This is a genomic window from Streptomyces sp. 4F14, from assembly GCF_048159485.1.
GTDB lineage: Bacteria > Actinomycetota > Actinomycetes > Streptomycetales > Streptomycetaceae > Streptomyces.
On record NZ_JBLRVY010000018.1, the window covers coordinates 113,155 to 169,508 of the forward strand.

A 56,354-nucleotide genomic window follows, 5' to 3' on the forward strand; every position below is an offset into this window, starting at 1 on the left:
CAGCACTCGAGGGCCCGCGCCACGGCCGAGATCGAGTCGCTGTGCACCTTCGACCCGCTTCCCAGTCCCACCCCCACCCCTACCCCCACACCCACGGGGGACGAGGGCGGCGAGGAGCCGGGGGACGGCGAGACACCTCCCGTCCAGCTTCCCGTCCTCGACTGCGACGGCGGCACGTGGACCCTGGACCCGCAGAACCTCCACCTGCCGGAACCGCAGGACCTCTTCGACGTCCACCTGGCCGCGTGAGAGACAACCACGAAGGAAGCAGAGGCATGAGCATGCGGTTCACGACGAAGGCCCGCAGGGGGATGGTCGCGCTGACCGTTGCGGCCGGTCTGGCCCTCGGCGTGGCCGGATGCGGCGGTGGCGGGGGAGACGACGGCGACAAGGCCGAGAGCAAGCCGTCCGCAGGGCGGTCGAGCGACGGGTCCCAGCCGAGCGCGCAGGAAGGGAAGTCGGAGCAGCCGTTGGCCGAACTCAAGGGCCCGGACGGCCTGTTGCTCCAGATCACCGGCGCCGTACGGGACTCCGGGGGCTTCGTCACGGTGAACGGGGCGATGAAGAACGAGGGCGGTGAGGCGGTGAACGTACCCGCCCAGGTCAGCGGGAACGAGACCGAGATCATCCGCAACGGCAGCTCGCTCGGCGGAGCCACCCTCGTCGACGCCAAGGGCAAGAAGCGCTACTACGTCCTGCGCGACACCGAGGGGCGCCCCCTGACCACCACCAACCTCCCCGCGCTGAAGTCCGGCGAGTCCTTCCCGGTCTTCATGCAGTTCCCCGCGCCCCCGGCCACCACCACCGAAGTCGCCTTCCAGCTCCCCATGTTCCCCACCGCCACGATCGGCATCTCCGGGTGAGGCCGCCGATGAAACACACGCTCACCCTCACCGCCACCCTCCTCCTCACCCTCACCACCCCCGCCCACGCGGACGACGCCCCCAGCGTCCCCCCGGGCACCGAACCCTCCGCCTCCGCCCCCGTCCAGGTCGACCCCAACGACCCCGACCTGAAGCTCCCGCAGGGCGGCACCCTCGCCACCCCCAAGGTCCTCGACATCAAGCAGGTCGTCGAGGACCAGACCGGCGACGAACGCAGGGAGGACACGAACGCGGACGTGAAGTTCGCCCTCCAGGCGGAGGTCCTCTTCGGCAAGGACAGCTCGAAGATCACCCCCACCTCCCGCTCCCGCATCGCGGCGATCGCGGCGGAGATCAAGAAACAGAACGCGACCCGCATCAGAGTCTTCGGCTTCACCGACGACCTGGGCTCCTCCGCCCACGGCGACGTCCTGTCCCGCCAGCGCGCGAACGCCGTACAGGCGGTCCTGGACGACGAGTTGAACGACCCGAACCTGACGTTCGACGTCCGCGGCTACGGCGAGCAGTACCCCATCGCGGACAACGCGTCGGAAGCGGGCCGCAAGAAGAACCGCCGCGTGGAGATCACGTTCCCGAGGGAGGGCTGACGGTCCCGCCTACTTGGAGTGGTCGATGACGTTCCCGTTGGAGCAGTTGTTGACATGGTCGCCGACCCAGTCCCCGACGACGGGCACGACGGCGACCTCCTGGAGACAGACGGCGCCGGCGCTGAAGTTCCAGTTGTCGGCGGCGTTCACACCCCCACCGAAATCGGAGTCGTTGTCGGCATGGGCCGGCACAGCGGTCAGGGCAAGGGCGGCGAGCGGCAGAACCGCGAGAACGATCTTCTTCATGCGCCGGACAACGAGCCGGAGCCCTTCAGGACACGCCCACCACCTCCACCCGCACCCCCGCCACGACCCCCCACCCCGCCATGGCCCCCGCCTCCGCCTCCAGCACATGCCGGGCCCGCACCCGGGGCAGCCCCAGCCGCCCCGGGACCATCGTCCGCACGGCCAGCACCTTCAAGTCCCGGGACAGATAGGCCACATCGATGGCCATTCGCATCCGGAACGTATGGATCCCGGAGGCCGGCGACAGCAGCAGGGCTCCTTCGACGGAGGATCGCCCCAACAGCCCTTTCGCGCGGGCCCGGTAGGAGGCGGCGATCTCCAACGGCACCTCCGTCGGAGACGGCCCGTGCACGACCAGCACCCCACGCCCGTCCCGCCACCGCCCCACAACGCACCTCCCGATCAGGATAAGGAGTTGTAGCCACCCGCCCCCGTGGATAGTAAGTCCCCATGACGATCAGCCTCGGTGCCATCCTCCGCCCTCAACTCCCGCCGGAAGCCCTGAAGTCGGCGGTGCGGGCAGCCGACGACGCGGGACTGGACGAACTCTGGCTGTGGGAGGACTGCTTCCTCCAGGGCGGCCTGACCGCCGCGTCGGCCGCGCTGGCCTGGACCGACCGCGTACGCATCGGCGTGGGCCTCCTCCCGGTCCCCCTCAGGAACGTCGCCCTGACGGCGATGGAGACGGCGGCCCTGCACCGCATGTTCCCGGGCCGCCTGTCGCTCGCGGTCGGCCACGGCGTCCAGGACTGGATGGCCCAGGTCGGCGCCCGCCCGGACTCCCCGCTGACGCTCCTGACGGAGTACACGAACGCCCTGCGCGCCCTCCTGGCCGGCGAACGCGTCACCACCAAGGGCGCGTACGTCTCCCTGGACGACGTCGCCCTCGACTGGCCCCCGCAGACCCCCGCCGAGGTCCTGGTGGGCGGCATCGGCCCCCGCACCCTGCGCCTCGCGGGCCGGATCGCGGACGGCACCGTCCTGAACGAGTCGGCGACTCCGGACCGCGTACGGGAGATCCGCGCCGCCGCGCAGACCCCGCACCGCGTCGTCGTGTACGTCTTCGCCGCGACCGGCGCGGACGCGGCCCCGCGCCTGGCCCGCGAGCTGGAGAAGCAGAACCTGTCGGGGGTCGGCGTCGCCGGGGACGCGGAGACGATCGCGGCGGAGGTCCGCCGGTACGCCGAGGCCGGCGCGGACAGCGTCGTCCTCCTCCCGACGCCCGACGAACCCGACCCGGAGGGGTTCCTGAGGTTCACGGCGCGGGAGGTCCGCCCGCTGCTCCCCTGAAAATGAGCGGCGCCCCCACCCGCCTCCTTGCCACCATCCCCGCATGACCGACGATCCCACCTACGAGTCCCTCGTGGCCGAAGCCGAGGCCGCCCCCACCGACGGCTGGGACTTCTCCTGGTTCGAGGGCCGTGCCACGGAAGCGCGGCCCTCCTGGGCCTACGCCGTCTCCCTCGCCGCCCGCCTGGACGGCGCGGACGCCGCCCTGGACGTGGACACCGGGGGAGGGGAGGTCCTGGAGTTCGCGCTGTCCCGTACGGCCACCCCGCCCCGCGTGCTGGCGGCGACGGAGGCGTGGCCCCCGAACGCGGCGCGGGCGGCCCAACTCCTGCGCCCCCGGGGCGTGGTGGTCGCGCGGCCTGGGGAGGACGGCGAACTTCCCTTCCCCGACGCCGTGTTCGACCTCGTCTCCAGTCGCCACCCGATCCGTCCGCCCTGGCCGGAGATCGCCCGCGTCCTCACCCCGGGCGGCACCTACTTCGCCCAACACGTGGGCCACCGCAGCGCGTTCGAGCTGGTGGAGGAGTTCCTCGGGCCGCTCCCGGAGGAGGTGAGCCGCGACCGGCACCCGGAGGCCGAGGCGGAGGCGGCGCGGAAGGCGGGCCTGGAGATCGTCGGCCTGAGGGTGGAACGCCCGCGCATGGAGTTCTACGACATCGGCGCGGTCGTCCATTTCCTGCGCAAGGTGGTGTGGATGGTCCCCGGCTTCACGGCGGCCCGGTACGAGACGGAACTGAGGGCGCTGCACCGCCGTATCACCGCCGGGGGACCCTTCGTGGCGTACAGCGCGCGGCACCTGATCGAGGCCCGGCGGCCGGTCGCCGGATAAATGGCCAAGAATCGTCGCCGATCCTCCCCGATCTCCACAGGGTTTCCACATCGTTATCGCGAACGAGTGCCCGGAGCCCCCGGCATCACGTAGATTCAGCGTCGGCAATTCGCGCAAGCAAAGCTGCGTGGGCGTTACCGCGCAGCGGAGGGGGCTGCGCGGTGACGCCTTCGTCAAGGAGACGCCGCGCGCCGCGTTCCCCCGTGCGAGGGACCCCCGTACGCCCGCGTTTTCTGGCCACGAAACCCCCACGAACAGGGCTTCCACCCCCGGATCGGCGTCGTCGCGCGACTCCGGAGAGTAATAATTCGGCGTCGATGTGCACGACATCCCTCACGAAGGGTTATGGTGGAAACCCCCCCTCGGGCCGGTCCGTATCCCCCCCACGGACCGGCCCGTTTTATTGCCCGCCGGACCCCCGCCCGAACCGGCCTCCGCACAAACAGAGATCCCTACCCCGGATTAGGCGCCCCAACTCCCCCTGGGGGTAAGCTCCCCGCCTGCGGGGACCGCCGTTTAGGAGGGGCTGAACATCACGTGATCCTGCGCGACAAACTGCGCGGCCTGCTGGTCAGGCTCTACGCACGCCGGGTGGAAGGCCATCTCGACCACACCCAGGTGCCCAAGCACATCGGCGTCATCATGGACGGCAACCGCCGCTGGGCGAAGGCGTCGGGCTCGACCACGGTCCACGGCCACCGCGCCGGCGCCGACAACATGTCCGAGTTCCTCGGCTGGTGCGCCGAGACGGATGTGAAGGTCGTCACGTTCTGGCTCCTGTCGACGGACAACTTCGACCGCCCGAAGGAGGAGCTGATCCCCCTCCTCGGCATCATCGAGGACGTCGTGCGCACGCTCGCCTCGGACGGCCGCTGGCGGGTCCACCACGTCGGCACGAAGGACCTCCTGCCGGACCAGATGCAGCTGACGCTGAAAGAGGCGGAGCAGGCGACCGAGGACGTCGACGGGATACTGGTGAACGTCGCGATCGGCTACGGCGGCCGCCAGGAGATCGCCGACGCCGTCCGCTCGATGCTCCAGGACGCGCAGGACAGGGGCGTGTCGATGGACGAACTCGCCGAGTCCGTGGACATCGACATGATCGGCCGCCACCTCTACACGAGCGACCAGCCCGACCCGGACCTCGTGATCCGCACCAGCGGGGAACAGCGGCTGTCCGGTTTCATGCTGTGGCAGACCGCGCACTCCGAGTACTACTTCTGCGACGTGTTCTGGCCCGCCTTCCGCAAGGTCGACTTCCTGCGCGCCCTGCGCGACTACGCGGCCCGCCACCGCCGCTTCGGGGGCTGAGGGCGAGCCCGTCACCTCGGCGGGGACCACACACGTAACAAGCTGTTCACCAGGACGCCGCGCTTTGCCGTGGCATGACGGCGCAAATTAGAGGGCATAAGCCAAGCAGGTCGACACCCGACCCACGGGTGTCGGATCTCAGCGGACGGCACGGGGCCGTCCGCCCGGGAGGCCCTTTGCACCAGCCCGACCGTGCGGTCACGGCACGGACGAAGCAGTGGAGGGCCGGTCCCCGGCCCGTGCAAACGGGTCTCGGACCGGTCCAGCTCCACTCCGTCGCTCCCCGACCTCATCCGAGGGGGTACGTCCTTCCGTGGTGACCAGCACAAAGCGCCACAAGTCCGACCGGCGCACCTATGTTCTCGACACCAGCGTCCTGCTGGCCGACCCGTCCGCGATGACCCGTTTCGAGGAGCACGAAGTCGTGCTCCCGATCGTCGTCGTCACCGAACTGGAGGCCAAGCGGCACCATCCCGAGCTCGGCTACTTCGCCCGGCAGGCCCTGCGCCAGCTGGACGACTACCGGGTGAAGTTCGGCCGCCTGGACGCGCCCATCCCGATCGGGGAACTGGGCGGCTCGATCCGTGTCGAGCTCAACCACTCGGACCCCAGCATCCTGCCGAGCGGCTACCGGCTGGGGGACAACGACACCCGCATCCTGGCGGTGGCACGCAACCTCCAGGCCGAGGGGTACGACGTCACCGTCGTCTCGAAGGATCTGCCTCTGCGCATCAAGGCGTCCTCGGTCGGCCTCCTCGCCGAGGAGTACCGCGCCGAGCTCGCCATCACGGACTCCTCCGGCTGGACCGGCATGTCCGAACTGACCCTGCCGGGCGACCAGGTGGACGTCCTCTTCGAGGAAGGACACGTGTACGTCCCGGAGGCCGCGAACCTCCCCGTGCACACCGGCCTCACGATCCAGTCCGAGCGCGGCAAGGCGCTGGGCCGGGTCACCCCCGAGGGCAACATCCGCCTCGTCCGCGGCGACCGCGAGGCGTTCGGCATCAAGGGCCGCAGCGCCGAGCAGCGCATCGCGCTCGACCTGCTCCTCGACCCGGACGTCGGGATCGTCTCGATGGGCGGCCGGGCCGGCACCGGCAAGTCCGCGCTCGCCCTGTGCGCGGGCCTGGAAGCGGTCCTGGAGCGCCGCCAGCACAAGAAGGTGATGGTCTTCCGCCCGCTGTACGCGGTCGGCGGCCAGGAACTCGGCTACCTGCCCGGCTCCGAGGCCGAGAAGATGAGCCCGTGGGCGCAGGCCGTCTTCGACACGCTGTCGGCCGTCACGAGCCGCGAGGTCATCGAGGAGGTGACCGCGCGCGGGATGCTCGAAGTGCTCCCCCTGACCCACATCCGGGGCCGCTCCCTGCACGACGCGTTCGTCATCGTCGACGAGGCCCAGTCCCTGGAGAGGAACGTCCTTCTGACGGTCCTGTCCCGGATCGGCGCCAACTCCCGGGTCGTCCTCACCCATGACGTCGCCCAGCGCGACAACCTGCGGGTGGGCCGGTACGACGGTGTCGTGGCCGTGGTGGAGAAGCTGAAGGGCCACCCGCTCTTCGCGCACGTCACCCTCACCCGCTCCGAGCGCTCCCAGATCGCCGCGCTCGTGACCGAAATGCTGGAGGACGGCAGCATCTGACCCGGATCAGGCGGCAGTTCGGCGCCGTCCCGCAAAGGCCGAGAGCCTAGCGGGACGGCGCCCCTGTGCGGGAGGGTTCGCCGAAATCCCTTGCCCCACAGGCGATGTGAGCTTTCACACCCACCCCGGAATTGTCATCGGCGGCTGGTTACGGCAGAGTCTCGGTTCTGTCAGGCCCCGCGTACGACACAGCTGTACCCCCAGCGGTACGGCGCCCCAAACTTCACATACGACGTCGTACGCCGCCCAAGTACCACAAGGCGGCCCCTGTTTGAGGTCGCCGGTGGGCCAGCGCTTCCCGTGACCCCGTAGTTGGAGGCCAGCGCCAGGGGCACGTCGCGTCCGCCAGGGTCACCGAAGCGGGCGATGCTGGAAGGAAACCGTGTGAGCCGGGTCTCGGTCCGGGGGTTCGCAGTGGCTTCGGCCACCGCGGTCACCGCCGTCGGAAGCGTCGTGGGCGTTGCCTCGGGCAGCGTCGCCGCGCAGCAGAACAACGACGCACAGACGACGTCGGACGACGCCCTGCTCCTCGCGGACATCCCCGTGGGCCAGCAGGCCGAGGTCCAGACCGCCTCCCTGACGCAGCAGGCCGCCTACCAGGCCATGGCCGCGGACGAGAGCGCGAAGAAGGGCGCCGAGGAGGCGGCCCGCAAGGCCGCCGCCGAGATCGCCATCGCCAAGAAGGAAGCCGCCGAGGAGGCGGCCAAGGCGAAGGCCGAAGCCGAGGCCAAGGCGAAGGCCGCCAAGGGCGACTTCCCGATCCAGAGCTCCTACTCGATCTCCGAGATCCAGTCGATGGCCCGGCAGATGGTCGCCGGCGGCCAGTGGCAGTGCTTCTCGAACATCGTCGACCACGAGTCGAGCTGGAACTACCGCGCCGTGAACGCCTCCTCCGGCGCCTACGGCCTCTTCCAGGCGCTCCCCGGCTCGAAGATGTCCTCGGTCGGCTCCGACTGGCAGACCAACCCCGCGACGCAGATCAAGTGGGGCCTGAACTACATGAACGAACGTTACGGCAGCCCCTGTGACGCGTGGTCGTTCTGGCAGGCGAACAACTGGTACTAGGCGTACCGATCTCTCAACCTTCTTCAGCCCCTCCCGGTCCTTAGGGAGGGGCTGTTGCCCTGTACGGTCGGGTGCGGACGACTCCCAAGGAGGGAGTGGTGCGAAGACACGGGGTAAGAGGTCGGATCATGTCGCGGGTACCAGGGTGGCTCGGCAGGCTCGGTGCGGGCCTGTCCGAGATGGGTGAGCGGCTCGACGAGCGGCGCGCGGAGGTCGAGCGGGACGGCGGGGTGCTGGACGAGCCGAAGCCGAAGCCGGACCCCTCGCCGCCGGAGCCGAAGGCCCCGCCCCAGCAGGCTCCTCGCCGGGCTCCCCGCCCGGCCGTCCCCCGTACCGACCCCGCGACCGCCGTCCCCTGGGGGGTGCGGGTCGCCGCCGAGGCCGGGTGGCGGCTGCTGGTGCTCGCCGGGACCGTGTGGATCCTCATGCGGGTCATCAGCGCGGTCCAGCTCGTCGTCTTCGCCTTCGTCATCGGGCTGCTGCTGACCGCCCTGCTGGAGCCCGCCGTCGCCGCGCTGAAGCGGCGGGGCGTGCCGCGCGGGCTCGCGACCGCCCTCACCGCCGTCCTCGGCTTCGTCGTCATCGGGCTGCTCGGGTGGTTCGTCACCTGGCAGGTCATGGAGAACATCGACGACCTCTCCAACCAGATCCAGTCCGGCATCGACGACCTGCGCCGCTGGCTCCTCGACAGCCCCTTCCACGTCACCGACAAACAGATCAACGCGATCGCCAAGAACCTCCGCGAGGCGGTCGGCGACAACGCCGACGAGATCACCTCCGCCGGCCTCGAAGGCGTGACGGTCATCGTCGAGCTGCTGACCGGCATCCTCCTAGCGGCCTTCTCCACGCTCTTCCTGCTCTACGACGGCCGCCGCATCTGGGAGTGGACCCTCAAGCTGGTCCCCGCCGCGGCCCGCGAGGGCGTCGCCGGCGCGGGCCCGCGCGCATGGGCGACCCTGACGGCATACGTCCGCGGCACGGTCGTCGTCGCGTTGATCGACGCCATCTTCATCGGCCTCGGCATCTACTTCCTCGACGTCCCGATGGCCGTCCCCCTCGCCGTCTTCATCTTCCTCTTCTCCTTCATCCCGTTGGTCGGCGCGGTGGCCTCCGGCGCTCTGGCGGTCCTCGTCGCGCTGGTGACCCAGGGCCCCTTCACGGCCGTCATGACCCTCGCCGTCGTCCTCGCCGTCCAGCAGATCGAGGGCCACATCCTCCAGCCCTTCATCCTCGGCCGCGCCGTCAGCGTCCACCCCCTCGCGGTCGTCCTCTCGGTCGCGGCGGGCGGAATGGTCGCGGGCATCGGCGGCGCGGTGGTCGCCGTACCGCTGGTGGCGGTGACGAACACGGTGGTGGGGTATCTACGGCGGTACGCGAGCGAACAGGCGGAGCTGGAGGCGGAGTTGGAGCCTGTGACGGATACGCCCCTCAGGCCCGACGAGGAGTGAGGCGCCGGCGGGAAGGCGCTCTACGGCTGCGGGACCGGCTCGGCGTTCGGGATCTCGGTGGCGGCAGGACGATGGATGCTGCCGTCTGTGGCGTCCACGACCGCGGAGAGCTGCGTGCTGCCGTCGCGGGCGGAGAGGCGCCAGTGGATGCGCCATCGACCATCCCGGCGCTCAGCCAGATGAACAGGTTCCGCGCGCTCACCTCGACCCGGTGTGAGCTTGTACTCGGCCTCGAATATCTCCCACGCCTTGCGTTCGTCGATCCGGGGTTCTGGAAGTTCCGGGTCTTCGATGTGGCGTGCCATCAAGTCGATCATGCGGCCGGACGGCTCGATGGCGATGTTCAGCCGCATGGGCATGAGTACGTCACCACGCCAGCGGCGCCACTCGACCATCCACCCGATGTCCGTGGTCTCGTCGATGGCACGGACGCTCACCTTTGATCCCGCGATGGCCCAAGGCGCATAACCGGCAGCGTATTCCTCGGCGATCTTCCTGGCGCCGTCCGCGGAGTTGACGCTGCGGCTGATCCCCGGAATCTCGTAGGCGTAGACACCCTCACCGAGGTAACTGGGAGTGAAGTGAGCCGTGAACTGTTCACGGTCGGGCCAGGTAATCTCGGCGTACCCTCCGCCCTTGAGTGGCATCGAGACGACCGCAGTCCCGTCGCCATTGTCGAAGGACAGGGCACCCTTCACCGCGGGAGCCGAAACGAAAGCCTTTCCCAGAGCGTCATCGAGTGCGCGGGCCTGGACGGAACTCGCGGTCGGCACATTCGAGGGCTGCATCACGTGCGTGGGATGGATGACCATCACCCACGCGGCACCGACAAGGGCGAGGACGGGGACACCGGCGAACGCGGCGCGTCGTACGTATGCTCCGGGAATCGGGCGACCGATGCGGATACGGCGGTTGATCAGCAGGCCGATGACTGCTCCCGCGAGAGCGCCGGCAGTGTTGGCGACCAAGTCGTCGCTGTCACAGAGGCGGCTGATGAAAGGAACCGTGGCCTGCGCGGTCTCGATGGTGACCGTGAAGAGAATCCCGGAAGCCACGGCGAAGAGGGAACGCCGGGTCGCGAGTGCGGCGAACAGCCCGAAGGGAGCGAACAGAAGGACGTTGAGCTGCCCCTGGGTGCTGGTGAACGCCACAAGAACGTCGGTGTTGACGGCACATTCGTACGTCATCACGCCGCTTCCCGACCACGAGGTGAGCATGACGGGTCCAGCTGTCGATGACCCCCACAGCGCATAGAAGACAGCTTGCGTCCGGCTCATTCTGCCGGCCACAAAGAAATAAGAACCGAGGCCCACCGCCACGGTTACCGATACAGCCAGGGCCAAGAACATGAAGTGGCCTTGGAAAACGGCGTCAATCAAGGTGTTTCCTCATTCTGAAGCGCGAGACACCCCACAAGGCGTCCCGCGCTACACAGCCAGAATACAAGCGGTCAGATCAGCACGGATCTGCCGGAGGTGTGATGTAAGTGGTGCCCCCACTGGTGACCAGCTTTCCATAAAAGGCCGAGCAGCTGGCGCTCACGTTCCAGCTCCGCTCGTAATGGAAAGGCGCGCTGGTCATATTGATGAATCCAGAGTAAACGCTGGAGCCGGAACGCTCATAACCGAGCCGAGCGGAGAGGCTACTGCCGCCGGTGCGGTAGTAGTTTACCGTCACATAGTTTCCGGAGGTCTGGGTTCTCACGCTCAGAACACCATTCGAAAGACTGGTGCAGCGGTCCCACTGAGTAATGCGACCATCGCTGGGGCAGGAAGTGGCGCCGGCTGCGGACGCGGGTACGGCATTAATGCCGAGTGCCGCTAACGCTGCTACTCCGACTATTGCCGCACGTGCACCTGATTGCATGGCTTGAACCTCGTTATCCGAAAGAATTGAAATGATCATGGATGCGTCGCAATTTATCACGGACCTCATGAGCGGTAGTCGTCGATTTCGGGCGTCGATCCAATGATGTCCAAATCTGATGGCCGCTGTCCGAAAGGATTCACCGCGCTGCATCGTGGGGCCTGGGGCGCTCCTGAGCCCGCCCCCTCTGCTGTGACCCTGTTTCGAAGCCGTGACAATCCTCCCTGACCTGCGGAAACAAAGCCCAGGTCAGGGGCTACACACCCCGCGTATACCTACCGCGTATACACCGCATGTACAGTCCTCCCCATGTCCATCGGTCACACCCTCCTGGGTCTCCTGGAGTCCGGGCCCCGTCACGGTTACGACCTGAAGCGGGCCTTCGACGAGAAGTTCGGTCATGATCGGCCGCTGCACTACGGCCAGGTCTATTCGACGATGTCGCGGCTGTTGAAGAACGGCCTTGTGGAGGTCGACGGTATTGAGGCCGGTGACGGCCCGGAGCGGAAGCGGTACGCGATCACCGGGGCCGGCATCACCGATGTCGAGCGGTGGCTCGCGACGCCGGAGAAGCCGGAGCCGTATCTCCAGTCGACGCTGTACACGAAGGTCGTGCTGGCGCTGCTGACGGGCCGCGCCGCGGGCGACATCCTCGACATGCAGCGCTCGGAGCACCTGCGCAGCATGCGCATCCTCACCGACCGCAAGCGCAAGGGCGACCTCGCGGACCAACTCATCTGCGACCACGCCCTGTTCCACCTGGAAGCGGACCTGCGCTGGCTGGAGCTCACCGCCGCGCGCCTGGAGAAGCTCCGCGAGGCGCTGACCCGATGACCACTCAACTGACCCTCTTCACAAGGACGGTGGCCCCGTGACCGCACCCGCCGGCTCCCTCCTCGCCGCGGAGGACCTCCGCAAGGCGTACGGCCCCACCATGGCGCTCGACGGCGCCGAGTTCTCCATCCACCCCGGCGAGGTCGTCGCCGTGATGGGGCCCTCGGGATCGGGGAAGTCCACGCTGCTGCACTGCCTCGCGGGGATCGTGACGCCCGACTCGGGCTCGATCCTGTACGACGGCCAGGAGATGGCGACGATGAACGACGCCCGCCGCAGCGCCCTGCGCCGCTCGGAGTTCGGGTTCGTGTTCCAGTTCGGCCAGCTGGTGCCGGAGCTGACCTGCGTCGAGAACGTCGCCCTGCCGCTCAGGCTGAACGGCACGCCCCGCAAGGCCGCCGAGAAGACGGCCCTGGGCTGGATGGAGCGCCTTGAGGTCGACGACCTGTCCCGCAAGCGCCCCGGCGAGATCTCCGGCGGCCAGGGCCAACGCGTCGCGGTGGCAAGGGCGTTGGTGACCAGCCCGCGCGTCCTGTTCGCCGACGAGCCGACCGGCGCGCTGGACTCCCTGAACGGCGAGCGCGTGATGGAGCTGCTGACGGAGGCGGCCCGCACGACGGGCGCGGCGGTCGTCCTGGTCACCCACGAGGCCCGCGTCGCCGCCTACTCGGACCGCGAGATCGTGGTCCGCGACGGCAAGTCCCGGGACATGGAGCGCGTCGTATGAGGAGCTGGACCCGGGACCTCGGCATGGGGATGCGGTTCGCGTTCGCCGGGGGCCGCGAGGGCTGGTCGAGGGCGCTGCTGACGGCCGTCGGCGTGGGCCTCGGAGTCGCGCTGCTGCTGCTCACGGCGGCCGTGCCGAGCGCGCTGAGCGCACGGGACGCGCGGGAGGACGCCCGCTCGGACTGGACGTACAACGCCGACACCGAGCCGAAGAAGTCGGACCGCACGGTCCTGGTCGCCCGCGCCGACTCGACGTTCCGCGAGGAGTCCGTACGCGGCCGGCTGGTCGAGCCGGAGGGACCGCACGCGGTGCTGGCGCCCGGCGTGAAGGAGTACGCGAAGGCGGGCGGCATGATCGTCTCGCCGAAGCTGAAGGAACTCCTCGCCTCCGACTCGGGGAAGCTGCTGAAGGAGCGGCTGCCGTACGAGGTCGTCGGGACGATCGGGAACCAAGGCATCGTCAACTCACAGGAGTTGTCGTACTACGCGACCGTCAAGGACCTGAAGGCGAAGACCAGCGAGGGCCGGGTGATGCGGCTGGACCACTTCGGGGACAACCGGACGAAGCAGTCCCAGGCGCCCGACCCGATCCTCGTGCTGCTCACCGTCATCGTGATCGTCGTACTGCTGATGCCGGTCGGCGTGTTCGTCTCGGCGGCCGTACGGATCGGCGGGGAGCGCCGGGACAAGCGGCTCGCGGCGCTGCGGCTGGTGGGGTCGGACGCGCTGATGACACGGCGGATCGCGGCCGGCGAGGCGCTCGCGGGGGCGCTCCTCGGGCTCGTGTTCGGCGCCGTGTTCTTCGTGACGGGCCGTCAACTCGCGGGCCAGGTCGAGCTGAGAGAGATCAGCGTGCAGTCCGGCGACCTCAACCCCTCGCCGCTCCTCGCGCTCCTGGTGATCGTCGCGGTACCGGCGGCGGCCGTCGGGGTCACCCTGCTCACGCTGCGCGGCGTCGTCATCGAACCGCTGGGCGTCGTCCGTACGGCCCGCCCCTCGCGGCGCCGGCTGTGGTGGCGGCTGCTGCTGCCGATCGCCGGGGCCGGGGCGCTGTACCCGATGATCGGGCAGGGCCGCGACCGGGGCACGTTCAACGAGTACCTCGTCGTCGCCGGTGTGATCCTGCTGCTCGTCGGCGTGACCGCGCTGCTGCCGTGGCTCGTGGAGATGACCGTCTCGCGGCTCGGCTCCGGCGGGGTCGCCTGGCAACTGGCCGTCCGACGGCTCCAGTTGAGCAGCGGTACGGCCGCCCGGATGGTGAACGGGGTCGCGGTCGCGGTGGCCGGGGCCATCGCGCTCCAGATGCTGTTCGCCGGAATCGGCGGGTACTACACCAAGGACACCGGGCAGGACACCACGCGCGCGGCCATGGAGGTGCAGGTCCCCTCCTACGACCGGCTCACCGCGTACAAGACCGCGCTCGACAAGACGCGGGGCGTGGAGAAGGCCGTCGGCCTCGCCTCGACCTACATGGGCGACCAGACGTACTTCAAGTCCGAGGACGGCAGCGGGCGTTACGTCCGGGTCACGCTCGGGGACTGCGCGAGCCTCCAGGAGGTCGCCAAGCTGCCCTCCTGCCAGGACGGTGACGTCTTCCGGATGCCCAGGGACACGGTGGTGGGCGAGGATTACAGCGACGGCCTGGACGTGGGCCTCCTCAAGCCCGGCTCCACCGTCTACTTCAGCAAGGACCAGGACCGCCCCGGCCTGGCGCCGTGGACCGTCCCGGCCGGCATCAAGTCCGCCCGCGCGGTCGACGACCCCACGGGAGACCGCCGTTTCGGCCTGCTGATGACGCCGAAGGCGATGCCCGAGAACATCGAGAAGACCGCGTACGGCAGCGTCTTCGTCACCCTCGACAAGTCCCTGCCCGACGCGGTCGAGTACGCCCGCAACACGGCGGCGGTGCTCAGCCCGACGTACGAGCCGATGATGTGGCACGAGACGCGGACCTCGGACGAGTACGCCAAGATCCGCACCGGGCTGCTGGTCGGCGCGACCTGTGTCCTCGGCCTGATCGGCGCGAGCCTCCTCGTCTCGCAGCTCGAACAGCTGCGGGAGCGGCGGAAGTTGCTCTCCTCGCTGGTCGCCTTCGGCACCCGGCGCCGGACGCTGTCCCTGTCCGTCCTGTGGCAGACGACGGTCCCGATCGCCCTCGGCCTGGTCCTCGCGACGGGCATCGGTATCGCCCTGGGCTCGATCCTGCTGGCCATGACCGGTACGCAGATCCGCATCGACTGGTCCGGCGTCCTGACGATGACCGGGATCGCGGCGGGGGTCGTCTTCGCGGTGACGCTGCTGAGCCTGCCGCCGCTGCTGAAGCTGCTGCGGCCGGACGGGCTGCGTACGGAGTGACTGAGTAGCAACTCCGGTTCCCCGTCGGCACCTTGGGCGGGACGAGGGGGAACCGGTACAGGGCGGCGTGGGGAATCAGGGCCGCCCTCGGGCGAGCGGGCCGTGGGGGCCTGCTCGCCCGATTCCCTTTTACGGACGCTCAGTTCACGGTTCGGACGGGCAGCGGCCGCAGCGACTCCCGCAGGGCCGCCGCCAGTTCGCGGTACTCGCCCGCCCGCGCCGCCCCGGTCCGCGTCACCAGGGCGATCCGGCGGGCGGGCGCGGGAGTTGAGAACGTCGAGACGCGCAGGTGCGGATTGCGCGCGGTCTCGACGGTGACGGCCGTACTCGGCAGCAGCGTGCAGCCGAGGCCGCCCGCGACGAGTTGGACGAGGGTGAAGAGGCCGGCGGCCGTCGTCGTGACCGGGGTGTCGCCCCGGCCGACCTCGCGGCAGATGTCGAGGGCCTGGTCCCGCAAGCAGTGGCCCTCGTCGAGGAGCAGGAGATTCACCTCCCGCAACTTCTCGCGGGGGACGTCCTGTTGGCCGCCGAGCGGGTGGCCCAGCGGGGTCACCAGGACGAAGTCCTCGTCGAACAGGGGGAGTTCGACGACGCCCGGGACGCCCAGGGGGACAGCGAGGAGCAGGAGGTCCAGGCGGCCCGTCGTGAGGCCGTCCAGGAGGCTCGTCGTCTGCTCCTCGTGGACCTGGAGGTCGAGCGCCGGGTAGCGGCCGTGCACCAGCTCGATGACCGTCGGCAGCAGGTACGGCGCGACCGTCGGGATGACCCCGAGGCGCAGCGCCCCCGTGAACGGAGCGCGGACCGCCTCCGCCTCCTCAAGCAGCGAGCCGACCTCCGCGAGCACCGACCGCGCGCGGACGGCGATGCGTTCCCCTGCCGGGGAGAGCAGCACCTTGCGCGTCGTCCGCTCCAGGAGCGTCACGTCGAGGGCCTCCTCCAGCGCGGCCACCGCCCCGGACAACGCGGGCTGGCTCATGCCGATCGCGGCGGCGGCGTCCCGGAAGTGCAGGTGTTCGGCGACTGCGGCGAACGCGCGCAACTGGGCCAGACTGGGCTGGCGCCTTCTGGCCCCGACGTTACCCACGGTCACTGATAACCACCTCCGATCAACACTCCCGAGTGTATCTATTTCCGTAATTAATGCACCTTGTGCAAGCATCTGCCTCGTCCGAACCCCTTGATTCAAGGAGCGCTCGTGCTCACTGTCGGTGACAAGTTCCCCGAGTTCGAACTGACCGCCTGTGTCTCGCTGGAGAAGGGGAGGGAGTTCGAGACGATCCACCACAAGTCGTACGAGGGAAAGTGGCTGGTCGTCTTCGCGTGGCCGAAGGACTTCACCTTCGTGTGCCCCACCGAGATCGCCGCGTTCGGCAGGCTGAACGACGAGTTCGCCGACCGTGACGCCCAAGTCCTGGGCTTCTCCGGGGACTCCGAGTTCGTCCACCACGCCTGGCGCAAGGACCACGACGACCTGCGCGACCTGCCGTTCCCGATGCTGGCGGACTCCAAGCACGAGTTGATGCGCGACCTCGGTATCGAGGGTGAGGACGGGTTCGCCCAGCGCGCGGTCTTCATCGTGGACCCCAACAAGGAGATCCAGTTCACGATGGTCACCGCCGGCTCCGTCGGCCGTAACCCCAAGGAGGTGCTCCGCGTGCTGGACGCCCTCCAGACCGACGAGCTGTGCCCCTGCAACTGGACCAAGGGCGAGGCGACCCTCGACCCGGCCAAGCTGCTGGCGGGTGAGTGAAGTTGAGCGTCGACGCGCTGAAGTCCCGCATACCCGACTACGCCAAGGACCTCCGCCTCAACCTGAGTTCGATCATCACCAACTCCGAACTCACGCCGCAGCAGTTGTGGGGCACGGTTCTGGCTACGGCCATCGCCTCCCGCTCACCGATCGTCCTGCGTGAACTCGCCCCGGACGCACGGGAGATGTTGTCGCCGGAGGCGTATCGCGCGGCCAAGTCAGCAGCTGCGGTCATGGCGATGAACAACGTCTTCTACCGCACGCGGCACCTGCTCTCCGACCACGAGTACGGCAACCTCCGTGCGGGCCTGCGGATGAACATCATCGGCAACCCCGGCGTCGAGAAGGTCGACTTCGAGCTGTGGTCGTTCGCGGTGTCGGCGATCAACGCGTGCGGGGCGTGTCTGGACTCGCACGAACAGGTGTTGCGGAAGGCGGGAGTTGGCCGCGAGGTGGTCCAGGAGGCGTTCAAGATCGCCTCGGTGATCCAGGCGGTCGGGGTGACGCTGGAGGCGGAGGAGATCCTCGGGGAGTGAATGCGCGTACGGCGGCCCTGCGGTGCGGGGCCGCCGTGGTGCGTTCGGGGTCAGGCGGTGAACTGACCGTCTTTCACGCCGGCGGTGAAGGATGCGAACGCGGGGGAGGAGAAGCCGAGTACGGGGCCCTCCGGGGCCTTGGAGTCGCGGACGGGCACGAGGCCGCGAGCGGCGACGCCGAGGGCGACCTCGACGCAGTCGCCGCCGTTGTCGCTGTACGAGGACTTGACCCAGAGCGCGACCTCGACGCAGTTGCCGCCGTTGTCGCTGTGCGAAGACTTGACCCAACGGAGGGAATGAACGGTAGTCACGGGGTGCCCTTTCGAACCTGTCTGATCATGGCCACGGACTCTGCCTGGGACAGCGCTTCAGCCTGTAGTTGATGGTAGGCCGTCAACGCGCCAGCCACAGCGGGGGTTTCGCGGGCAAAGTTCCCCTGAGCTTGGGACTCGGCGTAGTAGAGCATCGTCCGGTCCGCCATCGTGATCAGGTTCACCGGCAGATTCAACGAGCGGCGCTCCCCCATCGCGAACGGCGCGATCTGAAGCATCGTCCGGGGACTGGCCGCGAACTCGATCAGGCTGTCGAGCTGTGCACCCATGACCTCGGGGCCCCCGACGGGCCGAAGGATGCAACTCTCGTCCATCACCACGAACATCATCGGCGGACGGAGGCGCTGGAGCAGCTTCTGCTGGCGATCCAACAGGAACGAGACCCGGTCGTCGGCCTGTTGCTCGGTGATCTCTCCCCGCTCGAAGGCACTGTTCGCCAACACCCGCGCGTACTCAGGCGTCTGCAACAGTCCAGGAATGATCCCGATGTTGTAAAGCCGGACCTCCGTGGCCCGAGCCTCATTGCCGACGTACTCCGGGAACCCTTGCAGCAGCGACCCGTACGTGATCTTCCGCCACTCCTTCTCGAAGAAGTCCCCTGTGCGGAGCACCACATCCATACTCTGCGCGAACGGCAGAGTCGGCTTCTTACGGGCGGTCTCCACCGCCGAGATGTGCGACGCCGAGTACTTCGCTGCCTCGGCGATCTCCTCCTGTACCAGCCCCTGTTCCTCCCGCACCCGGCGCAACTCCGCACCGAACTTCGCTTGCGGCGAGGCTTCCGGGTTCAGCTCCTTACGGTTCACCAACTTGCGTGCCCCCTTTGGTCAGTTGCTCTGCGCCTGACTGTAGGACACGGCAAGTGCTCCCCGTAGCGAAACGGCTACAAAGAGGAACCGGAACCCCCCGGCGGTCTCCCCCTCCGCGGCAGCGGCCCCGTACCCCCCGGCAACCTCCCCGCCTCCTGCAACGCCTTCCTCAACAGGAACTCGATCTGCGCGTTCGCGGAGCGCAGCTCGTCGCCGGCCCACCGGGCCAGCGCGTCGTAGACGGCGGGGTCCAGCCGCAACAGCACCTGCTTGCGCTGCGGCCGGCGTTCGCCGGGGGAGGGGGTGGAGGTCACTGGTAAAGGGTCCCGGTGTTGAGGACGGGCTGAGGCGCGCGGTCCCCGCAGAGGACCACCATCAGGTTGGACACCATCGCCGCCTTGCGCTCGTTGTCGAGTTCCACGATGTCCTGCTCGGTGATGCGGGCGAGGGCCGCTTCGACCATGCCCACCGCGCCGTCCACGATCTGGCGACGCGCCGCGACGACCGCGCCCGCCTGCTGCCGCTGAAGCATCGCGGAGGCGATCTCAGGAGCGTACGCGAGATGCGTGAAGCGCGACTCGATGATCTGGACGCCGGCGGTGTCGACGCGCTCGCGCAGCTCCGCGGCGAGCTTCTCGGTGATCTCCTCGGCGTTGCCGCGCAGGGAGAGGCCGCCCTCGTCGTGGGCGTCGTAGGGGTACTCGATGGCGATGTGGCGGACCGCTGCCTCGGTCTGGGTGGAGACGAACTCCAGGTAGTTGTCGACCTCGAAGCTCGCCTGCGCGGTGTCCTCGACGCGCCACACGACGACGGCGGCCAGCTCGATGGGGTTGCCGTACGCGTCGTTGACCTTCAGGACGGGCGTCTCGTGGTTGCGGACGCGCGTCGAGATCTTCGCGCGGGAGGAGAAGGGGTTGACCCAGCGCAGCCCGTCGTCCCGCAGGGTCCCCCGGTAGCGGCCGAAGAGCTGGACGACCCGCGCCTCGCCCGGCGCGATCATGTTCAGCCCGCAGAGCGTGAAGAGCGCGGCCACGGCGACGAGGATGCCGCCCGTGATGAGGACGGCCTTGACGGCGACGGCCGTGACGGCCGCCGCCGAGATCGCCGTACCGATGCCGCCGAACATCCCGAGGAGTCCGAGCGACAGGGCGAGCCCGCCGCCGACGCTGTGCGCCGGGAATTCTCGTACCGGATTGTCCGTCATGGGCTGTTCGGTCATGGGTTGTCCCCCCGAAGTCACTAGCGTTGGTCTAGCTAAGTGATATCACTTTTTCGGCTCGCGGCAACCCTTGGGCGTTCGGAAGCGTCGAAAACGTTGGGGAGGAACGGGTGTGACCCCGGGGGCTGTTGTGCCCGGGTGGGCAGTATCACGCCCGTAAGAGTCCGCATCGGCGGACGTTTGTCATAGAGAGCGATGTTAGTTTTCTGAGCTGACCTGCCGAGACGGAAGCGGAGCGAGCGGACTCATGGGACGAGCGGACGACAGACGTGCGCGACAGCGCGGTGGCCGCCGCGCGGCGCCCAGGGAACGCTCGGAGCGGGAGCCGGTGTCCGTACCGGAGGAGGCGGGCCCTCCGCAGGCAGCGCCCAGCGCCTCGGAGCCGATACCCGGCGGCCGGGCGGCAGCGCGCCGCGCGGCACAAAAAAGCGGTAAGAAAAAGGGCAAGGCGGCGGGCGGCAAGGACGGCCGCAGCTTCCTGCGCAGGATGTTCACCTGGAAGAAGATCCTGGGGACGTTCCTCGGGGTGTGCCTCCTCGGCATCGGCGCCTTCATCGCCGCGTACATGATGATCGACATCCCGGTCGGGAACGCCGACGCGCTCAAGCAGAGCAACGTCATCCGCTACAGCGACGGCACGGTCCTCGCCCGCGACGGCGACCTCAACCGCGAGAACGTCTCCCTCGCCAAGATCCCCAAGGACGTCCAGCGCACCTTCGTCGCCGCCGAGAACAAGTCCTTCTACCAGGACTCCGGCATCGACCTGAAGGGCACCGCCCGAGGCATCCTCAACACCGTCGCCGGGCGCGGCGCGCAGGGTGGCTCGACCATCACCCAGCAGTACGTCAAGAACTACTACCTCACCCAGGAACAGACGGTCACCCGCAAGCTCCAGGAGATCGTCATCTCCCTGAAGCTCGACCGCCAGAAGTCCAAGGACTACATCCTGGCCGGGTACATCAACACCAGCTATTACGGCCGTGGCGCGTACGGCATCCAGGCCGCCGCCCAGGCGTACTACCGGGTCGACGCCGACCGCCTCACCGTCGAGCAGGGCGCCTACCTCGCCGCGCTCCTCCAGGCCCCCAGCCAGTACGACTGGGCCGTCGCCTCCGACACCGGCAAGAAGCTCGTCCAGGCCCGCTGGAACTACGTCCTCGACAACATGGTCGGCCAGAAGTGGCTGGACAAGGGCAAGCGCGAGGCCATGAAGTTCCCGGTCCCGCTGGAGCCCAAGCCGGCCGCCGGCAACAAGGGCCAGGTCGGCTACCTCGTCGACGCGGCGAAGAGGGAACTCTCCCGGCAGCTCGTCGCCACCGGCCGCGCCGCCACCAGGTCCGACGCCGACGCCCTCGTCGACCGGGGCGGCTGGACCATCACCCTCAACATCGACAAGAAGAAGCAGGCGGCCCTCGAAGCGTCCGTCAAGGAGCAGCTCACCAGCAAGCTCGACAAGAAGAAACGCTCCGTGGACGGCGACGTCCAGGCCGGCGCCGTATCCGTCGATCCGAAGACCGGCAAGGTCGTCGCGATGTACGGCGGCACGGACTACCTGGAGCACTACATCAACAACGCGACCCGCACCGACTACCAGCCGGCGTCCACCTTCAAGCCCGTCATCCTCGCCGCCGCCCTCGCGCACGACGCGAAGACCCAGGACGGCGACACGATCAACGTCAACTCGATGTACGACGGCACCAGCAAGCGCCCCGTCGTCGGCAGCGCGATCGGGTTCGCGCCGGAGAACGAGGACGACCAGGACTACGGCCAGGTCACCGTCCAGACGGCGATGAACAAGTCCATCAACTCGGTCTTCGCCCAGCTCGGCGTGGACGTCGGCATGGACAAGGTGATGGAGACCGCCAAGGCGCTCGGCATGGACACCACCGACCTCAAGGCCGTCCCTGCGCAGACCCTCGGCACGATGGGCGCGAGCCCGCTCCAGATGGCGGGCGTCTACGCCACCCTCGACAACCACGGCAAGAAGGTCACCCCGGCGATCATCGAGGAGGCCGAGTCCTCCACGATGACCATCAAGCCGGACCCGATCGGCGACCAGGTCATCACCCGCGAGGCCGCCGACACGGTCACGTCCGTCCTGACCGGTGTCGTCGACGACGGTACGGCGAAGACGTCCGTGCGCGACAACCCCAACCGCAACGGGCAGAAGGTCGCGGGCAAGACGGGTACGTCCGACGACAACAAGTCGGCCTGGTTCACGGCCTATACGCCGGACCTGGTGACGTCCGTCGGCCTCTTCGGCGAGTCCGCGAAGCCGCCGCACCCGCAGGTGACGCTGACCGGCGCGACCGGGCTGATCCCCGGCAAGGGCCGTATCAACGGTGGTGGTTACCCGGCGCAGATCTGGGCCGACTACACGTTCGGGGTCTCCTCGAAGGTCTCCAAGTTCGAGCTGGAGACGACGCAGGGCGCGGCGGTCCAGCCGACGATCACGGCCACTCCGTCGCCGAGCCCGTCGCCGTCGCCGTCGAAGTCCTCGTCGCCGTCCCCGTCCCCGAGCAACTCCCCGTCGCCGACCCCGACGCCGACGCCGACCCCGACACCGACCCCCACTCCGACGCCGACCCCGACGAGATCCCCGTCACCGACACCGACGGGTGGGGACACGCTGGGGACAGGCGGGGGGAACCCGTTCAATCCGGGCGGAGACCAATAGAAAAGGCGCCCGGTACTGGAAAGTACCGGGCGCCTTTCTGCCGCCAGGGGCGCGGGGCTGTGTCAATTTGCGGCTACCGCCGCGTGGGCGCGACCAGCCCCCACCAGGCGGAAAGCCGAAACTCAACTGCGATTCAGCTCGAACCAAACAACCTTGCCGGTGCTGAGCCTCGTCGCACCCCACCGCCGCGCCAGCTTGTTCACGAGGTACAACCCCCGCCCACCCTCATCGGTCGCCCGAGCCTGCCTGAGCCGAGGCAACTGCGGCACATCGTCCCCGACTTCACAGCGCAGGACGTCGGTCCGAAGCAACCGCAGCGTCACCGGCCGGGAGGCGTACCGCACCGCGTTGGTGACAACCTCACTCACCAACAGCTCGACGGAATCGCTGAGTTCCTCAAGTCCCCAGCGCGCCAAGGCCCTCCGAGCAAGCCGCCGCGCACGGCCCGGCGCCGCGTCCTCCGGCTCCAGGAACCAGTACGCGACATCACTGGGCGCGATCCCGTCGAACCGCGCGGCGAGCAGCGCGATGTCGTCGTCCCGGTCGCCGGGACCGAGCATGTCGAGCACCTCGTCGCACAGCGCTTCGAGCGGCGGCGGATGGTCAGGGCCGGTCAACTGCGCGGTGGCGGCGAGCTTCTCGCGCAGGGCTTCTATGCCGGTCCAGACATCACGGAGCCGGGACTCCACGAGCCCGTCGGTGTACAGGAGCAGCGTCCCGCCGGCCGGCGCGTCGAGTTCGACGGCCTCGAAGTCGACTCCCCCGACTCCGATGGGCGCGTTCGGCGGCACCTTGAGGACCTCGGCCCGCCCGCCGAGGTGCAGCAGCACCGGCGGGGGATGGCCGGCGTTGGCGACGGTGATGCGGTGCGAGACCGGGTCGTACACCGCGTACAGGCACGTCGCCATGCGGTCCTGGCCGAGCCGCTGGGCCTGCTCGTCGAGGTGGTGCAGGACCTCCTGGGGCGGCAGGTCGAGCCCGGCCAACGTCTGGGCCGTCGTACGGAGTTGGCCCATGATCGCGGCGGACGTCATCGAGTGGCCCATGACGTCGCCGACGACGAGGGCGACGCGGCTGCCGGGCAGCGGGATCGCGTCGTACCAGTCGCCGCCGACGCGGGCGGTCTCGGCGGCGGGGAGGTAGCGGGAGGCGAGGCGCACGCCGGTCGGGCGCGGGAGGTGCTCGGGGAGCATCGTGCGCTGCAACTCGTCGGCGATGTACGCCTCGCGGCCGTACAGGACCGCCTTGTCGATGCCGAGCGCGCTGTGCGTGGCGAGTTGGGCGGCCACCAGGAGGTCGTCCGACTCGAAGGGGAAGCGGTCGGCGCGGCGGATGAAGACGGCCGCGCCGATCACCCGGCGCCGGCCGCGCAGCGGGGCGAGGATCGCGCGCTGCCCGCCGGGGACGACCAACTGGCTGTCCTCGCCGAGCAGTTCCGGCAGCGCGGCGCGCGCGGCGGGCGCGTCCGCGAACACCGGCCTCACCCCGCGCAGCACCTCCGCGAGCGCCCCGCCCTGCCGTACCTCGCACAACTCGGCGATGGCGGACGACAGTTCGGAGATCTCCGGCGGTTCGGGCAGCGGCGCCGGGATGATGAACCCGGCCTCCGAGTCCCGCTCCTCGGGGATGCGGTCGGTGCGGCGCAGGCGCAGCACCAGGGGCCCGGTGGGGCGTTCGTCGCCGACCGGCAGCGGGTCGCGCAGGTAGACGAGGATCGCGTCGGAGAACGTCGGCACGGTCGCCCGGCACAGGCCCATCACGATCTCGTCGAGGTCGATGCCGCGCGCGATGCGCCGGGTGGCCGCTCCGACGAACCTGAGGCGGTCGCCGTCGCGCCGCATCGGCGTCGGCTGGCCCGGCGGCAGCGACGAGCCCTGGCGCCGCTCCTGCGGCACCTCGCCGCCCGGCTGCGCGGGGATCGACTCCGGCGCGGGGCGGGGGCGGTGCGCGTCGGGCTCGGCGGCCACCGGCTGCGAGTGCTCGGGCTCCTTGCCCGGATCGCTCTTGTCGTCACCGCCCGTGTCGTACGGCGGTGTCTCCAGTGCCGCGGTGCCCGGCGAGTGCACCGGGGAACGCAGGAGCGCCCCGCGGGGATCCGCGGGGTCGGCGCCCTGAGGGCGTTCGAAGGAGGTCGGGTGCTCCGTCACGCGTGTCGAATCCGTCCGTCCGGGGCTGCGCGCCGTACGCGCAGTCGGTCCCGCAGAAAATCCGATACCCGGAATACGTCTCCACGGAACGGGAAACCGGCGCGACCGGAGGCTGTTTCCGACTCCCCGGGGGACGACTGGCCGCCGCCCGTACCGGTGTTGCCCTCGTACCCCTCGCTCACGTCCTGCCGCCCCTCGGTGACGTTCGGTCAGACCTGGTGTCTGCTCCGGGAGTTACTGCCGCACTGCCCTTCCGGACGACGATCCTACGGTTGCCGTCCCGGGGCGCATCAAGGGTCTCATGGTGAAGCATGCACGGGGGTACGGTCCCAGTCCTGCGGAAGAACGGGAACGGTCCAGGTCGGATCCGGGCGCCAGTTCTCCCAGCCGTCCCGGTACGGCGCTCCCCAGGCGCGGATCACCTCCACCGCGGCCAGCCCCGCGGCGCGGGTGCGCGCCGCCGCCCCGGCGTCCATCAGGCCGACCCGCTGTGCCTGCGCGAACTCGTCCTCATCGAGCCAATCCCAACTCCGGTCCGGATGTACGCAGATGTCCAGGAAGTGATCCTCGGAGTCCACCCCGCCCGCCCAACGGGCCAGCGGCTCCTCCAGATTGACGTACCAGTTCTTGAACTGCCAACCCGGTTCCCAGAACAACCACACCGACCACGGGTCGCCGGGCCGCGCGAGCTTCAGCACCCCGGTCCCGAACCAGCGGCCCCGCTGGACGGTACGGGGCTTCGTGTACCGCGTCTCCAGCGGCTCCTGGTGCACCGGGGTGCCGTCCGCGAGGCCCGGCTTCACGCACTCCGTGCCGGGCGCGAGCCAGACGGCGAGGAGGTCGGCGTCGTCGCGGACGACGGTGACGGGGCGGGCGATGTGGAAACCCGGCCCGCCGTTCGCGCGGTAGCGCCACAGGACGGGGGTGCCCGGCGCCCAGCGGGCGGGCGCGTCGGTCGTGGGCGGGGAGCCGTCCGTCGCCGTACCGTTCACGCCGCTCACCGCTCCCTCGTCTGCCATGACCAGATATTAGGTGCCCTGGCCAATCAGCGCTGTGGCTTCCGTCATGGTTCTCGTGATCTTAAATCTGCGTCCCCGCTGGTTACGGGTGTGTCATCCGCAGGACATCCAGCGCCTCGTCGAGCTGCTCGACCGTCAGATCGCCCCGCTCGACGTACCCGCCCTCGACGACGACCTGCCGGATCGTCTTGCGGTCCGCGAGGGCCTTCTTGGCGACCTTCGCGGCCTCCTCGTACCCGATGTACTTGTTCAGCGGGGTCACCACCGACGGGGACGACTCGGCGTACTCGCGGGCGCGTTCGCGGTGCGCGACGACGCCGTCGACCGTGCGGTCCGCGAGCAGGCGCGAGACGTTCGCCAGCAGGCGGATCGACTCCAGGACGTTCTTCGCGATCACCGGGAGCATCACGTTCAGCTCGAAGTTGCCGGCCGCGCCCGCCGCCGCGACCGTCGCGTCGTTGCCCGTGACCTGCGCCGCGACCATCAACACCGCTTCCGGGATCACCGGGTTGACCTTGCCCGGCATGATCGACGAGCCGGGCTGGAGGTCCGGCAGCGAGATCTCCGCGAGGCCCGTGCGCGGGCCCGACGCCATCCAGCGCAGGTCGTTGGCGATCTTCGTGAGACCGACCGCGATCGTCCTGAGCTGACCGCTGGTCTCGACGATGCCGTCCCGCGCGCCCTGCGCCTCGAAGTGGTCGCGGGCCTCCGTGAGGGGCAGGCCCGTCGCACGGGCCACCTCCGCGATCACCGCCGCGGAGAAGCCGGGCGGGGTGTTGATGCCGGTGCCCACCGCCGTGCCGCCGAGGGGGAGTTCGGCGAGGCGGGGGAGCGAGGCGCGCAGCCGCTCGACGCCGTACGTCACCTGTGCGGCGTACCCCCCGAACTCCTGTCCCAGCGTGACGGGGGTCGCGTCCATCAGGTGCGTGCGCCCCGACTTGACGACGTCCGCGAACTCCTCGGACTTGCGCGTGAGGGACGCGGCGAGGTGCTCCAGAGCCGGGATCAGGTCGTGGGTGACCGCCGCCGTCGCCGCGATGTGGATCGACGAGGGGAAGACGTCGTTCGACGACTGGGAGGCGTTCACATGGTCGTTGGGGTGCACGTTCCTGCCCAGGCGCTCCGTCGCCAGCGTCGCGATCACCTCGTTCGCGTTCATGTTGGACGACGTCCCCGAGCCCGTCTGGAACACGTCCACCGGGAAGTGCTCGTCCCACATCCCCCCGGCGACCTCCTCGGCCGCCTCCTCGATCGCCCGCGCGATGTCCGCGTCCAGCACCTTCAGGTCGGCGTTCACCTTCGCCGCCGCGCCCTTGATCCGCGCCAGCGCCTCGATGTGCGCGCGCTCGATCCGCTGCCCGGACACCGGGAAGTTCTCCACGGCCCGCTGCGTCTGGGCCCGCCACTTCGCGTGCGCCGGGACCTTTACCTCGCCCATGGAGTCGTGCTCGATGCGGTAGTCGCTCATGTCCCGTACAGCGAACGGAGTCGCTCGCTTGTTCCTGAAGCGGCGGAAGTTCACCCGATCCGGGTGGTCTGGACGTGGAACGCACGGGATGGGTTGCCTCGTACCGGTGTGACATGGAACAACGCCAGAACGCCGGTCCGCATGTTACAAACTTCAAGAGATTCTGTGCTTGGAGCAACCGTGCCCACCCGTCCCCCCACGCCGGCCGCCCTGACCGTCGCCCTGGTCAGCCACGACGGCACCCTCCCCGGCCGGCTGCCCCGAGGCGGCGTACGCGTCCTGCGCTCACCCGGCGAACTCCGCCCCCACGACGACGTCGTCCTCTTCTACGGCACCGGCATGGCCGTAGTCCTCAAGAGGTACGCCGACAGCGTGCCCGGCGCCCTCCCGCCCGCCCTCGTCCTCGCGGACCGGCTCGACTGGGACGACGTACACCTCGCCCTCCGTCACGGCGCCCGCGGCTACCTCCTGGAGCACCGGGACGGCATCCCGCTCACCGAAGCCCTGCTGTGCACCGCGCGCGGGGCCAGCGTCCTCGCGCCCGAGATCGCCGCGTCCCGCGCGCGGGGGCCTGCCGACCGGCGCTCCCGGCTCTCCCCGCGCGAGCGCCAGGTCATGGACCAGCTCGCCGTCGGCCTCGGGGTCCGGGAGATCGCCCGGCGGATGGTGCTCACGCACAAGACCGTCCGCGACTACGTCAGCCGCATCTACGGCAAGCTCGGCGTCCACTCCCGGGCGGAGGCGGTGCTGTGCTGGCTGGGACACGTCGAACCGGGAGAGGCCGGCCGCTGACGCCGGTCAGCCGCAGAGGCGGAACTCGTGCTGGGCCGTCTTCACACCGACCGCCACGGCCGAGCGGTTCGCGTTGTTCTCCGTCACGTCGTAGGGGGATGAGCCCCCAGTATCAAAACCGCACCCACACTCAAAACAGAGGCATATACCCCAACTGCCACCCCCCGACGGCCCGTTATTCCCGCGCCCCACCCCCACCGGTCCCGTACCCTCTCCCCGAGGCGGGGTCGTAGCACAGAGGTAGTGCGCCGCGACAACATCTCGGAGGACGCCGGTTCGAATCCGGCCGCCCCGCCCCTTCAGGAACTCCTCTGCTTGCCTGAGATCCGTCCTGTGCTCCCGGATGACAGCAGAGCCCCCGGCGGACGCCGAGGGCTCTGTCAACGCTGCTTGTCGGGTGGCTCAGCCCAGCCCGGGCCCCCGTACCGGAATCGTCGTGAACGTGGGTGCGGGTGCCGGGTCCTGGAAGAAGTCGTTGCCCTTGTCGTCGACGACGACGAATGCCGGGAAATCCTCGACCTCGATCTTCCAGACCGCCTCCATGCCGAGTTCCTCGTACTCGACGACCTCGACCTTCTTGATGCAGTCCTGGGCGAGGCGGGCGGCGGGGCCGCCGATGGAGCCGAGGTAGAAGCCGCCGTGGGTGTCGCAGGCGGCGGTGACCTGCTGGGAGCGGTTGCCCTTGGCGAGCATGACCTTGGAGCCGCCGGCGGCCTGGAACTGCTCGACGTAGGAGTCCATGCGCCCGGCGGTGGTGGGGCCGAAGGAGCCGGAGGCGTAGCCCTCGGGGGTCTTCGCGGGGCCCGCGTAGTAGACCGGGTGGTCCTTGAGGTACTGGGGCATGTCCTCGCCCGCGTCGAGCCGTTCCTTGATCTTCGCGTGGGCGATGTCGCGGGCGACGACCAGGGGGCCCGACAGGGAGAGACGCGTCTTCACCGGGTACTTGGTCAGCTCGGCGAGGATGTCGTCCATCGGCTGGTTGAGGTCGATGCGGACGACGTCGTCCTCGTCGGCGGAGAGGTGCTCGTCGGTCGTGTCGGGCAGGAAGCGCGCGGGGTCGGTCTCCAGCTGCTCCAGGAACACGCCCTCGGCGGTGATCTTCGCGACGGCCTGCCGGTCGGCGGAGCAGGAGACGGCGATGGCGACGGGGCAGGAGGCGCCGTGGCGCGGGAGGCGGATGACGCGGACGTCGTGGCAGAAGTACTTGCCGCCGAACTGGGCGCCGATGCCGATCTTCTGGGTGAGCTCGAAGACCTTCTCCTCCAGCTCCTTGTCCCGGAAGCCGTGCCCGAGCGCGGAGCCCTCGGCGGGGGCCTCGTCGAGGTAGTGCGCGGAGGCGTACTTCGCGGTCTTGAGGGCGTACTCCGCGGACGTGCCGCCGACGACGATCGCGAGGTGGTACGGCGGGCAGGCGGCCGTACCGAGCGAACGGATCTTCTGCTCCAGGAACTTCATCATGGAGGCCTCGTTCAGGACGGCCTTGGTCTCCTGGTAGAGGAAGGACTTGTTGGCGGAGCCGCCGCCCTTGGCCATGAAGAGGAACTTGTAGGCGCCGCCGTCGGTGGCGTACAGCTCGATCTGCGCAGGCAGGTTGGAGCCGGTGTTCTTCTCCTCCCACATGGTGATGGGGGCCATCTGGGAGTAGCGCAGGTTGAGGTTCAGGTACGCGTCGTAGATGCCGCGGCTGAGGGCCTCCTCGTCGCCCCCGCGCGTGAGGACGTTCTGTCCGCGCTTGCCCATGACGATCGCCGTGCCGGTGTCCTGGCACATGGGCAGGACACCCGCGGCCGCGATGTTCGCGTTCTTCAGGAGGTCGAGAGCGACGAACTTGTCGTTGGAGGACGCCTCGGGGTCGTCGACGATCCGGCGCAGCTGCGCGAGGTGCGCGGGGCGCAGGTAGTGCTGGATGTCGTGGATGGCCTCCTCGGCGAGCTTGCGCAGCGCCTCGGGCTCGACCTGGAGGAACGTCCGCCCGTCCGGCCCCTCGACGGTGGAGACGCCTTCGGAGGTCACCAGCCGGTAGGGCGTGGTGTCCTCTCCCAGGGGGAGCAGATCGGTGTACGCGAACTCAGGCATCGACGCCCATTCCTCACTTGATGGTCTGCGGCCGGCCGCCATTGGCAAGCGCTGTCCAGCCTAGAACCTGCCGCTGACAACGCCCCGGTGAGGCAAGGCTTAGTTCGATGATAATGAAAATCCCGGAGGGGTGTCGCGATCTATCGTGTTTCGCTACCCTGCTGTCGTGGACCTTCAGAAGCACACCCCGCCACAGCCCGCCCCGGCCCCCACCGACCTGCGCGCCTCGGACGCCGACCGCGACCGCGTCGCCGACATCCTGCGCGACGCCCTGGCCGAGGGCCGCCTCACGGCCGACGAGCACGCCGAGCGCGTCGAGGGCGTCCTCGCCGCGAAGACGGTCGGCGAGCTGGAGGTGTTCGTCCAGGACCTCCCGGCCGCGCACCCGCCCCGGACGACCGCCCCGCCCCGCCCGGCGGGCGGCGCGCTGCCCGCCGACCCGGACGACAACATCGTCGCCGTCTTCAGCAGCGCCACCCGGCGCGGGCGCTGGCGCGCGGGGCGCCGTATCCACGCGTACGCGGTCTTCGGCAGCGTCGAGATCGATCTGAGCGAGGCCCTGTTCGAGTACCAGCAGGTCGTCGTCAAGGCGTACGCCGTGTTCGGCAGCGTCGAGGTCCGCGTCCCGGAGAACATCTCGCTGCGGGGCAACGGCGGCGGCATCCTCGGCAGCTTCGAGGTCGACACCCTGGACTCGGGCGATCCGGACGCCCCGGTGGTGTACCTGGACGGCTGGGCGGTGCTCGGCAGCGTGGAGGGAAGACCCCGGCGCGGGCGGCTCGTCGCGGACATTCTCGATCGGGTTCAGCGCAAAGTGGACCGCGGTTTGCACAAGCACCTGGACCGTTGAGGGCAGGGAAGGGGTGTGAAACCCGCGGTTCGGAACTCAGTGCATAGGTGCGCGTACAGCGGGTAGGGCTTGCTGCATCGCCTCTCGCAATCGTCTCTCGCTCGCGAAGCCGTCGTCAGGAGTAGACCGTGCTGCAACCGCCGCATTCGTCCCTGGTAGCTGCCGTTCCGGCCCAGCGGGTGCCCGTGCGGGACCAAGACGCCCCTTGGCATACGGAGGCGGTGTGCCGTCGCGACGAGGCCGGGCTGTTCTTCGCCCCCTCCAAGGAACCCACCGCGGCCCGCCTCTCCCGCGAGGAGGCCGCCAAGCGCGTCTGCGCCCGCTGTCCGGTCATGGTGCAGTGCCGCGAACACGCGCTGCTCCAGCCGGAGCCGTACGGCGTCTGGGGCGGCCTGACGGCGGCCGAGCGCCGCGTCGTCCTCGCGCGCCGGCGCCGCAGGGAGCTGGAGCTCAAGAAGGCGGCACGGGCGGCGGACAACAGCAGGGTCGCGCAGGCGGGTTGAGGAAACCCGCTCACAGGAGAGGGCGTTCCCGGGGGGAACGCCCTCATCGGTGGTCCTACGTCACTTCGCCCGGTCGAAATCCACCGCGCTGTACGCCCGCAGCTTCCGCAGCCGGTGTTCGGAGTCGATCCGCCGCACGGTCCCCGACTTCGAGCGCATGACGATCGAGTCGGTGGTGGCGGTCTCGGAGCGGTAGCGGACGCCGCGCAGGAGTTCGCCGTCCGTGATGCCGGTGGCGACGAAGAAGACGTTCTCGCCCTGGACGAGGTCCTCGGTGGTGAGGACGCGGTCGAGGTCGTGGCCGGCGTCGAGGGCGCGTTGGCGCTCCTCCTCGTCCTTGGGCCACAGCTTGCCCTGGATGACACCGCCGAGGCACTTGACGGCGCAGGCGGAGATGATGCCCTCGGGGGTGCCGCCGACGCCGAGGAGGAGGTCGATGCCGGTGCCCTCGCGCAGGGCGAGGATGGAGCCGGCGACGTCGCCGTCGGAGATCAGCTTGATGCGGGCGCCCGCCCGGCGGACCTCGTCGATGATGCCCGCGTGCCGGGGGCGGTCGAGGATGACGACGGTGACGTCCTCGGGGGTGGCCCGCTTGGCCTTGGCGACGCGCCGGATGTTGACCTCGACGGGCGCGTTGATGTCGACGAACTCGGCGGCCTCCGGGCCGGTGACGAGCTTGTCCATGTAGAAGACGGCCGACGGGTCGAACATCGCGCCCCGCTCGGTCGCCGCGAGGACGGCGATCGCGTTCGGCATGCCCTTGGCGGTGAGGGTCGTCCCGTCGATGGGGTCGACGGCGATGTCGACCTCGGGCCCCGTCCCGTCGCCGACCCGCTCGCCGTTGAACAGCATCGGAGCCTCGTCCTTCTCGCCCTCCCCGATGACGACGACGCCGTTCATCGAGACGGTCGAGACGAGCGTGCGCATCGCGCGTACGGCGGCCCCGTCGGCGCCGTTCTTGTCGCCCCGCCCGACCCAGCGGCCCGCGGCCATCGCGGCGGCCTCGGTGACCCGGACGAGTTCGAGGGCGAGGTTGCGGTCGGGGGCCTCGGAGGGGACATCGAGTTCGGACGGCAAGTGATGGTGCTCGGACACGGGGCGCACCTTTCTGACCGATACTGCGACGGCCGGGGCGAGGTTCTGACTCCTGACTCTAACTCCAGTACGAAAAAATGAGCAGGGGACCCCACGGATGAGCGCGCGGGGCACCTGCGACGATAGGGGGCGTGGCAGGTTCGAACGGCAAGCAGAAGTCGGCCCGGGACATGATCCTCTCCCTGGGGCTCATCGTGGCGGCGGCATTCGTCATCTACTTCTTCATCCCGCACGACGACGGGGAGCCCGACCTCAAGCGGGTCGACTACACGGTGGAGCTGGCGACGGCCCGCCGCGCCGCGTCGTACCCCGTCTCCGCGCCCGTGGGGCTGCCGGAGACCTGGAAGGCGACGTCCGTCCGGTTCGACGGCGCGGACTCCGACGCCTGGCACCTCGGCTTCCGCGCGCCCGACGGGCAGTACGTCCAGGTCGAGCAGTCCGCGTCGGACAAGCGCGACAAGTTCGTGGACGACGCGAGCCAGGGCGCCACGGCGACCGAGGTCACCGACGAGATCGACGGCGCCAAGTGGACCCGCTGGACCGGCGGCCGCTACGACGCGCTCGTCCTGACCGGCGCCGACGGCTCCACCACGGTCGTCGCCGGCACGGCCTCCTTCGACCGCCTCGCGGAGATGGCGCGGGCGCTGAAGACCGCCTGACCGCTGTACGTACGGAGAAACCCCCCGGAGACCGGCTCCCCGGGGGGTTTCCGTACGGCTACGGCGCTGATCAGACCGTCGTGACGACGTCCTCGTACGCCAGGCGCGGCGAGCGCGGGTACGAGGCGCCCTCGGCGGCGTGACCGATGTTGACCACCATCAGCGGAGTGTGGTCGTCGTCCAGGAACTCCTTGCGGACGCCCTCGAAGTCCACGCCGGTCATCGGGCCGGCCGCGAGGCCCGCCGCGCGCACGCCGATGATGAAGTACGCGGCCTGGAGGGCGGCGTTCACCTTCGCGGAGCCCTCACGGGCCGGGCGCTCGGCGAAGAAGACGTCCTTGGCCTGCGGGAACGCCGGGAACAGGGTCGGCAGCTCCTCGTGGAACTCGTTGTCCGCGGAGAGGATCGCGACCAGCGGGGCGTCCTGCGTCTTGGCCTGGTTGCCCTCGGCCATGTGCTTCACCAGGCGCTCGCGGGCCTCCGCGGAGCGGACCAGGGTGATGCGCAGCGGCGTCTGGTTGAACGCCGTGGGGCCGAACTTGACCAGGTCGTAGATCGCCTGGACCTGCTCGTCGGTCACCGGCTCGGCCGTGAAGGCGTTCGCGGTGTGGGCCTCACGGAACAGCAGGTCCTGGGCGGTGGGGTCGAGAACGAGAGACATGCGTGGCTTTCCTTAGGTGCACGTCCGGATCCGGGACGCCGGACCGGTTACGGGTACGACGGTACGCCACGGAAGTTCAATGTTCAACCAACCTTTGGTCCAGGGTGCGCGTACCCCGTTTACTCGGCCTCCTCCTCGCCCTCCTCCGCCAACGCCGCGTCCAGCCGCGCCCGCGCGCCCTCCAGCCAGCGCCGGCACACCTTCGCCAGCTCCTCGCCGCGCTCCCACAGGGCGAGGGACTCCTCCAGCGTCGTACCGCCCGCCTCCAGCCTGCGCACCACGTCGATCAGCTCGTCCCGCGCCTGCTCGTAGCCGAGGGTCTCTTCCGTCGTCCCGCTCATGCCTGTGCTCCCCGCTGCTCTTCCTGTGCCACCCGTACCGTGAACTCGCCCTCGGCGACCCGCGCGCGCAGTGTGTCGTCCGCCGCCACCTCGTCCGGCGCGCGGACCACGTGGCCGTCCGGGCGCTGGAGGACCGCGTACCCCCGCTTCAGCGTCGCCGCCGGGGAGAGGGCCACCACGCGCGCGTGCGTGTGCGACAGCTCCGAGTCCGCGCGGTCCAGGACATGGCCCAGCGTCCTGCGCGAGCGCTCCAGGAGCGACGCCACGTGGTCCTCCCGCTCGTCCACCATCCGGTGCGGATCCTGTATCGCCGGGCGCGCGAGCGCGTGCGCCAACCCCCGCTCCTCCCGGTCCACGAACCCCTCCACACAACGCCGGGCCCTGCCGCGCAGCATCCGTACGCGCTCCAGCTCCTCCCCGACGTCCGGGACGACCTTCTTCGCCGCGTCCGTCGGCGTCGACGCGCGCAGGTCCGCGACGTGGTCCAGCAGCGGGTTGTCCGGCTCGTGCCCGATCGCCGAGACGACCGGCGTACGGCACGCCGCGACCGTCCGCACGAGCTGCTCGTCCGAGAACGGCAACAGGTCCTCGACGCTGCCGCCGCCCCTCGCGACGACGATGACGTCCACCTCGTCCATCGCGTCCAGCTCCTTGACCGCCTGGACGACCTGCGTGACCGCGTGCACGCCCTGTACGGCGACGTTCCGCACCTCGAACCTCACGGCGGGCCATCTGTGCCGGGCGTTCTCCAGCACGTCCCGCTCCGCCGCCGACGCCCTCCCGCACACCAGCCCGATCAGCTGCGGCAGGAACGGCAGCCGCTTCTTGCGCTCCGGCGCGAACAGGCCCTCACTCGCCAGCGTCTTCTTCAACTGCTCCAGCCGCACGAGCAGTTCCCCCACGCCGACGGGCCTGATCTCGGCGGCCCTCAGCGACAACTGCCCCCGGGGCGCGTACCACTCCGGCTTCGCCAGCACGACGACCCTCGCGCCCTCGCCCACGACATCGGCGACGGCGTCGAAGACCTGCCGGAAACAGGTCACCCCGACGGAGATGTCATGGGAAGCGTCCCTGAGCGTCAAAAAGACGACCCCGGCGCCGGGCCTCCTCGAAAGCTGCGTGATCTGCCCCTCGACCCACACCGCCCCCAGCCGATCGATCCAACTCCCGATGAGCCGCGACACCTCCCCGACGGGCAGGGGAGCTTCCGCGGACGTGTTGACAGCCATGTGCCCGAGAGTATCGGCCGGGACTGACAACGGGTGGCCCGTTCGGCTGCGGGTGCGTTGTGGCCGTTCGCGCAGTTCCCCGCGCCCCTGGCGACGACCGCTCACGCCGGCCGACAAGCAGCCGACGCCGGTGCGGGCGGTTCGGCTGCGGGTGCGTCGTGGTTGTTCGCGCAGTTCCCCGCGCCCCTTAGGGCGGCATGCTCGCCCCGGTTGCCAAGGAGCCGCTGCGACGAGCACCGCCGCCTGCCGCCTGTACTCGACGAAGCACAGTCACCCCCACCCACCTCAGGGGCGCGGGGAACTGCGCGACCAGCCACGACGGACCCGCACCCGCCCGCTTACCCTCGGCCCCCTTCAGCTCGCGCGCCCCCGTTGAACCACCAGCACCCCCAAACCCACCGCCAGCCACACCGCCCCCACCACCAACGCCGTCCCCGACGCCTCCACGATCACCGCGACCGTGATCGCCGCGCCCAGCAGGGGAACCGCGACGTGGCGCCACCAGACCACCGGCCCGCCCGCGCGGCGGACCGCGAACCAGCCGATCACGCTCGCGTGCAGCAGCGTGAAGGCCGTGAGCGCGCCGATGTCGACGACCGAGACCAGGTGGTCCATGCCGTCGTCGCGCCGGGCGGCCCAGACCGCGGCGACGAGGGTGATGAGGGCCGAACACAGAAGCGCGGCGCGGGGGACACCGGCGGAGGTCCGGGACAGGGCACGCGGCAGGCGGCCCGCGCGCGACATGGCGAACAGGAGGCGCCCGGCAGCCGCCTGCCCCGCCAGCGCAGCGAACGCCGCGCCGATCGCCTTGCTGACGGCGACGAGGTCGTGCAGCCAGGTGCCGACGGACGCCTCGACGGCGTCGTAGAAGGCCGAACCCTGCCGGGAGGGCTCCGCGGACAGCTGGGCGGAGGAGAGGGGCTCCAGGAGGGCGATCAGGTAGGTCTGGGCGATGAACAGGACGCCCGCGAGGGCGAGGCAGAAGAGCAGGGCGCGGGCCACGCGCGCGGACCCGCTGGTGACCTCCTCCGCGAAGGAGGCGACCGCGTCGAACCCGAGGTAGGACAGGACGGCGACGGAGACGGCCCCGAGGACGGCGGACAGGGCGAAGCCCCCCTGCGTACCGTCCCCGGTGAACGGCGACAGCCACCCCCGCTCGGCACCGTCCCGCGCGAGGACGACGACCGCCGCCACGACGAACACGAGCAGGACGACGATCTCCATGGCGAGCACGAGGAACCCCACGCGCGCGGCCGCGCGTACGCCCCAGAGGTTCAGCAGGGTCGTCAGGACGACGGCGAGGGCGGTCCACACCCACCGGGACACGTCGGGGACCAGGGAGTTCATGGCGATGCCGGAGAACAGGTAGGCGACGGCGGGGATGAGGACGTAGTCCAGCGCGGCCATCCACCCGGCGACGAACCCGGGACCGTTGCCGAGCCCCACGCGCGCGTACGCGAAGACGGACCCGGCCTGCGGGACGACGCGCACCATCTGCGCGTAGCTGAACGCGGTGAACGCCATGGCGACGGTCGCGACGACGTACACGAGGGCGACGGCGCCGTGCGACTTCGCGTCGAGCGTGCCGTACACACCGACCGGCGCCATGGGGGCGATGAACAGCAGCCCGTAGACGACCAGGTCCCGGAAGCCGAGAGTACGTCGCAACGATGCCGTATCGACGTCCTTGTCGACGTCCTTGTCGACGTCCTTGAGGGGGTCGGCCATGAAGAACCTCCGCTCCCGCGCGCAGCGTGCCGTCAGTCTCCCCGACGCGCGGATCTTCGACCCCTCGGACGCACCCTTACGATGGGAGGCATGACCGCTTCGCCGCGCCGCCGTGTCCTGCTCGCCGCCCCCCGGGGCTACTGCGCGGGTGTGGACCGCGCCGTGATCGCCGTCGAGAAGGCCCTTGAGCAGTACGGGGCCCCGATCTACGTCCGGCACGAGATCGTCCACAACAAGTACGTCGTGCAGACCCTGGAGAAGAAGGGCGCGATCTTCGTCGAGCGCACGGAGGAGGTGCCGCCCGGGAACATCGTCATGTTCTCGGCGCACGGCGTCGCCCCCGTCGTCCACGAGGAGGCCGCGCGCGGGCGCCTCGCCACGATCGACGCGACCTGCCCGCTCGTCACGAAGGTCCACAAAGAGGCCGTCCGGTTCGCCAACGACGACTACGACATCCTGCTGATCGGCCACGAGGGGCACGAGGAGGTCATCGGGACCTCCGGCGAGGCCCCGGACCACATCCAGCTCGTCGACGGCCCCAAGGACGTCGAGAAGATCACCGTCCGTGACGAGTCGAAGATCGTCTGGCTCTCGCAGACGACGCTGTCCGTCGACGAGACGATGGAGACCGTCGACGCCCTCAAGGCGAAGTTCCCGCAGCTCATTTCCCCGCCCAGCGACGACATCTGCTACGCCACGCAGAACCGCCAGCTCGCGGTCAAGCAGATGGGCGCCGAAGCGGAGCTGGTGATCGTCGTCGGTTCCCGCAACTCCTCCAACTCCGTGCGCCTCGTCGAGGTCGCCAAGCTCGCGGGCGCGCGCGAGGCGTACCTCGTGGACTTCGCCAGCGAGATCGACGAGGCGTGGCTGAAGGACGTGACGACGGTCGGGGTCACCTCCGGCGCGTCCGTGCCCGAGGTCCTCGTCGAAGAGGTCCTGGAGTTCCTCTCCGCGCGCGGGTACGGCGATGTGGAGCTGGTCAAGGCCGCCGAGGAGTCGATCACGTTCTCGCTGCCGAAGGAGCTGCGCCGCGATCTGCGGGACGAGGCGGCGGCGCTGGTCGCGGAGCGCGGCGGAAGCGGTCCGGAAGCCGCCTGAGGCCGCCTGGACGGCCTGAGAGGGCCCTCGGGCGGGTGACTGTCAGTGGGCCGTCGTAACGTGGAGCCATGCAGATCTTCGGTGTGGACATCGGCGGTTCCGGGATCAAGGGTGCTCCCGTGGACCTCGACAGGGGCGACCTGGCGGAGGAGCGCTGCAAAGTGCTCACCCCGCACCCGGCGACGCCCGAGGCGGTGGCCGACGGCGTGAAGGAGGTCGTCGACCACTTCGGCTGGACGGGGCCCGTGGGGCTCACGTTCCCGGGCGTGGTGACCGGCGGCTCCACGATCCGTACGGCGGCCAACGTCGACAAGAGCTGGATAGACCTCGACGCGCGGGCGCTGTTCTCCGAGCGCCTCGGCGGGCTGCCGGTGACGGTCGTCAACGACGCGGACGCGGCCGGGGTCGCCGAGATGAACTTCGGCGCCGGGCAGGGCCGCAAGGGGACGGTCATCCTGCTCACCTTCGGCACGGGCATCGGCAGCGCCCTCTTCGTCGACGGCGTGCTCGTGCCCAACACGGAGCTCGGCCACCTCGAACTGCACGGCCACGACGCGGAGACCCGCGCCTCCAGCAAGGCCCGCGAGGACGGCGAGCTGACCTGGGAGCACTGGGCGCACCGGGTGACCAAGTACCTCGCCCACGTCGAGATGCTCTTCTCGCCCGAGCTGTTCGTCATCGGCGGCGGGGTCAGCCGTAAGGCGCAGAAGTTCCTGCCCTTCGTCCAGGGCATCAAGGCGGAGATCGTGCCGGCGCAGCTGCAGAACAACGCGGGGATCGTGGGCGCGGCCATGCACGCGGCGGGTTAGCGCCGTCCCGGGGACGCCGGGGGCCGGGGCCAGTAGCGGCGTACGGCGACCACCACCAGCGCCGCCAGCGTCCCCCCGTACAGCCAGGCCGCCTGTGTCGCCAGTGCCGTCACCAGGCCCATCAGGGTGGCGCCGACGCCGTCCCCGTCGTCCGTGACGAACACGATGCCGACCGCGAAGGCGATCGGGAGCACGACCGGGGCGGAGACCAGGTCGCCGCGGCGGGTCCAGAGGGCCGTCAGCAGGCAGACCGGCAGGTAGAGCACCGCGTACACGGTCGTGGAGTCGCCGACCAGGAGGTCGACGAGGAGGCCGAGGGCGGTCATCAGGGCGGCGCTGAAGAGGCCGCTGCCGAGGCCGGTGAGGCGGGGGGAGGGGTAGCGGGAGGCGGGGGCGGCGCGCGGCGTGTCGGTCCGGCGGGGGCGCGGGGGGCGGCTGCGGCGGGGCGCGGGCGCCTGAGGCGGCGTACCGGCGCGGGGGGTGCTGCGGCCCTGGCCGGGTGCCTTGCGCGGGGGAGCGCCGGGTACGGGGCTGGAGGGGCCGTTTCTGCCGGGGCGTACGGGGGAAGAGGCGCCGTTCCTCCTGGCGCGGGCCGGCGTCGAGCCGTCGTCCCCGGCGCCGCGTACCGTCCCGGTGGTGCCCTTCCCGTCCGGTGGCCGTTCGCTCTTCGTGGGGCGGGGGACGTCGCCGCGGGGGCGCAGGAGGTTCAGCGCGTCGACCGTCGCCTCGGTGAACTCGTCCGCGCCGGTGCCGTTCGGCCGGGACCTGCCGTTGCCTGCCATGCCGGGCGCCTCCACACGGTCTCCGTCACCCACGGGGGTCGGTGCACTCGTCCACGTTAGGTCGGTTTATGTGGAGAATCCGGTGCGGGACACGCCGTGGGGGCGGGCCTGCGCATGCGTTCGAGAGGGACGGCGGGGCGGGGACGCGTACGGCTTAGACTGGGGGATCGGCCGGGTTTCCGGGCCACGGCGGGGCTCCTCACACGGACCGGCCGGGTCCCCTCCGCCCCGGCTCCTGGCCCTCCACTCACGGGAAGTCGCAACGTGTCGCTCACGATCGGAATCGTCGGTCTGCCGAATGTCGGCAAGTCGACCCTGTTCAACGCCCTGACCAAGAACGACGTGCTGGCGGCCAACTACCCGTTCGCCACGATCGAGCCGAACGTCGGCGTCGTGGGCGTGCCGGACCCCCGCCTCGACAAGCTCGCGGAGATCTTCGGCTCCCAGAAGATCCTTCCGGCGACCGTCGACTTCGTCGACATCGCGGGCATCGTGCGCGGCGCGTCCGAGGGGGAGGGGCTCGGGAACAAGTTCCTCGCGAACATCCGTGAGTCCGACGCGATCTGCCAGGTCATCCGCGCCTTCAAGGACGAGAACGTCGTCCACGTCGACGGCAAGGTCTCGCCCAAGGACGACATCGAGACCATCAACACCGAGCTGATCCTCGCCGACCTCCAGACCATCGAGAAGGTCCTCCCGCGGCTCCAGAAGGAGTCCCGGATCAAGAAGGACATCGCGCCGAAGGTCGCGGCCGTCGAGGCGGCGAAGGAGATCCTGGAGCGTGGCGACACGCTGTTCTCCGAGGGCATCCTCCAGGGCACGGAGCGCGCCGAACTCCTCCACGACCTGCACCTCCTGACGACCAAGCCCTTCCTGTACGTCTTCAACGTCGACGAGGACGAGCTCACGGACGACTCCTTCAAGGACGAGCAGCGCGCCCTCGTCGCCCCCGCCGAGGCGATCTTCCTCAACGCGAAGCTCGAAGCGGATCTGGCGGAGCTGGACGAGGCCGACGCGCTGGAGTTGCTGGAGTCGGTGGGCGCCGAGGAACCCGGCCTCGCCACCCTCGCCCGCGTCGGCTTCAACACCCTCGGCCTGCAGACCTACCTCACCGCCGGTCCCAAGGAATCCCGCGCCTGGACCATCAAGCGCGGCGCCACCGCCCCCGAGGCCGCCGGCGTCATCCACACCGACTTCCAGAAGGGCTTCATCAAGGCGGAGGTCATCTCCTTCTCCGACCTGGTGGAGACGGGCTCGGTCGCAGAGGCCCGCGCGAAGGGGAAGGCCCGGATGGAGGGCAAGGAGTACGTCATGCAGGACGGGGATGTGGTGGAGTTCCGGTTCAACGTCTGACCCACGCACGAAGAAGGGGCCGAGCTCTCCGGAGCCCGGCCCCTTTTCCTACCCGGCGCGCGGCGGGGTGAGGCTGTCGAGGTCCAGGGTGATGTCGAAGGGGACGGGGCGTTTCAGGGTGTTGCGGAAGATGCCGGCGGGGGCGTAGGCGCCGGTCGGTTTGTCGAGTTCGTACACGTGGATGACGGGGGCGCCGTCCTCGTCCTCGACGCACCAGTAGTGCGGGATGCCGGCCTTCGCGTATTTGTGGAGCTTTACGGTGCGGTCCCGGTGGGCGGATTCGGGGGAGACCACCTCGACGGCGAGTCGTACTTCCTCTGGTGTGAACCAGGTGCGGTCGCTGTCGTAGGCGGTCTCCGTCACCAGGAGGTCCGGCTCGGGTCTGTTGTGGTTGTCGAGGCGGATGGGCATGTCCCGGCTGGTTCTGAGACCGGCAGGGACTTGCGCTGTGAGGGCGGACTTGAGGCCGCCGACCACCTCGCTGTGCCACCGGAGCTGGGGTGGGAACCTGAACACGAATGCGCCGTCGATCAGTTCTGTGTGGCGCGGTGCCTGGGGAAGGCCATCCAGGTCGTCCGCGAACCAGCCTTCTGCGCGCGGTGGACGCATCCAGTCGGGCAGTGTGGTCATGGCTGGACCATAGCGACAGGGGGGCTGGTGTGGGACGAGGTTGGTGGAGGCCGGGCAGCTCGTCGTGGGCGTCGTCGTGCTGTGCGAACCCCGGATCACCCCGGCCCTCGGACACCAGGCGGTGGCCGGGGTGCACCGGCTGCCGGCCGCCGGGGGAGTGGGCGAACGCCTCGTGGAACTGCTGGAGCGCAAGGCCCGCCTGTCCGACGCCTGCGCCCGGCGCAGCGCCGTGGCGGAGGCGGTCCCCGGCGCGGTGGACGTCTCGGACGCCGGGCGCGCGCGGGCTCGTCGAGGAGCAGGTGCGGCTCGGGCCGGTGGGCGGGTAACTCGGGTCGCGCAAGCCGATGTTGGGGTCCGGGCTTCGGGGATACGATCACTTCGGGTGGAGATAGGAGAAGCACGTTCTTTTCGGGCCGGGGGGGAGAGGCCGTCGGAACTCTGGGTGAGCCCGTGGAGGGTGGGATGACGAGCCGGACGCTGAAGCAGCGGCGGGCGGAGGCGACGCGGGCGGCGTTGCTGCGGGCCGCCGCGGAGATGTTCGGGCAGGTGGGGTTCGAGCGGGCGACGGTGAAGGAGATCGCCGAGCGGGCCGGGCTGACGCTCGGGGCGGTGTACTTCCACTTCCGCAACAAGGAGCACCTCGCGCGCGAGATCGTCGTGTCGCAGCCCTTGTCCATGACGCCGGCCCAGCCCTCGGAGGGCTTGCAGTACGCCGTCGACCTCACGCTGATGTGGGCCTGCCGGATGCTGTCCGACCCGGTGCTCCAGGCCGGCGCGCGGCTCGTGATCGACCAGGAGAACTTCGTCGTCCCGGAGCAGAACTCGCACCGCCAGTGGGCGGACGTCCTCGGCCAGCACCTGCGCGCGGCCCGCGCCCGCCGCGAACTGCTGCCCGGCGTCGACGTGGAGGACCTGGCCCGCGTCCTGGTCAACGCCTGTACCGGCGCGCAGATCCACTCCCGTATCGAGAGCGACTACCAGGACCTGCCGGACCGGGTGGCGGCCATCTGGCGCTGCCTGCTGCCGGGAGTCGCGACCCCGGCGACCGCCGCACGCATCGAGTGCGGCGCCGGGCGCGCGGACGGGGTGGGGTGACCTGAGCTCTCAACGGGCTTGGGGCACACGGGGGTTCGTCAACGGCCCTGGGGTGGGGTTGAGTTCGCCAACAGCCATGGGGCATAAGGGAGTTAGTCAACTCCCGTGCGGTGCATGGGAGTTCGACCGCGTCATCAACAGCCCTGCCACCCCAGGGAGTTCACCCCCGCCGCACCCCCGTGGGATGCGCCCCCGCCGGCCCGCTGTCCAGCACCAGCCGCAGTATCCGCGCCACGTCCTCCGTGGAACTCAGACACCCTTGCTCCCGGGCGTCGGGATGGTACGCCTGATGCCGGGCCCAGGTCTCGGCGCCGGCGACCAGGTGGGCGGCGAGCGCCGTGAGGGTCGACGGGTCGGCGCCCGGCGGGAGTTCGGCGGGGGAGACGTCCGCGAGGCGCTCGCGCAGCGCCGGCTGCCAGGCCGCGTACCAGTTCGGTGCCGTCCACAGGAGCTCGCGGGTGAGCCGGGCGGCGGCCCGCACCGCGGGGTCCCGGTCCAGGAGGCCGGTGAGCGCGAGGGTGTAGGGCGCCAGCCAGTCCAGGGACGACACCGGGTGCGCGGGCAGGTCCGTGAGGGCGGCCCGCGTCGTCGCGCACCCCTGCTCGCCGACCTCGCGGGCGAGGTGCTCCTTGGAAGCGAAGTGGAAGGTGAGCGCGCCGAGCGAGGTGTCGGCGGCCTGCGCGACCCGGGTGAGGGAGGCACCCTCGTAGCCGTCCCGGTCGAAGACCCCGGCCGCGGCGTCCAGCAGAGTCCGCCGCGTCCGAGTGGCCCTCTCCTGTCTCATGGAGCCCCTCCCTGAACACACACCACCAACAGGACGAACAGCCAGTGAAACAAAATCCCGGCCACTTTGGGCGGCTGTTTCCGACGAGGTGTCAGGTCGGGAGGAGCTGTCCCGGAAACAAAAAAGCCATTATTATTTCGCGAGGTCGAGATCTAGAATCCGGCCGACACTTGTGGCGAATCGCTTGGGGGCAGCGTGGACATCAAGGTGCTCGGAACCTTCTCGGTCAAAGTGGACGGTATGCCCGTCCTGCCGGCCGCCCGGCTGACCCGCCAGACCCTGGCCCTCCTCGCCGCCTACCCCGGCCAACTCGTGCCCACCGCCGTGCTCGCCGAGGAGGTCGCCCCCCAAGAGCCGCCCGGCACCGGCAGGCTGGTCGTCCAGACGGCCGTCCGGGAACTGCGCGAGCGGTTCGCCGAGGCGCTGCGCGGCGGCCGGCGCGGCGAGGACCTGCTCTCCGAACTCCCGGGCGGATACCGCCTGGAGACCGGCGCGGGCACCCTCGACACCTGGGACTTCGAGCGGTACGCGGGCGCCGGCTACCGCGCGATGGAGGCGGGCGACGCGGAGAGCGCGGCGCGCAGGCTGCGCCAGGCCCTCGCCCTGTGGTCCGGCGAGGCGTTCTCCGGCGTGGAGGCGGGCCCCCGGCTCAAGTTGCGGATCGACGACCTGGAGCGCTCCCGCCGCCGCGCCGTCGACCAGTGGATCGAGGCGGAGCTGCGCGCGGGCCACGACCGTCGGCTCGTCACCGAACTCGTCGCCGTCATCGCCCGGTTGAGGCTGCGCGAACCGCTCTACGAACGCCTCCTGGAGAAACTGCACCCCGGCAACACCTCCCAGACGGCCCTCACCGCGTACTGGCAACTCCGCCGCGAACACCCCGCCCCGACAGCGATCTGGGCGCGATAAGGAAAAAGACCGGCGTATCCGGATAAGTAAAATGGCATACGAATAGGCCGGGCAGCGGTGGGCCGCCACGGATTTCGGCCGAGCCGCCGCCCGGAGAGCCGCCGACGCCACAGGTGTTCCACCCCGCCGCGCCACGGCCGCGCCTCACTCTACGGACGCCCCGCACCCCGGCAAGAAACCCCCGGGGACAATGTCAGGTCCCCGACCTGATGGACTCCTTCGCACCTGACGGACTGCCCCGGGCGCCGTTGGCCGTAGATCGCCCGCCGCCCAAGAATCCTGGCGAGCCGTCATCCGCACCCCGCGCCGCGCCCCGCGCCGCCGGTTTCCTCCGAGCGCACCACGGCTCGCCCCGCACCGCAGGCCGTGACCCCTCAGCTCTACGGAGACCCCAGTGGACAACACCCTGCTCGACATCCGGCTGAAACCCGCGCGGCAGCAGCCGGAGTGGGAGGACCTGGAGCAAGTGGAGCGCGTGCGCGACGAGTTGGTCCGCCGTCCCGCACTGGTCACCTGCGCGGACGTACGGGCCCTGCGCGCCGCCCTCGCCGAGGTCGCCGCCGGGAACGCCCTCGTCGTCCAGGCCGGCGACTGCGCCGAGGACCCCGACGAGTGCACGGCCGCGCACGTCGCCCGCAAGACCGCCGTCCTCGACCTCCTCGCGGGCACCGTCAAGCTGGCCGCGCACCGTCCCGTCGTCCGCATCGGGCGCATCGCCGGACAGTTCGCCAAGCCCCGCTCGCAGGCCACCGAGACCGTGGACGGCGTCGAACTCCCCGTGTTCCGGGGCCACATGGTCAACTCGCCGGAGCCCGACAAGGACAGCCGGCGGCCCGACCCGCTGCGGCTGCTCACCGGCTACATGGCCGCCGCCGAGATCATGGAGCACCTCGGGCGGCGCGCGGGCGTGGAGCCGCCCGTGTGGACCAGCCACGAGGCGCTCCTCCTCGACTACGAGATCCCGATGCTGCGCCGCGACCGCGAGGGCCGGCTGCTGCTCGCCTCCACCCACATGCCGTGGATCGGCGAACGCACCCGGCAGGTCGACGGCGCGCACGTCGCGCTGCTCGCCGAGGTCGTCAACCCCGTCGGCTGCAAGGTCGGACCCAAGATGACCAGCGCCGAACTCCTCGCCCTGTGCGAGAAGTTGGACCCCGAGCGCGAACCCGGACGGCTCACGCTGATCGCCCGCATGGGCGCCGGCACGGTCGCGCAGGCGCTGCCCCCGCTGGTCGCCGCCGTACGCGCCGCCGGGCATCCGGTGAGCTGGCTCACCGACCCCATGCACGGCAACACCGTCACCACCGAGGGCGGCGTCAAGACGCGGCACACCGAGACCGTCGCGCGGGAGATCACCGCCTTCCAGGAGGCGGTGCGCTCCGCCGGGGGCGTCGCGGGCGGGCTGCACCTGGAGACCACGCCGGACGACGTCGTCGAGTGCGTCACCAACTCCGGCTGCCCGACCGGGCGTTACACCTCCCACTGCGATCCCCGCCTCAACCCCGGCCAAGCGGTGGCGGTCGCCTCCGCCTGGCACCCTGCGAAGTGAGGAGCTCCATGGACGGCATGGCGAACAGGACCGCGCTCGTGACGGGCGCGGCGGGCGGCATCGGTACGGCGATCATCCACGCGCTCGCCTCCGCCGGGGCGCGCGTCGCCGCAGTCGACCGGGACGCCCGGGAGCTGACGGAGGTCACCACCAAACTCTCCGCCGACGGCCTCGACATCACGCCGCTGCCCGCCGACATCACCGACGAGGACGCGGTACGACGCGTCGTCGACGAGACCGAACAGCGGCTCGGCTCCATCGACTTCCTCGTCAACGCGGCCGGCATCCTGCGGCTCGGCCCGGTCCGGGGCTTCCGTACGCAGGACTGGGCCGACACGTTCGCCGTCAACACGACCGGCGTGTTCCACATGACCCGGGCCGTCGTCGACCGGATGATCCCCCGGCGCGGTGGCGCCATCGTCACCGTCGCCTCCAACGCCGCGCGCACGCCGCGCAGCGAGATGGCCGCGTACGCCGCGTCCAAGGCCGCCGCCGCGCAGTTCACGAAGTCGCTGGGCGTGGAGGTGGCCCGGTACGGGATCCGGTGCAACGTCGTCGCGCCCGGGTCCACGGACACGCCGATGCTGAGCTCCATGTGGGCCGACGAGAGCGGGCGGCAGGCCACGATCGACGGCTCGCCCTCGGCGTTCAAGCTGGGGATCCCGCTGGGGAAGATCGCGCGGCCCGAGGACGTGGCGGCGGCGGTGTGCTTCCTGCTGTCGGACCAGGCGTCGCACATCACGCTGCACGATCTGACGGTCGACGGGGGAGCGACGTTGGGGGCTTGAGGATCAACCGGCCCTTTTTGTCAGCGAGTTCGAGAGGAAATCCATGCCCGGCCTGCCCTCCATCAACCCTTATCCCATGCCCGCCGCCGACTCCCTGCCGCCCCGCGTGCCCGGGTGGAGCGTCGATCCCGCGCGTGCCGTGCTGCTGCTCCACGACTTCCAGCGCTACTTCCTGCGGCCCATCCCCGAGGTGCTGCGTACGGAACTCGTCGCCAACGCCGCCGAGTTGACCGCCTGGGCCCGGGGGGCCGGCGTCCCCGTCGCCTACACCGCGCAGCCCGGCGGCATGACTCCCCAACAGCGCGGTCTGCTCAAGGACTTCTGGGGGCCGGGGATGAAGGTCGACCCCGCCGACCGGGAGGTCGTCGAGCCCGTCGCGCCCCGGGACGGGGACTGGCTGCTCACCAAGTGGCGCTACAGCGCGTTCTTCAACACCGACCTGCTCCAGCGGATGCGCGACGCCGGGCGCGATCAGCTCGTCGTCTGCGGGATCTACGCGCACGTCGGTGTGCTGGCCACCTGCGTGGAGTCGTACACGCACGACATCGAGACGTTCCTCGTCGCCGACGCCGTCGCGGACTTCGGGGAGGACGACCACCGGATGGCCCTGGAGTACGCGGCCCGCTGCTGCGCCGTCGTCCTGCCGACGAAGGAGGTCCTCGGATGACAACGGACGCCCTGCAGAAGGTGCTTGAGGGGAACGCCGGACCGTTCGCGGTGCTGTTCCGGCCCGAGACGGCCGGGCCGCGCTCGCTGGACGTACTGCTCGGGGACATCCAACTCCCCTCCACGCTCGGGGAGATACCCCTCTCAGGAGAGCACGACGACCGCGGGCCCGGCGCCGAGGTGCTCGTCCTCATCCCCTACCGGCAGGTCGCCGAGCGGGGGTTCGAGAGCCACGACGACGGGGCGCCCCTGATCGCGATGACCGTCACCGCGCAGGAGACCGTGCCGCTCACCGAGGCGCTGGCCCGGATCCCCGACGCCGGGATCGAGCTGACGGGGGGTCACTTCGACGTCGGGGACGAGGAGTACGCCGAGATCGTGCGGCGCGTCGTCGCGGACGAGATCGGCACCGGCGAGGGCGCCAACTTCGTGATCAAACGGTCGTTCACGGCCGACATCACCGGGTACGGCGTCCACTCGGCGCTGACGTTCTTCCGGCGGCTCGTCGAGCGGGAGACCGGCGCGTACTGGACGTTCGTCGTGCACACCGGGGAGCGTACGTTCGTCGGCGCGACCCCCGAACGGCACGTCAGCCTGCACGACGGCACCGCCGTCATGAACCCGATCAGCGGCACGTACCGCTACCCCGAGTCCGGGCCCACCCTCCCCGGCGTCCTCGACTTCCTCGCCGACCGCAAGGAGGCCGACGAGCTGTACATGGTCGTCGACGAGGAACTCAAGATGATGGCCCGGATCTGCGCCGACGGCGGGCGGGTCGTCGGCCCCTACCTCAAGGAGATGGCCCGCCTCGCGCACACCGAGTACTTCATCGAGGGCCGCTGCGACCGCGACCCCCGCGAGATCCTGCGCGAGACCCTCTTCGCGCCGACCGTCACCGGCAGCCCCCTGGAGAGTGCGTGCCGGGTCATCGCCCGCCACGAGCCGCGCGGGCGCGGGTACTACAGCGGGATCGCCGCGCTGATCGGCCGCGACGAACAGGGCGGGCGGACCCTCGACTCCGCGATCCTCATCCGTACGGCCGACATCGACGCCGGCGGGCGCGTCCGCATCGGCGTCGGGGCCACGCTCGTACGGCACTCCGACCCCCTCGCCGAAGTCGCCGAGACCCGGGCCAAGGCGGCCGGGCTGGTCGCGGCGCTCGAAGCGGGCGGGCCGACGCGGTTCACCTCCCATCCCGAGGTGCGGGCGGCGCTGGAGCAACGCAACCTGGCTGTCGCCGACTTCTGGCTCGCCGACCGGGCCGCGCGGGTCGGGTCCCGGCCCCGGCTCGCCGGACAGCGGGTGCTCGTCGTCGACGCGGAGGACACGTTCACCTCGATGATCGAGAAGCAACTCAAGGCCCTCGACCTCGATGTGACGGTCCGTCGGTTCGACGAGCCGTACGTCTTCGGCGAGTTCGACCTCGTCGTCATGGGGCCAGGGCCCGGCGATCCCCAGGACACCGGGCACGTGAAGATCGCCCACCTCGACGCGGCCGTCAGCTGCCTGCTGCGGGAGCGCAGACCCTTCCTCGCGGTGTGCCTGAGCCACCAGGTCCTGTCCCGGCGGCTCGGACTGGACGTGGTCCGGCGCGACACCCCCAACCAAGGCGTCCAGAGACAGATCGACCTCTTCGGCACTCCCGAACGCGTCGGCTTCTACAACACCTTCTCCGCCCGCGCCGACCAGGACCGCCTCACCCTCCCCGACGGCACGGAGGTCGAGGTCAGCCGCGACCCCGCGACCGGCGAGGTCCACGCCCTGCGATCGGCCCGGTTCGCGTCGATGCAGTTCCACGCGGAGTCCCTCCTGACCGTGGACGGCCCCCGCATCACAGCGGGCCTCCTGGACACACTGGCAGCGGGCCTACCGGCACTGGCGTCGTGAGGTACAGGGGAGGGGCGGCCCGGGGGAACGGCGGGGCTGGGACGGCGACTTGGTGCACCAGCGGGGCCGGGGCGCGGCTGCTCGGCGGGGGTGGGCCCGTGAGGCGGTCTGCCGGCGGGGCCGGGTCCGTGGCGTGGATCGGTGGTGCGGCCGGGGGCGGTGCGGGGTCGGTCGATGTGGCCGGGGCTGAGCCGAGGCTGCGGCTGCCAGGTGGGGCCGGGTCTTTGTCGTGGTCCACCGGTGGGGCTGGGGCTGTGGCACGGTTCGGTGGTGTGGCCGGGGGTGAGTCAAGGTCGCGGTTTCCCGGTGGGGCCGGGTCTTTGTCGTGGTCCACCGGTGGGGCTGGGGCCGTGGCACGGTTCGGTGGTGCGGCCGGGGGTGAGTCAAGGTCGCGGCTTCCCCGTGGAGTCGGGTCTCCGGCGTGGTCCGGCGACGGGGCCGGGGGTGACGCCCTGGCCTTCGGTGACGCCGAGTTCGAGTCGTCCTCCGTCGGGCCCCTCGTGGTGCTCGTCGGTCCCATGGGGGTCGGCAAGTCCACCGTCGGTCGGCTTCTCGCCGGGCGGCTCGGGGTCGGGTTCCGGGATACGGACGACGATGTCGTCACCGCCGAGGGGCGGGCGATCGCCGAGATCTTCGCGGCGGACGGTGAACCCGCTTTCCGCGCGGCCGAGAAGCGGGCGGTCGTCCGGGCGCTCGCCGGCCATGGCGGGGTCCTCTCCCTCGGCGGCGGCTCCGTCCTCGACCCCGGCACGCGTGCGCTGCTCCTCGGACGCCGGGTGCTGTACCTGACGATGGGCGCCGCGGAGGCGGCCCGCCGTCTCGACCTCGCCGCCGGCCGCCCCCTGCTCTCGGCCGACCCCCTCGACCGGTGGCGGGAGTTGACGGCGTCCCGCCGCCATCTGTACGAGGAGGTCGCCACGGCGATCGTCACGACCGACCGGCGTACTCCCGAAGAGGTGACCGAAGCGGCCCTCAACGCGCTGGAGTCGAAGCCGGTGTGACCGACGCGTCCAAGTCGGCGCCCGGCACCGCCACAAGGCGTCGACGCGCGGCCGACTCACGAGGAAACGTGGCGAGTTGACCGAACAGCCGCCCGAACCCACCCGGCCCTCATACCCCCCTACCTCCCCAAGGAGCCCCCATGACCCGACTCCGCTGGCTCACCGCAGGTGAATCGCATGGGCCCGCCCTCGTCGCCACCCTGGAAGGGCTCCCCGCCGGTGTCCCCGTCACCACCGCCGAGGTCGCCGGGCATCTGGCGCGGCGGCGGCTCGGGTACGGCCGGGGTGCCCGGATGGCGTTCGAGCGGGACGAGGTGACGTTCCTCGGTGGCGTCCGGCACGGGCTGACGCTGGGTTCGCCGGTCGCGGTGATGGTGGGCAACACCGAGTGGCCGAAGTGGGAGAAGGTGATGGCCGCCGATCCGGTGGACCCGGCGGAGCTGGACGGCGTGCGGCGCAACGCCCCGTTGACCCGCCCGCGCCCGGGCCACGCCGATCTCGCCGGCATGCAGAAGTACGGCTTCGCCGAGGCCCGCCCGATCCTGGAGCGCGCCTCGGCCCGTGAGACGGCGGCCCGCGTCGCGCTGGGCGCGGTCGCGCGGGCGTATCTCGGCGAGACGGCCGGCGTGCAGATCGTCAGCCACGTCGTCGAACTGGCGGGCGCGCAGGCGCCGTACGGAGTCCTGCCGACACCGTCCGACGTACGGAGACTCGACGCCGACCCCGTGCGCTGCCTGGACGCCGACGCGTCGAAGGCGATGGTCGCGGAGATCGACCGGGCGCACAAGGACGGTGACACGCTGGGCGGGGTGGTCGAGGTGCTGGCGTACGGCGTGCCGGTGGGGCTGGGCTCGCACGTGCACTGGGACCGCCGCCTCGACGCCCGCCTGGCCGCAGCGCTCATGGGCATCCAGGCCATCAAGGGCGTCGAGGTCGGCGACGGCTTCGGCCTCGCCCGGGTCCCCGGCTCGCGGGCCCACGACGAGATCCTGCCGTCCCTGCGCCGCGTGAGCGGCCGTGCGGGCGGCACCGAGGGCGGCCTGTCGACCGGTGAACTCCTGCGCGTACGGGCCGCGATGAAGCCGATCGCGACGGTCCCGCGCGCCCTGCGGACCGTCGACCTGGCGACCGGCGAACCGGCCACGGCCCACCACCAGCGCTCGGACGTCTGCGCGGTCCCGGCCGCCGGCATCGTCGCCGAGGCGATGGTCGCCCTGGTCCTCGCGGACGCGGTGAGCGAGAAGTTCGGCGGCGACAGCGTACTGGAGACCCGGCGGAACGTCCGGGCATATCTGGAAGCCCTAGGGCGCTTCTGATGGATCTCCGCGGCGTCGCGGCGTTCGGTGCGTGCTCTCGGTGTGCCGCTCCTTCTCCCGCGGATATCCATCAGAAGCGCCCTAACCGCCCCCACCCCGGGGTTTTCCGCAGAGCTGAATCCGTTTTCCGAGGGGCTGAATCTTCATCAAGTACGCTGTCATGTCGGCCACTCGGGGCGCCGGGCTGACCCTCCGCTGCCGAAGTGTCGCAGAGCGTTGACCGATGGTCGGGCAGACCTTTACCTTCCGGGAAGATCGGTTTCGAACTACGGGGGATGGGTTGGGTGATGGAGTCGCCGAACTCGGACAGTCACATACTCGCCGTGCTGGAACTCCTCGCGGAGGACAGCCCGCCGAGCCGCTTCGACTCGCTGCTCGTCCGGGCCCGCCGTGAGGGCCTGCCCGACGCCGAACTCGGGCGCCTGAGCCGGGCCGTACAGCTCGCCCGCGCACTGCCCGAGCGGCCCGGCAGACGACGGCAGTGGGAGGACGACCTCACCGCGCTCGTCGACACGGCCCGCGACCTGATGGACACGCCGGACGTGGACGCGCTCCTGCGCACCGTCGCCCGGCGGGCCCGCAGGCTGCTGAGTCTCGACGTCGCCTTCGTCGTCCTCGTCGACCGCGACGGCGGGATCCGCGGCCACGCCGCCGAGGGCTCGGTCACCGACCTGAGCACCAACGTCGACCTGGTCTCCGAGGGCAGTGTCGGGGGGCGCGTCCTGCGCACCGGGTCGCCCGCGTGGACTGCCGACTGCATCCTCGACCACACGTTCGCCACGTCCAAGGGGCTCGACGAGGCCACCCAGGCGGAGGGTCTGCGCGCCCTGCTCGCCGTGCCCTTAAGGGTCGGGGACTCGGCCGTCGGCGTCCTCTACGGCGCCCAGCGCGCCGTACGGCACTTCACGCCCGACGAGATCGGCGCGATGATCCAGTTCGCGGACCTCGCCGCGCTCGCTGTCGACAACGCGCGCCTCCTGCAACGCGCCCGGCACCAGTCCACCGAACTCGAACAGGACAACTTCCGGGTCCGCGCCGGGCTCGTCCGCCTCCAGGAACTCACCGACGCGTACGGCCGGATCATGAGCCTGCCCCTGGTGGGCGCGAACCTCGCGACGATCGTCTCCGCGACGGGCGCCGCGCTGGACGGGTGCGCCCAACTCTTCGACCCCGCCGGGAAGTTGCTCGCGAGCAGCGTGGGCGAGGAGGGGGGCCAGGGCGGCGGGGCACGGCGCGGCACCGGTGCCCGGGTCGCTGTCGCCGAGGCCGTCCTCGACGCCCACGCCCGCCGGACCACCGTCAGCACGCCCGACGGCATCTGGGTCGCGCCCGTCATCGCGGGGGCCGAGAACCTCGGGTGCCTCGTCCTCGACCCCGAGACACCGCTCGTCGGCGCCGACGAGCGGCTCCTCCAGCTCGCCGCGCAGGTCTGCGCCGTCCAGCTCCTCATCCAGGGCAGCGCGGGCATCACCGAGAGCCCCCTGCGCGACGAACTCCTCGACGAACTCGTCTCCGCGCCGCCCCGCGCGCCCCGCCGGATCGCCCAGCGCGCCCGGCAGATCGGCGTCGACCTCGACGAGCCGTACGTCGTCGTGGTCATGCGGCCCGAGGGCGGTGACCACGGGCGGGCCACCGTCTGGTCCCTCTCCTACGTCCACCGCATGACCGGCCTCAAGACCGAGCACGGCGGCTGCATGGTCCTCCTGCTGCCCGGCACCGACGCGTCCGGCGCCGCGCGGGCCGTCGCCGGGGAACTGTCGCCGCTGCTCGGCCGGCCGGTGTCCTGCGGGGCGGCGGGGCCGGGGCGGGGCGTCCTGGAGGTGCGGCGCGTCTTCCAGGAGGCGGTGCGGTGCCTGGACGCGGTCACCGCCCTCGACGCGCCCGGCGCCACCGCCGCGCCCCAGGACCTCGGCTTCCTCGGGGTGCTGCTCTCCGACGACCGGGACGTCCGCGGCTTCGTCGACTCCACGATCGGCCCCATCCTGCGCCACGACGAGGACCACTTCACGGAGTTCGCGGTCACCCTGGAGGCGTACTTCGCGGCGAAGTCCAGCCCCACGGGCGCGGCGGGGGCACTCCACGTCCACCCCAACACGGTCTCGCGCCGCCTGGAACGCATCACGGCACTCCTGGGCCCGGACTGGCAGAACCCCGGGCCCCTTCTTGAGATCCAACTGGCGTTGAGACTGCACAGAGTTCGGGATGTCCTACGGCGTTGACCAGGAACCGGGCCCTGTCGGCGGGGGCTCGGTCCAGGCGTCACAGGTGCGGCATCGTCAGCGCGTGGTCCGTTCTGGCCAGCGCCAGCGCCGTGTGCGCGGCGGACGCGAGGGTGACGTGCCGGTGCCAGCCGGGAAAGGACCGGCCCATGAAGTCACGCAGCCCGCACGGTTCGCCGATCTCCGTGAAGTCCGCCTCCACGCGCGCGGGCAGCCGGGTCAGCCGGACCAGGCGCCCCACCGGCGACTGGCTCAGGTTGGTCAACCAGGCCGCGGACGGCGGCTGGTGGGGGTCGGACCACTCGCCGAGCAGCAGCATGGGGTGACGCCGCCCCTGCGCGTCGGGGACGGTCACCCGGACCACGGAGGCCAGCGCCGAGCGCACCGCCCCGGGGCGGGCCGGATCGGGCCAGCTGACCGGCCTGCGCAGCCCCTTCGTGGCCTCCAGGATCTGCGACGCGCACAGCAGCCCGGCCCGGAAGCCGGGCAGCGCCCGGTCGGCGACGGCGAGCCGCGTCGCCGCCGTGACCCGGGCCAGCACCGGGACGCCCGCGTCGGTGAGCCGCGTCAGCGTCGCCGCCGTCGTACCGCCCTGGACGTCGAGGACGACCGGCCTGCGCGCGACGCCCCCGCCGTGCTGGACGACCTCCAGCACCGCTTCCGCCGTGCACTGTTCGAGGCTCTCGGCGGACGCCTTCTCGGGGACCTCGGCGCGGTCGCGGCGGCGCCGGTCGCTGACCCAGGGGTCGGTGAGGAGGAGCCGCCAGTGGACGGGCGCGCTGAAGCGTTCGGACGCGTACCAGACGCCGATCGCCTGCTGCCCGCAGAACAGTTGGCCCAGCTGCGGCGCGAACAGCCGGTCCACGCCCACGGAGTGCTCGCCGGCCTTCGGGATGTGCATCGACCGTACGACCAACGCCTGCGCGGGCGCGAGGCGTTCGGTGTACGCGGCGAGCGCGGCCCGCATCGGGCGCCAGTCCCAGGTGGAGCACGAGATGAAGTGGTGCAGGCCCTGTTCGGCGCCCGGGTCGCCGAGGTGCGCGGCGATGTTCCGTACGGACTTGCGGCCGCTCGTGGTCAGCAGGCCCTGGAAGTACATCTCGGCCTTGCGCCGCTGGTCTCTCCTGCGGAACGGGGCGAACAGGACCCGGCTCAGATCGGCGGCCACGGCGTCTACGGCCGGGGCGGGGGGCCGTCCGGCGTACGGCTGGCGTGTGGTCACGGACCCGGCGGGTGCGGGCCCGGCGCAGGTGGACACAGGCACGAGGGTCTCCTCAGCGGTGTGTGGGGGGACAGCTACTGTCGGTCGCTGTCCCAACCGTCTCTTCGGTCACCACGCGCTCACCAGGTGGGCCCGCAATCGACTTTGGGGCGGTCGACGGTTGTCCCGTCCCCATGCGCGAAGCCGTGATGACAACGCCGTCAACAAATCGCATGCGCCGCGTATGCAACAAACCGTGCAAGTGTTCCCGGACCACACCGGCGGCCGGCCGAACCCCGCCCGCGGAGGCACCTCAGCCCCCAGCCGCCGGTCTGCGACACCGTGGTGGTCCGGCCCTCACCCCCGCCGGCCGGCGATGTGGCGGCGGACCCTCGGTCAGACCTCCCACTCCGCCGGCTCCGCCACCCACCCCGCCATCAGCACCAGCCCCGTCGCCCGGTGCACCGCGAGAAACCCGAAGGGCCGGTCGAAGCGCGCCTCGACGGTCCGGGTGGTCCACCGGAACCGCGGTACGCCGGACGCCGCGGCGGCGACCAGCGTCACCGCAGCCGCCTCGAACCCCTCCGCCCCGAACTGCGCGACGGCACACTGCTCGGCCGAACTCACCGCCAGGGGACGCCCGCTGATCCCGGGGAAGTGCCCGCGCGACCTGTCCCGCGCGGCCGTTAGACCGAACAACTCACCACTCGCCAGCAGATCATGACGAGCCGTCAGATCGAACCCCGCCGTCAGCACGTCGAGTTCCACCGGAGCCGGCACCGCACTCGCCCGCTCCCGCACCCGCACACCGGGCCCGGCGTCCCCGAGGCCCAGCTCGGACCCGCGGACGACGGGATGCTCCCCGCGGAGCATGCCGACGCCGGCCCGCAGCACCCGCGCCGGGCTCAACTCCGGCTCACCCAGCAGGAGGTGGACGTCCAGCCCCTCCGTACCGAGCACCCGCACCCGGGTGACGTACCCGAACGGCGTGGAGGCGACGGCGAGTTCGTCGGGTGTCTCGGTGCGCCGGCGCAGGCCCAGGTACTCACGGTCGGTCCAGTGCGCGGAGTCGAGGATCGTCTCGTGGAACCGGTGCTCCCACCGCGTCCGCAGCGCGAGCGCGCTCGCGAGGACCAGCTCGGTCGACCGGTCGAGGGTGACCGGCATCGCGGGGATCTGTCCGCCGGTGTGCTCGCGGGCCCATGCGTCGAGGGCGCCTCGGTCGGCGACGGGGTCACCGGTGAGCGCGCCGCGCGCCAGCCCCTCGCCCCAGGTCTCCCGCAGCTCCAGACCGCG

At 70.6% G+C, this 56,354-nt stretch carries 53 protein-coding genes and 1 tRNA gene (2 of these 54 only partly in view); 32 read left to right on the forward strand and 22 right to left on the reverse strand.

The window, feature by feature from the left end; all coding sequences use genetic code 11:
• The 3 genes in view from ACLZOT_RS28810 to ACLZOT_RS28820 are tightly spaced (at most 26 nt apart) and all read left to right on the forward strand, a layout consistent with a single transcriptional unit that may run on beyond the window.
• Positions 1 to 249, forward strand: the 3' portion of a protein-coding gene (locus ACLZOT_RS28810) for a pilus assembly protein TadG-related protein (protein ID WP_416972117.1). Its footprint begins 399 nt before the window's first position; 249 of the gene's 648 nt are visible here — the last part of the coding sequence; the start codon falls outside the window, past its left edge; it ends in the stop codon at positions 247 to 249.
• Between the two features lie 26 nt (positions 250 to 275).
• On the forward strand, positions 276 to 863 hold the full coding sequence (locus ACLZOT_RS28815; protein WP_416972021.1) for a hypothetical protein: 588 nt from the start codon (positions 276 to 278) through the stop codon (positions 861 to 863).
• An 8-nt stretch (positions 864 to 871) separates the two neighbouring features.
• Complete coding sequence (locus tag ACLZOT_RS28820) at positions 872 to 1,471, forward strand: OmpA family protein (protein ID WP_416972022.1); 600 nt, start codon at positions 872 to 874, stop codon at positions 1,469 to 1,471.
• Positions 1,472 to 1,480: 9 nt separating this feature from the next.
• Here the strand turns inward: ACLZOT_RS28820 and ACLZOT_RS28825 are convergent, their stop codons facing one another.
• A complete protein-coding gene (locus tag ACLZOT_RS28825; RefSeq protein WP_416972023.1) occupies positions 1,481 to 1,717 on the reverse strand; it encodes a hypothetical protein in 237 nt (78 codons plus the stop codon).
• A 25-nt stretch (positions 1,718 to 1,742) separates the two neighbouring features.
• Positions 1,743 to 2,105: a DUF192 domain-containing protein gene (locus ACLZOT_RS28830; RefSeq protein ID WP_416972024.1), complete on the reverse strand. Its 363-nt coding sequence runs from the start codon at positions 2,103 to 2,105 to the stop codon at positions 1,743 to 1,745.
• Positions 2,106 to 2,167: 62 nt separating this feature from the next.
• On the opposite strand from ACLZOT_RS28830, the gene ACLZOT_RS28835 reads away from it, so the two are divergent.
• The 6 genes from ACLZOT_RS28835 to ACLZOT_RS28860 all read left to right on the forward strand — a co-directional run bounded on the left by ACLZOT_RS28835 (position 2,168) and on the right by ACLZOT_RS28860 (position 9,299).
• Complete coding sequence (locus tag ACLZOT_RS28835; protein ID WP_416972025.1) at positions 2,168 to 3,007, forward strand: LLM class flavin-dependent oxidoreductase; 840 nt, start codon at positions 2,168 to 2,170, stop codon at positions 3,005 to 3,007.
• A 43-nt stretch (positions 3,008 to 3,050) separates the two neighbouring features.
• Positions 3,051 to 3,836 (forward strand): class I SAM-dependent methyltransferase, encoded by a 786-nt coding sequence (locus ACLZOT_RS28840; RefSeq protein ID WP_416972026.1) that lies wholly within the window; start codon positions 3,051 to 3,053, stop codon positions 3,834 to 3,836.
• Positions 3,837 to 4,373: 537 nt separating this feature from the next.
• Entirely contained in the window at positions 4,374 to 5,147 is a 774-nt protein-coding gene (locus tag ACLZOT_RS28845) for an isoprenyl transferase (protein WP_416972027.1), read from the forward strand.
• A 313-nt stretch (positions 5,148 to 5,460) separates the two neighbouring features.
• The gene (locus ACLZOT_RS28850) at positions 5,461 to 6,786 is read left to right on the forward strand and encodes a PhoH family protein (RefSeq protein ID WP_416972028.1); all 1,326 of its coding nucleotides are present in this window, start codon (positions 5,461 to 5,463) and stop codon (positions 6,784 to 6,786) included.
• Between the two features lie 384 nt (positions 6,787 to 7,170).
• Positions 7,171 to 7,851 (forward strand): transglycosylase SLT domain-containing protein, encoded by a 681-nt coding sequence (locus ACLZOT_RS28855; protein WP_416972029.1) that lies wholly within the window; start codon positions 7,171 to 7,173, stop codon positions 7,849 to 7,851.
• Between the two features lie 128 nt (positions 7,852 to 7,979).
• Positions 7,980 to 9,299, forward strand: a complete 1,320-nt coding sequence (locus ACLZOT_RS28860) for an AI-2E family transporter (RefSeq protein WP_416972030.1) — start codon at positions 7,980 to 7,982, stop codon at positions 9,297 to 9,299.
• Between the two features lie 20 nt (positions 9,300 to 9,319).
• Here ACLZOT_RS28860 and ACLZOT_RS28865 read toward each other — a convergent pair whose 3' ends face one another.
• Positions 9,320 to 10,678 (reverse strand): VanZ family protein, encoded by a 1,359-nt coding sequence (locus tag ACLZOT_RS28865; RefSeq protein WP_416972031.1) that lies wholly within the window; start codon positions 10,676 to 10,678, stop codon positions 9,320 to 9,322.
• Between the two features lie 796 nt (positions 10,679 to 11,474).
• Between ACLZOT_RS28865 and ACLZOT_RS28870 the strand changes: the two genes are divergently transcribed.
• Genes ACLZOT_RS28870 through ACLZOT_RS28880 form a run of 3 tightly spaced genes read left to right on the forward strand, consistent with a single transcriptional unit; the run spans position 11,475 to position 15,080 of the window.
• Entirely contained in the window at positions 11,475 to 11,999 is a 525-nt protein-coding gene (locus tag ACLZOT_RS28870; protein ID WP_416972032.1) for a PadR family transcriptional regulator, read from the forward strand.
• A gap of 37 nt (positions 12,000 to 12,036) precedes the next feature.
• Positions 12,037 to 12,726, forward strand: coding sequence for an ABC transporter ATP-binding protein (locus ACLZOT_RS28875; RefSeq protein ID WP_416972033.1), 690 nt, complete (start codon positions 12,037 to 12,039; stop codon positions 12,724 to 12,726).
• Positions 12,723 to 15,080 (forward strand): FtsX-like permease family protein, encoded by a 2,358-nt coding sequence (locus tag ACLZOT_RS28880; RefSeq protein ID WP_416972034.1) that lies wholly within the window; start codon positions 12,723 to 12,725, stop codon positions 15,078 to 15,080. Before ACLZOT_RS28875 ends, ACLZOT_RS28880 begins: the two co-directional genes overlap by 4 nt.
• A 139-nt stretch (positions 15,081 to 15,219) precedes the next feature.
• On the opposite strand, the gene ACLZOT_RS28885 is transcribed toward ACLZOT_RS28880, so the two are convergent.
• Positions 15,220 to 16,170, reverse strand: a complete 951-nt coding sequence (locus ACLZOT_RS28885; RefSeq protein WP_416972035.1) for a hydrogen peroxide-inducible genes activator — start codon at positions 16,168 to 16,170, stop codon at positions 15,220 to 15,222.
• A gap of 105 nt (positions 16,171 to 16,275) precedes the next feature.
• Here ACLZOT_RS28885 and ACLZOT_RS28890 point away from each other — a divergent pair, with 105 nt between their 5' ends.
• Together ACLZOT_RS28890 and ACLZOT_RS28895 are read left to right on the forward strand one after the other, a co-directional pair.
• Positions 16,276 to 16,830, forward strand: a complete 555-nt coding sequence (locus tag ACLZOT_RS28890) for a peroxiredoxin (protein WP_416972036.1) — start codon at positions 16,276 to 16,278, stop codon at positions 16,828 to 16,830.
• Positions 16,831 to 16,832: 2 nt separating this feature from the next.
• Positions 16,833 to 17,366: an alkyl hydroperoxide reductase gene (locus ACLZOT_RS28895; RefSeq protein ID WP_416972037.1), complete on the forward strand. Its 534-nt coding sequence runs from the start codon at positions 16,833 to 16,835 to the stop codon at positions 17,364 to 17,366.
• 50 nt (positions 17,367 to 17,416) lie between these two features.
• On the opposite strand, the gene ACLZOT_RS28900 is transcribed toward ACLZOT_RS28895, so the two are convergent.
• The 4 genes from ACLZOT_RS28900 to ACLZOT_RS28915 all read right to left on the reverse strand — a co-directional run bounded on the left by ACLZOT_RS28900 (position 17,417) and on the right by ACLZOT_RS28915 (position 19,726).
• Positions 17,417 to 17,677 carry a DUF397 domain-containing protein gene (locus ACLZOT_RS28900; RefSeq protein WP_416972038.1) on the reverse strand — a complete coding sequence of 87 codons (261 nt, stop codon included), beginning with the start codon at positions 17,675 to 17,677 and terminating at the stop codon, positions 17,417 to 17,419.
• Positions 17,674 to 18,504: a helix-turn-helix domain-containing protein gene (locus ACLZOT_RS28905; protein WP_416972039.1), complete on the reverse strand. Its 831-nt coding sequence runs from the start codon at positions 18,502 to 18,504 to the stop codon at positions 17,674 to 17,676. Before ACLZOT_RS28905 ends, ACLZOT_RS28900 begins: the two co-directional genes overlap by 4 nt.
• A 77-nt stretch (positions 18,505 to 18,581) precedes the next feature.
• Positions 18,582 to 18,821, reverse strand: coding sequence for a hypothetical protein (locus ACLZOT_RS28910; protein WP_416972040.1), 240 nt, complete (start codon positions 18,819 to 18,821; stop codon positions 18,582 to 18,584).
• Entirely contained in the window at positions 18,818 to 19,726 is a 909-nt protein-coding gene (locus ACLZOT_RS28915) for an SPFH domain-containing protein (protein ID WP_416972041.1), read from the reverse strand. The genes ACLZOT_RS28910 and ACLZOT_RS28915 overlap by 4 nt, the downstream gene beginning before the upstream one ends.
• Before the next feature lie 247 nt (positions 19,727 to 19,973).
• Between ACLZOT_RS28915 and ACLZOT_RS28920 the strand changes: the two genes are divergently transcribed.
• A complete protein-coding gene (locus ACLZOT_RS28920) occupies positions 19,974 to 22,403 on the forward strand; it encodes a transglycosylase domain-containing protein (protein WP_416972042.1) in 2,430 nt (809 codons plus the stop codon).
• Positions 22,404 to 22,525: 122 nt separating this feature from the next.
• On the opposite strand, the gene ACLZOT_RS28925 is transcribed toward ACLZOT_RS28920, so the two are convergent.
• From ACLZOT_RS28925 to ACLZOT_RS28935, 3 genes are all read right to left on the reverse strand, one after another.
• Positions 22,526 to 24,550 carry a SpoIIE family protein phosphatase gene (locus tag ACLZOT_RS28925; RefSeq protein ID WP_416972043.1) on the reverse strand — a complete coding sequence of 675 codons (2,025 nt, stop codon included), beginning with the start codon at positions 24,548 to 24,550 and terminating at the stop codon, positions 22,526 to 22,528.
• A gap of 299 nt (positions 24,551 to 24,849) precedes the next feature.
• On the reverse strand, positions 24,850 to 25,569 hold the full coding sequence (locus ACLZOT_RS28930) for a DUF402 domain-containing protein (protein WP_416972044.1): 720 nt from the start codon (positions 25,567 to 25,569) through the stop codon (positions 24,850 to 24,852).
• Between the two features lie 82 nt (positions 25,570 to 25,651).
• Positions 25,652 to 27,037, reverse strand: a complete 1,386-nt coding sequence (locus tag ACLZOT_RS28935; RefSeq protein WP_416972045.1) for a class II fumarate hydratase — start codon at positions 27,035 to 27,037, stop codon at positions 25,652 to 25,654.
• Positions 27,038 to 27,217: 180 nt separating this feature from the next.
• On the opposite strand from ACLZOT_RS28935, the gene ACLZOT_RS28940 reads away from it, so the two are divergent.
• On the forward strand, positions 27,218 to 27,829 hold the full coding sequence (locus ACLZOT_RS28940; protein WP_416972046.1) for a LuxR C-terminal-related transcriptional regulator: 612 nt from the start codon (positions 27,218 to 27,220) through the stop codon (positions 27,827 to 27,829).
• A 221-nt stretch (positions 27,830 to 28,050) separates the two neighbouring features.
• Positions 28,051 to 28,125, forward strand: a tRNA-Leu gene (locus ACLZOT_RS28945).
• Between the two features lie 106 nt (positions 28,126 to 28,231).
• Here the strand turns inward: ACLZOT_RS28945 and ACLZOT_RS28950 are convergent.
• On the reverse strand, positions 28,232 to 29,905 hold the full coding sequence (locus tag ACLZOT_RS28950; RefSeq protein WP_416972047.1) for a fumarate hydratase: 1,674 nt from the start codon (positions 29,903 to 29,905) through the stop codon (positions 28,232 to 28,234).
• 166 nt (positions 29,906 to 30,071) lie between these two features.
• Here ACLZOT_RS28950 and ACLZOT_RS28955 point away from each other — a divergent pair, with 166 nt between their 5' ends.
• Together ACLZOT_RS28955 and ACLZOT_RS28960 are read left to right on the forward strand one after the other, a co-directional pair.
• Entirely contained in the window at positions 30,072 to 30,755 is a 684-nt protein-coding gene (locus ACLZOT_RS28955) for a DUF1707 SHOCT-like domain-containing protein (protein WP_416972048.1), read from the forward strand.
• A 128-nt stretch (positions 30,756 to 30,883) separates the two neighbouring features.
• Complete coding sequence (locus tag ACLZOT_RS28960; RefSeq protein ID WP_416972049.1) at positions 30,884 to 31,258, forward strand: WhiB family transcriptional regulator; 375 nt, start codon at positions 30,884 to 30,886, stop codon at positions 31,256 to 31,258.
• A gap of 60 nt (positions 31,259 to 31,318) precedes the next feature.
• Here the strand turns inward: ACLZOT_RS28960 and glpX are convergent, their stop codons facing one another.
• Positions 31,319 to 32,353, reverse strand: coding sequence for a class II fructose-bisphosphatase (gene glpX, locus ACLZOT_RS28965; protein WP_416972050.1), 1,035 nt, complete (start codon positions 32,351 to 32,353; stop codon positions 31,319 to 31,321).
• Positions 32,354 to 32,484: 131 nt separating this feature from the next.
• Here glpX and ACLZOT_RS28970 point away from each other — a divergent pair, with 131 nt between their 5' ends.
• Positions 32,485 to 33,012, forward strand: coding sequence for a DUF4245 domain-containing protein (locus tag ACLZOT_RS28970; RefSeq protein WP_416972051.1), 528 nt, complete (start codon positions 32,485 to 32,487; stop codon positions 33,010 to 33,012).
• A 70-nt stretch (positions 33,013 to 33,082) separates the two neighbouring features.
• Here the strand turns inward: ACLZOT_RS28970 and ACLZOT_RS28975 are convergent, their stop codons facing one another.
• From ACLZOT_RS28975 to ACLZOT_RS28990, 4 genes are all read right to left on the reverse strand, one after another.
• Positions 33,083 to 33,673, reverse strand: a complete 591-nt coding sequence (locus ACLZOT_RS28975) for a malonic semialdehyde reductase (protein WP_416972052.1) — start codon at positions 33,671 to 33,673, stop codon at positions 33,083 to 33,085.
• Positions 33,674 to 33,792: 119 nt separating this feature from the next.
• Complete coding sequence (locus ACLZOT_RS28980; protein WP_416972053.1) at positions 33,793 to 34,014, reverse strand: exodeoxyribonuclease VII small subunit; 222 nt, start codon at positions 34,012 to 34,014, stop codon at positions 33,793 to 33,795.
• A complete protein-coding gene (xseA, locus tag ACLZOT_RS28985) occupies positions 34,011 to 35,243 on the reverse strand; it encodes an exodeoxyribonuclease VII large subunit (RefSeq protein WP_416972054.1) in 1,233 nt (410 codons plus the stop codon). Before xseA ends, ACLZOT_RS28980 begins: the two co-directional genes overlap by 4 nt.
• Positions 35,244 to 35,597: 354 nt before the next feature.
• Entirely contained in the window at positions 35,598 to 36,971 is a 1,374-nt protein-coding gene (locus ACLZOT_RS28990) for an APC family permease (RefSeq protein ID WP_416972055.1), read from the reverse strand.
• 90 nt (positions 36,972 to 37,061) lie between these two features.
• Here ACLZOT_RS28990 and ACLZOT_RS28995 point away from each other — a divergent pair, with 90 nt between their 5' ends.
• Together ACLZOT_RS28995 and ppgK are read left to right on the forward strand one after the other, a co-directional pair.
• Entirely contained in the window at positions 37,062 to 38,069 is a 1,008-nt protein-coding gene (locus ACLZOT_RS28995; RefSeq protein WP_416972056.1) for a 4-hydroxy-3-methylbut-2-enyl diphosphate reductase, read from the forward strand.
• 68 nt (positions 38,070 to 38,137) lie between these two features.
• Positions 38,138 to 38,878 carry a polyphosphate--glucose phosphotransferase gene (ppgK, locus tag ACLZOT_RS29000; RefSeq protein ID WP_416972057.1) on the forward strand — a complete coding sequence of 247 codons (741 nt, stop codon included), beginning with the start codon at positions 38,138 to 38,140 and terminating at the stop codon, positions 38,876 to 38,878.
• On the opposite strand, the gene ACLZOT_RS29005 is transcribed toward ppgK, so the two are convergent.
• Positions 38,875 to 39,660 (reverse strand): DUF6542 domain-containing protein, encoded by a 786-nt coding sequence (locus ACLZOT_RS29005; protein WP_416972058.1) that lies wholly within the window; start codon positions 39,658 to 39,660, stop codon positions 38,875 to 38,877. The genes ppgK and ACLZOT_RS29005 overlap by 4 nt on opposite strands.
• Positions 39,661 to 39,924: 264 nt before the next feature.
• On the opposite strand from ACLZOT_RS29005, the gene ychF reads away from it, so the two are divergent.
• Positions 39,925 to 41,013, forward strand: coding sequence for a redox-regulated ATPase YchF (ychF, locus tag ACLZOT_RS29010; protein ID WP_416972059.1), 1,089 nt, complete (start codon positions 39,925 to 39,927; stop codon positions 41,011 to 41,013).
• A 48-nt stretch (positions 41,014 to 41,061) separates the two neighbouring features.
• Here ychF and ACLZOT_RS29015 read toward each other — a convergent pair whose 3' ends face one another.
• The gene (locus tag ACLZOT_RS29015) at positions 41,062 to 41,643 is read right to left on the reverse strand and encodes a Uma2 family endonuclease (RefSeq protein WP_416972060.1); all 582 of its coding nucleotides are present in this window, start codon (positions 41,641 to 41,643) and stop codon (positions 41,062 to 41,064) included.
• A gap of 462 nt (positions 41,644 to 42,105) precedes the next feature.
• Here ACLZOT_RS29015 and ACLZOT_RS29020 point away from each other — a divergent pair, with 462 nt between their 5' ends.
• Positions 42,106 to 42,738: a ScbR family autoregulator-binding transcription factor gene (locus ACLZOT_RS29020; protein WP_416972061.1), complete on the forward strand. Its 633-nt coding sequence runs from the start codon at positions 42,106 to 42,108 to the stop codon at positions 42,736 to 42,738.
• A gap of 160 nt (positions 42,739 to 42,898) precedes the next feature.
• Here the strand turns inward: ACLZOT_RS29020 and ACLZOT_RS29025 are convergent, their stop codons facing one another.
• A complete protein-coding gene (locus ACLZOT_RS29025; protein WP_416972062.1) occupies positions 42,899 to 43,522 on the reverse strand; it encodes a TetR family transcriptional regulator in 624 nt (207 codons plus the stop codon).
• 240 nt (positions 43,523 to 43,762) lie between these two features.
• On the opposite strand from ACLZOT_RS29025, the gene ACLZOT_RS29030 reads away from it, so the two are divergent.
• The 8 genes from ACLZOT_RS29030 (at position 43,763) to ACLZOT_RS29065 (ending at position 53,857) form a co-directional block, all read left to right on the forward strand.
• On the forward strand, positions 43,763 to 44,431 hold the full coding sequence (locus ACLZOT_RS29030; RefSeq protein WP_416972063.1) for an AfsR/SARP family transcriptional regulator: 669 nt from the start codon (positions 43,763 to 43,765) through the stop codon (positions 44,429 to 44,431).
• A gap of 394 nt (positions 44,432 to 44,825) precedes the next feature.
• On the forward strand, positions 44,826 to 45,980 hold the full coding sequence (locus tag ACLZOT_RS29035) for a 3-deoxy-7-phosphoheptulonate synthase (RefSeq protein WP_416972064.1): 1,155 nt from the start codon (positions 44,826 to 44,828) through the stop codon (positions 45,978 to 45,980).
• A gap of 17 nt (positions 45,981 to 45,997) precedes the next feature.
• The gene (locus ACLZOT_RS29040) at positions 45,998 to 46,768 is read left to right on the forward strand and encodes a 2,3-dihydro-2,3-dihydroxybenzoate dehydrogenase (RefSeq protein WP_416972065.1); all 771 of its coding nucleotides are present in this window, start codon (positions 45,998 to 46,000) and stop codon (positions 46,766 to 46,768) included.
• Between the two features lie 43 nt (positions 46,769 to 46,811).
• The gene (locus ACLZOT_RS29045) at positions 46,812 to 47,435 is read left to right on the forward strand and encodes an isochorismatase family protein (protein ID WP_416972066.1); all 624 of its coding nucleotides are present in this window, start codon (positions 46,812 to 46,814) and stop codon (positions 47,433 to 47,435) included.
• Positions 47,432 to 49,321 (forward strand): anthranilate synthase family protein, encoded by a 1,890-nt coding sequence (locus ACLZOT_RS29050; protein ID WP_416972067.1) that lies wholly within the window; start codon positions 47,432 to 47,434, stop codon positions 49,319 to 49,321. The genes ACLZOT_RS29045 and ACLZOT_RS29050 overlap by 4 nt, the downstream gene beginning before the upstream one ends.
• Positions 49,322 to 49,839: 518 nt before the next feature.
• A complete protein-coding gene (locus tag ACLZOT_RS29055; protein WP_416972118.1) occupies positions 49,840 to 50,322 on the forward strand; it encodes a shikimate kinase in 483 nt (160 codons plus the stop codon).
• Positions 50,323 to 50,462: 140 nt separating this feature from the next.
• Positions 50,463 to 51,638, forward strand: a complete 1,176-nt coding sequence (aroC, locus tag ACLZOT_RS29060) for a chorismate synthase (RefSeq protein WP_416972068.1) — start codon at positions 50,463 to 50,465, stop codon at positions 51,636 to 51,638.
• A 287-nt stretch (positions 51,639 to 51,925) separates the two neighbouring features.
• Positions 51,926 to 53,857, forward strand: coding sequence for a helix-turn-helix domain-containing protein (locus ACLZOT_RS29065; protein WP_416972069.1), 1,932 nt, complete (start codon positions 51,926 to 51,928; stop codon positions 53,855 to 53,857).
• A gap of 40 nt (positions 53,858 to 53,897) precedes the next feature.
• On the opposite strand, the gene ACLZOT_RS29070 is transcribed toward ACLZOT_RS29065, so the two are convergent.
• Both ACLZOT_RS29070 and ACLZOT_RS29075 read right to left on the reverse strand, forming a co-directional pair.
• Positions 53,898 to 55,121, reverse strand: coding sequence for an IS701 family transposase (locus ACLZOT_RS29070; protein WP_416972070.1), 1,224 nt, complete (start codon positions 55,119 to 55,121; stop codon positions 53,898 to 53,900).
• A 333-nt stretch (positions 55,122 to 55,454) separates the two neighbouring features.
• Positions 55,455 to 56,354: the 3' portion of a serpin family protein gene (locus tag ACLZOT_RS29075; protein WP_416972071.1), read on the reverse strand. It continues 264 nt past the right edge of the window; the window shows 900 of its 1,164 coding nt (coding positions 265-1,164); its start codon lies beyond the right edge, outside the window — the gene reads right to left on this strand; the stop codon is at positions 55,455 to 55,457.

Bases quoted from the DNA above. Each gene is read 5' to 3' on its own strand.
- ACLZOT_RS28815 (WP_416972021.1), top strand. From the start codon at position 276: ATGAGCATGCGGTTCACGACGAAGGCCCGCAGGGGGATGGTCGCGCTG.
- ACLZOT_RS28820 (WP_416972022.1), top strand. From the start codon at position 872: ATGAAACACACGCTCACCCTCACCGCCACCCTCCTCCTCACCCTCACC.
- ACLZOT_RS28825 (WP_416972023.1), bottom strand. From the start codon at position 1,717: ATGAAGAAGATCGTTCTCGCGGTTCTGCCGCTCGCCGCCCTTGCCCTG.
- ACLZOT_RS28835 (WP_416972025.1), top strand. From the start codon at position 2,168: ATGACGATCAGCCTCGGTGCCATCCTCCGCCCTCAACTCCCGCCGGAA.
- ACLZOT_RS28840 (WP_416972026.1), top strand. From the start codon at position 3,051: ATGACCGACGATCCCACCTACGAGTCCCTCGTGGCCGAAGCCGAGGCC.
- ACLZOT_RS28860 (WP_416972030.1), top strand. From the start codon at position 7,980: ATGTCGCGGGTACCAGGGTGGCTCGGCAGGCTCGGTGCGGGCCTGTCC.
- ACLZOT_RS28870 (WP_416972032.1), top strand. From the start codon at position 11,475: ATGTCCATCGGTCACACCCTCCTGGGTCTCCTGGAGTCCGGGCCCCGT.
- ACLZOT_RS28880 (WP_416972034.1), top strand. From the start codon at position 12,723: ATGAGGAGCTGGACCCGGGACCTCGGCATGGGGATGCGGTTCGCGTTC.
- ACLZOT_RS28915 (WP_416972041.1), bottom strand. From the start codon at position 19,726: ATGACCGAACAGCCCATGACGGACAATCCGGTACGAGAATTCCCGGCG.
- ACLZOT_RS28920 (WP_416972042.1), top strand. From the start codon at position 19,974: ATGGGACGAGCGGACGACAGACGTGCGCGACAGCGCGGTGGCCGCCGC.
- ACLZOT_RS28930 (WP_416972044.1), bottom strand. From the start codon at position 25,569: ATGGCAGACGAGGGAGCGGTGAGCGGCGTGAACGGTACGGCGACGGAC.
- ACLZOT_RS28935 (WP_416972045.1), bottom strand. From the start codon at position 27,037: ATGAGCGACTACCGCATCGAGCACGACTCCATGGGCGAGGTAAAGGTC.
- ACLZOT_RS28950 (WP_416972047.1), bottom strand. From the start codon at position 29,905: ATGCCTGAGTTCGCGTACACCGATCTGCTCCCCCTGGGAGAGGACACC.
- ACLZOT_RS28975 (WP_416972052.1), bottom strand. From the start codon at position 33,673: ATGTCTCTCGTTCTCGACCCCACCGCCCAGGACCTGCTGTTCCGTGAG.
- ACLZOT_RS28980 (WP_416972053.1), bottom strand. From the start codon at position 34,014: ATGAGCGGGACGACGGAAGAGACCCTCGGCTACGAGCAGGCGCGGGAC.
- xseA (WP_416972054.1), bottom strand. From the start codon at position 35,243: ATGGCTGTCAACACGTCCGCGGAAGCTCCCCTGCCCGTCGGGGAGGTG.
- ACLZOT_RS28990 (WP_416972055.1), bottom strand. From the start codon at position 36,971: ATGGCCGACCCCCTCAAGGACGTCGACAAGGACGTCGACAAGGACGTC.
- ACLZOT_RS28995 (WP_416972056.1), top strand. From the start codon at position 37,062: ATGACCGCTTCGCCGCGCCGCCGTGTCCTGCTCGCCGCCCCCCGGGGC.
- ppgK (WP_416972057.1), top strand. From the start codon at position 38,138: ATGCAGATCTTCGGTGTGGACATCGGCGGTTCCGGGATCAAGGGTGCT.
- ACLZOT_RS29005 (WP_416972058.1), bottom strand. From the start codon at position 39,660: ATGGCAGGCAACGGCAGGTCCCGGCCGAACGGCACCGGCGCGGACGAG.
- ACLZOT_RS29015 (WP_416972060.1), bottom strand. From the start codon at position 41,643: ATGACCACACTGCCCGACTGGATGCGTCCACCGCGCGCAGAAGGCTGG.
- ACLZOT_RS29020 (WP_416972061.1), top strand. From the start codon at position 42,106: ATGACGAGCCGGACGCTGAAGCAGCGGCGGGCGGAGGCGACGCGGGCG.
- ACLZOT_RS29025 (WP_416972062.1), bottom strand. From the start codon at position 43,522: ATGAGACAGGAGAGGGCCACTCGGACGCGGCGGACTCTGCTGGACGCC.
- ACLZOT_RS29030 (WP_416972063.1), top strand. From the start codon at position 43,763: ATGCCCGTCCTGCCGGCCGCCCGGCTGACCCGCCAGACCCTGGCCCTC.
- ACLZOT_RS29040 (WP_416972065.1), top strand. From the start codon at position 45,998: ATGGCGAACAGGACCGCGCTCGTGACGGGCGCGGCGGGCGGCATCGGT.
- ACLZOT_RS29045 (WP_416972066.1), top strand. From the start codon at position 46,812: ATGCCCGGCCTGCCCTCCATCAACCCTTATCCCATGCCCGCCGCCGAC.
- ACLZOT_RS29050 (WP_416972067.1), top strand. From the start codon at position 47,432: ATGACAACGGACGCCCTGCAGAAGGTGCTTGAGGGGAACGCCGGACCG.
- ACLZOT_RS29055 (WP_416972118.1), top strand. From the start codon at position 49,840: ATGGGGGTCGGCAAGTCCACCGTCGGTCGGCTTCTCGCCGGGCGGCTC.
- aroC (WP_416972068.1), top strand. From the start codon at position 50,463: ATGACCCGACTCCGCTGGCTCACCGCAGGTGAATCGCATGGGCCCGCC.
- ACLZOT_RS29065 (WP_416972069.1), top strand. From the start codon at position 51,926: ATGGAGTCGCCGAACTCGGACAGTCACATACTCGCCGTGCTGGAACTC.